We start from the raw sequence: 54,945 nt of genomic DNA, 5'->3' as shown, positions 1-54,945 counted from the left end.
CCTTCCCTAGGGGGCACCTTGACGTTCCCTTAGGGGATGTCACAGCTCGGCCGCAAACCCGGGCCCGAACCGCCGGGCCCCGCACGTCACTCTGCGGGATCAGTTACGTTCGAAGGCGTGGCTGGATTCAGGATCGGACGCGGGGCCCGTAACAACGGAGCCCCGCCGCGGCGACCGCAACAACCCCCGTACGGACAGCAGGCTCCGCAGAGCCCGCCGTACGGCCGACCGTCTGCGCAGCAGCAGCCGTACCGCCACGGCGGCGGCCAGTGGCAGCAGGGCGGTGGCGGCGGGTACGACGAGCCGGAGTACTTCGGCGGCCAGGGCGGCTACGCACCGCAGGGCCACCACGATCCGTACGCGGCCAACAACCCTGGCCACACCCAGGCGTTCTCGGTCGGCGAGGACCCCTACAGCCAGGGCGGCACCTACCGCGCGGGCTCGGCCCCGGCCGGCCCCGTGGGCCCGCGCCTGCACTGGAAGGACCTGCTGAGGGGCATCGTCCTGTCCCCCACCCAGACCTTCCTGCAGATGCGCGACTACACGATGTGGGGCCCGGCCCTCATCGTGACCTTCCTCTACGGCCTGCTCGCGGTCTTCGGCTTCGACGGCGCCCGCAAGGACGCCATCGAGGCGACCCTCTCCAACGCGGTGCCGATCGTCCTGACGACGGCCGTCGCGATGGTGCTGTCGGCCTTCGTCCTGGGCGTGGTCACCCACACCCTGGCCCGCCAGCTCGGCGGCGACGGCGCCTGGCAGCCCACGGTCGGCCTCTCCATGCTGATCACGTCCCTCACGGACGCCCCGCGCCTGGTCTTCGCCATGTTCTTCGGCGGCGACGCGACCTTCGTCCAGGGCCTGGGCTGGGCGACCTGGGTGGCCGCCGGAGCGCTGCTGACCCTGATGGTCAGCCGCTCCCACGACCTGCCCTGGCCGAAGGCGCTGGGTGCCTCGGCGATCCAGCTGATCGCCCTGCTGTCGATCGTGAAGCTCGGCACGTTCTGACACGTTCCGACGCGTTCCGACACCGACGACGAGGGGCTCCCGGCCGTGTGCCGGGAGCCCCTCGTCGTCCGTCAGGGGCGGGGGAAGCGGTCTGCTTCCGGGTCCGCGCGGCGGACCCGCACCCCGTCCGCGTACGGGAGACGACGTTCAGAGAGTTCCGGTGGCTCCCGACCGGCTCGTGCGTGATCGAGTGCGGGTCGTCGAACCTGTCACAACCGAAGCCGCGGCCGTAGCCATAGCTCAGCGACTCAGGGGTTCAGCGGCTCAGACGGCCTCCCTGTTCGCCTTCGGCGCTTCTCCCGACTTGTGTACCGGAGGCAGAACGCTCCACGGGAAGTTGATCCACTCGTCGGTGCGCTTCCACACGTAGTCGCACTTCACCAGCGACTGCGACTTCTCGTAGATGACGGCGGAGCGCACCTCGGCGACCGTGTCCAGGCAGAAGTCCCGCACCAGCTTCAGGGTCTTGCCCGTGTCGGCGACGTCGTCGGTGATCAGCACCTTCTTGTCGGAGAAGTCGATGACGTTCGGGACGGGCGCGAGCATGACGGGCATCTCGAGGGTGGTCCCCACGCCGGTGTAGAACTCGACGTTCACCAGATGGATGTTCTTGCAGTCGAGGGCGTAGGCCAGGCCGCCGGCGACGAAGACGCCGCCGCGGGCGATGCTGAGCACGATGTCCGGCTCGTACCCGTCGTCGGCGATCGTCTGCGCGAGCTCGCGCACGGCGGTGCCGAACGCCTCGTAGGTCAGGTTCTCCCGCACGTCACTCATGCCGGCGCCCTCAGACCTGGGTCCGGTGGAAGTTCAGGTAGGAGCGGGAGGCGGTGGGCCCGCGCTGGCCCTGGTACCGCGAGCCGTACCGCTCACTGCCGTACGGGAACTCGGCCGGCGAGCTGAGCCGGAACATGCACAGCTGCCCGATCTTCATGCCGGGCCACAGCTTGATCGGCAGCGTGGCGAGGTTGGAGAGCTCCAGCGTGACGTGCCCGGAGAAGCCGGGGTCGATGAAGCCGGCGGTGGAGTGGGTGACGAGTCCGAGCCGCCCGAGGGAGCTCTTGCCCTCCAGCCGGGAGGCGAGGTCGTCGGGAAGCGTGATGACCTCGTACGTGCTGGCCAGGACGAACTCCCCGGGGTGCAGGATGAAGGGCTCGTCGCCCTCCGGCTCCACGCACCGCGTGAGGTCCACCTGCTCGACGGACGGGTCGATGTGGGGGTACTTGTGGTTCTCGAAGACCCGGAAGTACCGGTCCAGGCGCACGTCGACACTCGACGGCTGAACCATGGATTCGTCGTAGGGATCGATCACCACACGCCCGGCGTCGATCTCGGCCCGGATGTCCTTGTCTGAGAGAAGCACGCCCCGAGGATACGCAAGGCGCGCGGACCGGCCACAATCGCCCGTCCGCGCGCCCGCTCGTGCCGTGTTCCCGAGGCCTCTAATGCTTCTCGAGGCTGACCGGCACCACACTGCGGAGCCGGGCACAGCGTGGACACCGGACAAGCCGGTGGGGGCCGAGCCGATCGGCCTGCTGCATCGGGAACGAAGCGGTGCTGAACACGTGCCCATCGGCACAGCGGACGACGGTGCGCTCCATCAAGTCCAAGAGTCCCTTCCCCAAGAGCCGCGTCGGGCTACTGCTCGCCTGACGACAAAAGCCACATTACGGGATCAAAGGAACGACCCTCCAGGCGGCACTCCGGCCCCACCCGGACCCTCTCCCACCCCTCCACCGTACGCCCCAACTCCCGGCGTCCGCAGCAGCATCGACCCCCGAAACACAGTGCGGCCCCGCGGCTTCAGCGCCGGGGACCGGGGATGAGGTAGGGTGACGTTGCGATCAGACACCGGTCTCAACCGGCGTCCCGCGCGGGTGTAGTTTAATGGTAGAACATCAGCTTCCCAAGCTGAGAGCGCGAGTTCGATTCTCGTCACCCGCTCTTATTGAAGCCCCAGGCCAGTGGCCTGGGGCTTGTTTCATGAGCGGCGAATGCCCTCTCGGACCTCAGCGACGCGGGCAGGCCCGAGCGGGCCGGCAGCTGTGTGGGGGCTGAGGGGAAGCACCAGAGCCCGCAGCAGCACGGGCGGCGACGGCCGCAGGACCGTCGCTTCCGACGGCCGACGGATCGCCCCGATGTCCTGCCATCCCCATGACAGGAAGGCGTCGCAGGCCGGAGCGTCGGCCTGGTCGACCAGCGTCGCCCCGAGCGAGGCGTGGTGGTCGGCGAGCAGCCGTTCCTGGAGCCTGCGGGCGAGGTCCTGTCCGTCCGTGTGGTGATGCACCACGATCTCGGTGATCGCGAAGACCCGGCCCGACGCGGTGAGCTGTTCGACGCTCTCTGGAAGGGCGCCGTCGAGCCCCCTCCACCACGTCCCCTCGCGCGGTACGGGGAATCCGTAGGCACACCCGGCGAAGGCGCTGACCTCCGCGGTCAACAGGGCGAATCCCGCCCGCCGGATGTTGCTGGTGAGCCGCCGCAGAAACGCCTCCCGGTCCCGGTGCTCGTGGCTTGCCCGGGGGCGGGAGCACTCCACGTACAGATCGGCCAGGTCCTCTCGCACGGCCTCGGCCTGCCAGCGGTTCAGCCGGCGCAGACGTACCGCGTGGGCGGGGATCGGCGCGCTTCCCCCGCCGCCTGGCGGCCCGCCGCGGAGCCGCGCTGTCACGGCGCACCGCCCGCGGCGGCGGAGGCACGTGGTGACGGTGGCCGAACGGTAGGGAGCTCGTGCAGCAGGAAGCCGGTGCCGGTGATCTCGGTCATCCGGGTCAGGGTCGGCGGCGGATAGTGCAGTCGGAGCACGGTTCCGGCATCTGTGGCGAGTCCTGATGCCGTGAGGAAGGCGTTGAGTCCGCTGGCGTCGCAGAAGGTGACCGCTGTGAGATCGACGTCGATGGTGCGGATGCCGTCGCGCAGGCATGCGCCCAGTGCGGCGCGCACGAGCGGGGCGGTGGCCTGGTCGATCTCCCCTGCGAGTGTGACCAGCGCGCGGTTGGCTCGGTCGTGCCGGTGGGCGTTCAGTTGTATATGAGGCATGGCTCCTCGATTCGACTGGCGACGTGCCCGTGCGACGTGACGGGTGAACGGCCGTTCCGGCAGCCCGGGTTGGCGAGCACGGTGGTGGATCACGGATGGGTCGTCCGGGATGCGCCCCGGAGTGGGGCGGAAGCTCCGCGCCCGGCGGGCATCGTGTCCCGGAGCGGTGCCGGGGCCGGCGTGGGTCGCAGACCGGCCGACGGGCCGACGATCGTTTTCGGGCGGCCTGTTCATCTCATCGGCCTCCTTGGCGGCCTTGCGCCGTTGCGGAGCTCGCGGGCACAGGACAGGGGAAGACCCCGGCCTGTCGTGTGCGGTGCTGCGGCCGGGGTCTTGGGCTGTGGGCGGCGTTGTCTGTTCGGTCGGTGCCTTGGTTCGGTCAGTGCCTTGGTTCGGTCAGTGCCTTGGTTCGGTCAGTGCCTTGGTTCGGTCGGTGCCTTGGTTCGGTCGGTGTCTTTGGTTCGGTCGGACCTGTCGGACGGACACGTCGTCGCGACGATCACCGCGGCCCGCGGTGCCGTTCACCGTCTCTCGGCCGTGGGCCTTCTGCGGCGCCGACGGGCTCGGGCCCGGGCCCGGGACGGGCGTCCCGGAGGGGGCCTCGGTGGAACACCCGTGGGCGTGCGGCCGCATCGCGGGCCTCGTGACCTCCTTCGGAGTCCCAGACCGCTTCCACGGCACGGTCGGCCTCGGACACCGTCTGCAGGCGTGCCGCCTCGCCCATCAGGCGGCTCGCGCTCGACGTGCCCAGCGGGTCACTCGCGGCGGCCATCAGCCAGGCGGCCGTGGCCGCGGTCGTCCGGGGCGGGACCACCAGGAGGTTCCAGCGGCCCACACGGTACGAGAGCAACAGCAGTTCGTGCGGGTCTTGTTCGGCCAGGAACCAGCCCACCTTCACCACGTGCCCGGCGACGGGCACCTTGCCCGGGACCACCGGCCAGTGGGTGGGATTCACCGTGACCCGGGTGATCCGCCCCCACAGCGGATCCAGTACGGCGACCAGCAAGGGGAGTTCGGCCCCGAGATCGCGGGAACGGGGCCACCATGCGCCGTCCAGCAGAGCCGGTGCGGGACCGGCGGGAGCCAGCGACAGGCGGACAGGCAACGAGGAGAGCGCACGGCCATCGGCTTCGGCTGTCGGCGGGAGGGAAATGGTCGCAGTCATGACGCGAACCCTGCCCCGGGCCGGTTGCGTCCGGCTCGGCGTATTCAATCGCCGAAAACGGCACGGACCCGGAAACCTGTGCGCGAAATATCCTCGGTGATCCCAGGCTACTCCTCGGGCAGGCCCGACGGGCCGTACGGTCACCGGAGGAAGAGACCCATGCGCCCCTCGCCCGGATATGCGTCCCAGGGACAACACGCCGGCGGAGCCGTACCCGCCAGCCGGTGGACGCGGCCATCCCGCCGCCCCTTCATCCCCGCACCGACGGCGGTCCGGCATGAGGACCCGCCGCGGCAGAGCGGCGCTTCCCTGGCCGAGGACCTGGTCAGCACGCTGTCCGCTCCGCCGGCTCCGTCGCGGAGTAGCGTGAACTCATCGGGAGTACTTCGTACATCGGCTCCGCTGCCGGTGTCGTTCCCGGTGAGCCACGACACCGGGCCGCTGCCCTCACGTGGGAGTCCGGAGACGGGTTTGCGCCATGACCTCCACCAGCTCTCATCCCTCGCTACGGGCCGCTCCCTTCAGGGCCCCGACCGCGCGCCTGGCGCTGAGCTCCAAGCACCCTTCCGCAGGGCTCGCCGAACTGGACGGTGCATGGTGGCCCCGGTCGCGTGACCTGCCGAGCGAGCTCTCCGCCCTGGCGAACGTGCTGGATCCGCTGTGGGGGCGGGTCAGCCGTATCGCGGTCGATCCCCGCAACTGGCCGATCCTTCCGCCCGGAATCCTCGTCAACGGCCATGTGGTGAAGGTCGGTCGGTTCACCTCGGAACTGGATCCGCACGCGATCCTGCTGCTGTCCTACACTGCGGGCCGCTGGGACCTCCTGGTGATCCCCCCGGAGACCGACGCCCCTGCGGCCGCCCGGCTGATGGCCGCCGCGAGCGCGGACACCGGCCCGCCGACGACCGCGACCGCGCTCATGACGGCCGAAGGGGCCCACCCCACAGCCGGAGACGGTGCCGGGACGGACGGGAGCGGCGCTGCCCTCCCGCAACGGGGCCGGTATCCGCAGCGCGCTGCGGGAATGTGACCACGCGTGGCGTGCTGCGGAAGACACGCGGTCTGGAGGACTCCGGTAGATGCGAGGCGACGGTCCCTTTCCGGCCGGACACCGTCATGCGAAAGACCCTGGTTCCCTGAACCGTACGCACACAGGCGGGGCGCCCCGACGAAACCACTGGTCGTGACTTCCTCCCGCTCGGCCGGCGCCGAATGACGTACCGGCGACCGGGATCGGGATCCCGCACCGGCCATGCGAGCGGGTTCTTGTCGGGGGACCATCAGGTTACTGAGGTATCTGTTCACCTGATGCCGACGCGACCGCGGTCTTCGGAGGAGAGCTGCCATGATGGGAGGGCGGCGTGGTGGAGGATACGGTGCCTGGTGCGGGAGGTGACGGGCGACCGCAGCCGGCGGCCGAGACGGGTTTCTGGCGACAGGTCGTCGAGCAGCTGGGCGCCGCCCTGATGGTGGTGGATCCGGCCGGGCGGATCCTCGCCGTCAACCCGGCCGCCGAACGGCTGCTGGGCCGGGCCGCCGCCGCGATGCGCGGGGAGGACGCGCACGAGCTGCTGCACCGGGACACGGACGGGAAAACGCTCCCACGGGAGCAGTGCCCGCTGCTCCAGGCGCTGGCCGAACGCACCGAAACCGCGGGCAGGGAGGGCGACAGCTATCTGCGCGGTGACGGTCGCCTGGTCACGATCTCCTGGTCCGCCTCTCCGCTGGTGGCCGACGGCTCCTTCAAGGGCATGGCCGTGCTCTTCACCGACGTCACGGGCGACCACGGCGCGCGCCGTGAACGTGCGGCCTACACGAGTGCTCTGGAGGACCTCAACGAGCGGCTGACGCTGGTCGCGGAGATCACCGACGTACTGGGCCAGACGCTGGAGACCGACGAGGCCCTCGCGCGACTGGGCCGCCTGCTGGTTCCGCGCCTCGCCGACTGGGCGGCGGTGGACCTCCGGGCCGCTTCCGGGCAGGTCCACCGGGTGACGGTGACGGGTCCGGCGGGCAGGCACGCCGCGCTGGAGGGCGGGCGCGAGCACCTTCCCGAGGCAGCGCAGGGAGATCACTCGCCTCTTGTCCAGGTGCTGAGTGGCGGATCCCCCGTTCTGTGGCACGACCGGCACGCCGCGCCGGCGCAGGACACGCCGGCGGCGGCCCGCTCCCCTCTGTCCACCCTCCACAACGACTTCCTGCGCACGGTGCACGCAACGTCGGTCATCACGGTGCCGCTGGGCTCCAGGCGGCAGGTCACCGGCGCGCTGACACTGGTGCGCACCGACCCGGCGCATCCTTTCGGCACCGCCGACGTGGACGTGGTGAGCGACATCGGCCGCCGCGTCGGCCTGGTGATCGACAACGCCCGCCGGTACGGCCGCCAGCGTGCCGTCGCCGAGGCGATGCAGCTCAACCTGCTCGCCCCGCTGCCCCAGCCGGGGCGGCTGCGGCTGGCCGCCCGCTACCAGCCCGCCCCGGTCGGCTCCCAGGTCGGCGGCGACTGGTACGACGCGTTCGAGCTGAAGGACGGCGCGCTCGCGCTGGTCATCGGGGACGTCGTGGGCCACGATCTGACCGCCGCGGCCGGGATGGCCCAACTGCACGGCATCCTGCGGTCCCTGGCCTGGGACCACACCGAACCGCCCGGTGCCGTCGTCGACCGCCTCGGCGACGCCCTGCCCGCCATCACCACCGTCCCGATGGCCACCCTCATTCTCGCCCGGGTCGAAGGCCATCCGCACACCGGTCCCTGGACACTGCGGTGGACCAGCGCGGGACATCCACCGCCTCTCCTCCTGACCCCCGGCGGACGGTCGCAGTACCTCGAGGCCGGACAGGGACTCGTCCTCGGCGCTCCCCAGGAGACGGGCGCGAGCAGGCCCAACGCCACACTGCCCCTGCCGCCGGCTTCCACCCTCCTTCTCTACACCGACGGCCTGATCGAGATCCCCGGCAGCGACCTGGACACCGGCCTGGTCCGGCTGCGCCGCCACGCCCTCATGTTCGCCCACGCCCCCCTGGACACGCTGTGCGATCAGCTGCTGGCCCGGATGCCGCCCGGCAGCACCGACGACGTGGCCCTCCTCGCCCTGCGCCTGCCGACGCCGTGACGGGCGGGGCGCCGATCGTCGCCACGCGCGAGGTACCGAGGAACCCCCGTCGCGCCCCGGTGGTGCGCCGTTCCGCAGATGTGTGCGCGTCGAAACACGGCCCCCCACCGCGGCCGGTGGCACACGTCCCGGCCGTCGCCCCGCCGCGCGGGTGCGCGGCGGTAGCCTGGGTACACGGTCGCCCGTGCCCCCGGCCCTCTCCGTGCAGTACCGTCCCGCGCAACAGAGGCCCTGCGCAAGGCCGAAGCCACCCTCCACGGAGGAGATGGGCGCGGATGAGCCCGTATCCCGATCTGTTCGACGAGTGCCGTCTGGTCAGTGCCGGCGGAGAGCTGGACGTGGCGACCGCACCGGCATTCGCGCACGACCTGGAGGCCGCCCGGTGCGACGGCGGACCGCCCTTCCTCATAGTCGACCTGCGCGGCGTGACGTTCATGGACGACAGCGTCCTCGATTCACTGTGCGCGGCGTGGCACGCGTGCCGCCGGCGAGGCGGATGGGTGCGCGTCGTCCACGTCCGGCCGGGCACGACCCTTCTGTTCCGTGCCTGCGGTCTGCTGACCCGTTTCCCCCGGTACGCCAGCCCCCGGGAGGCATGGCAGGGCATACCCGCCGGCCACACGGCACCGGACCGGCCCACATGAGCTGCGGCGGCGGCCCGGTTCCACCCTTCACGGAGCCCGGCCCCCGGCAGAATCGAGCACCATGATCAGCTACGGCATGGCCGAGGTGCTGCGCCGGCTGCGCCTCGACGCGCCCGGTGATCCGACGCCCGCCTGGGCGCGCGTCCTCGGCGCCGAGGGTGTCGCGCTGTCGCTGCTCGTCGGCGCCGAGCGGGCGCCCGAGCCGCTGTGGTGCCATCCCGAGCTGAGCGCGCGGTTCGAGGAGCTCCAGTTCACACTGGGCGAGGGCCCGGGTCCGGACGCGATCCGCACCGGCTCGCCCGTCCTGGAGCCGGACCTGGACCGGGTGCGCCCCGAGCGCTGGCCCGCGCTGCTGCCCTCCGCGGCGAAGCTGGGTGTGCACGGTGTCTGCTGCTTCCCGCTCGGCATCGGCGCCATCCGGGTCGGCGTACTGACCGTGCTGTGCGAGGGGGAGCGGCGGATGGGCGCGCAGCAGTACACGGACGCCGGCGCCCTGGCGGCCGCGCTGACGGGCGCGTTCCTGGGCGGGGACCTGCACCGCAACGGGGGCGGTTCGGCGCTCGGTATTCCGGAGCCACCGTCGGTGCTGCACCGCCCGGCCGTGCACCAGGCCACGGGCATGATCAGCGTCAGGCTCGGCGTGTCCATGCAGGAAGCGCTCCTGCGCCTGCGCGCCCACGCCTACGGCAGCGAACGCCCCCTCGGCGAAGTGGCCCAGGACGTGGTCAGCCGCAGGCTCCGCCTCAACGACGACTTCGACGGCGATTTCGACGACGATGGAAGCGGGCCCAGTTCGCCCGACGGAGGAAAGGGATGATCGGCATGGCCCGCGAACGACGTCTGGCCGAGATCTTCGTGGAGGTCGCGGACTCCCTGGTCGACGACTTCGACGTGATCGACCTGCTGCAACGGCTGTCCACGCGCTGCGTCGAGCTGCTCGCCGTGTCGGCGGCCGGCATCCTCCTCGCGGACGCGCACGGCGAACTGCAGATCATCGCCGCCTCGGACGAACACACCCGGCTGCTGGAGCTGTTCGCACTCCAGCAGGACCAGGGCCCGTGCGTGGAGTGCTACCGCACCGGCAACGCCCGCACCAACATCGACCTGACGCGCCCGGAGACGACCATGGCCTGGCCGCGCTTCGCCGCCCGCGCCCGCGAGACGGGGTACGTGGCCACCCATGCCATCCCCCTGCGCCTGCGCAACCGGGTCGTCGGCGCGCTCAACCTCTTCCAGACCACCCCGCAGCGCCTCGGCGACGACGACATCGCGCTCGCCCGCGCCCTCGCCGACGTGGCCACCATCGCGATCCTGCAGCAGCGCACCCTGGAACAGTCGCACGTCGAGAACAGCCAGCTGGAGACCGCGCTGACCAGCCGCATCCTGATCGAACAGGTCAAGGGTGTCCTGGCGGAGCGCTGGAACTCCTCCGTCGACGACGCCTTCGCCGCGTTCCGCTCGTACGCCCGCGCCCGCCACCTGCGCCTGTCGGAGCTGGCGACACAGATCATCTCGGGCGACTTCGACACCACGGACATCCCGCCGCCGGCGGCGGACCGGGCCGGGGACCAACGCGCCTGATCGCGCTCACATGACGGTGCCGGTGTCGATGCTCACATGACGGTGCCGGTGTCGATGAGGATCTGCGCGGCCTGTGCCAGGTTGTCGGCGCGTACCGCTTCGGCCATCGCGGCGCGTGCCGCCTCGAGCGTCGTGTCCGGTGGGACCACGAGAAGGGAGAAGTGGTCCGCCTCGCCCAGGGTGACCAGGACGGTGTCGTCGCCGACCGGGAAGGAGTCGAGGCGGACGACACGGCCGTCGACGACCAGCCGCGTCGGCAGCGCGTCCCAGGCGACGGCGTCCAGCCCGACCCGTGTGACCGGGCCCAGCAAGCCGGTCAGGGCGGTGAGCAGGGCGGGAAGCTCGGTGGCGATGTCACGGGAGCGCGGCCACCACGCCCCGTCGAGAACACCCTGCCGGTCAGCTGTCATCTCCAGCCGTACGACGGCCGTACCGGGCTTCACCACCCGGTGGACGGCGTCCGGGAGCGGGGTCACACCGGGGGAATCGGATCCGGCGCCCATGGCGAACCTCCCTCGACGTCGTGCGCCGCGGCCGCCATGAGCGGTTCCGCGGCCTCCTCGGTCGTGTCCGGGGGCACGACCAGCAGGTCCCAGCGCCCCCGGCCGGGAGCGAGCAGGACGACGGTGTGCGGGGCGGACGCGGCCAGGTTCCTGCGCAGCCGTACGACCTGGTTGGCTACGAGCATCCGGCCGGCCGTCATGGGCCAGGCCGCGCCGTTGACGGTGACGCTGGTGACATGACCCCACTCCCGCGGCAATCCGGCCAGCAGGCGTGGGAGTTCGACGATCAGGTCGTAGGAGCGCGGCCACCACGCCCCGTCGATGGAGCGGGGCATGCCGACGTGGGGTGCCAGGCGCAGGCGCAGGACGGGATGAGAGGGAAGCGGGGGTTGCAGTGCGGCGGTCATGAGGGGCTCCTGTCGACTGCCGTGCGTGAGTGGGCGGTTGACTTTCAAGCGCGGCGGGCCGCGACCCGGTCCGGCGTCGGCCAGCGGACGTCGTGCACCCAGCCGAGGCGTTCGAGGAGGCGGATGACTGCGGCCGACGGGTCGATCTGACCGCGGTCGACGCCGTGCCGGGCGCTGGTGGGGTCGGCGTGGTGGAGGTTGTGCCAGCTCTCGCCGAAGGAGAGCAGGGCCAGCGGCCACAGGTTGGTGGCCCGGTCGTGGCGCCGGGTGCGGAACGGGCGCTCGCCGATCATGTGGCACAGCGAGTTGACGCTCCAGGTGACGTGGTGGAGCAGGGCGATGCGGACAAGTCCCGCCCACAGCAGGGCTGTCACGCCGTACACCCAGCTGCCGCCGATCGCCCAGCCCGCCGCGAAGGGCAGGGCGAGGGTGAGGACGCACAGCAGAGGGAAGGCGCGGGACACGGCGCGGATGTCGCGGTCGGCGAGCAGGTCCGGGGCATAACGCTCGGCGGGCGTGTGGTCGTTGCGGAACAGCCAGCCGACATGGGCGTGCACCAGACCGCGCAACTGGCCGCGCAGGTGCGTGCCGTAGCGGTACGGGGAGTGCGGGTCACCGGGGCGGTCGGTGAAGGCGTGGTGGCGGCGGTGGGTGGCGACCCAGCCGATGACGTCGCCCTGGAAGCTCATCGAACCGGCCACGGCCAACGCGATCCGTACGGGGCGGACGGCCCGGTAGCCGCCATGCGTGAGTCCGCGGTGGAAGCCGACCGTGACACCGAGGCCCGTGATCGTGTAGAGGACAGCGGCGAGCACGATGTCGGTGGGGTGGATCAGACGGCCCCACAACAGCCAGCCGGCGAGGCCGAGGGCTACGAAGGGCAGGACGACGATCACCGCGGTCACGGCCACGTACAGTCGCTCCCCACCCTCGCGCGCGGGCACCGGAGCGTCCGGTGGGAAGGGGGAGGTGCCGTCGTAGGCCCGAAGCGGCGGGGTGTCCGGCGGAATTGCCGTGGCAGGCGTGACGGGACTGGCTGACATGGACGGGGCTCCTGCCCTCGATGAGGCCGCATTGACGGAGGTGCGGCCGGGGTCACGGGCTGCCCCTGGAAGGAGTGGTGTGCTGAAGACGACCTGTCGGGCTGGCACGACACACCCTCGTTGTCCTCACCCTACTCCTCGTGCGGGGGGACGCCCGGACACCGCTGGTCAGCGTCCTGCGGCAGGTGCGCCGGGGCCGGCGGCGCGTTGACACCCACCGTCGCCGGACGTTGACTGGCAGAACGGCGCAGGGCCGGAAAAGGGCAGGCCGGATCTCCGGAAGCCCACAGCAGACCGTCGAGAAGGCGAACGGCGTCTTCGGGCGGTACCCCCATCCCCAGGGAAGCGGTACACACGACGATGTACGACCAGACACGCGCCCAGCAGCCCGCGGACCGGCCCCCGGTCCCGGGCGAACGCCGTGCCACGGGTCCGGAGCCGCTGCTCCCCTCGGACGGCCGGGAGGAGATCGCGCGCCTCCTCGGACATGCCGTCAACACCTTCGCGGACAGTCCGCGCGAGGCGCTGGAGGAGGCCGAGGGCGCGTTCGACGCAGCCGCCGCCCAGTTGGTGAACGCCCTCGCGGAGCGGCGGCGGTCGCTGCGCGAGGGCTGGGCGGACCTCGACCCCGAGACGCAGTCCACCGAATTGAGGTTCGCGCTGCGGGAGTACCGGGAGCTCACCGGGCGGCTGCTGCGCGCATAGGCGGCCACGGGATGGGCGGCGGGCGCGGTACCGGAGCGTCTCCCGGCACCGCGGTGTCCGGCGGCCGCCGCCGGTCACCCGGACCAGGGCGGCGGCCGTCGGGGCTCCCCGCGCGGCCCCTCCCCCCTCCTGGGCGCGCGATTCGGGAGCCGGGTGCCCCGCGTCGGACCATGCGGCGGCACCGCGGGAGATGACCGCGCCGGTCTCGCGACGAAGGGAAGAGACGGGGTGCGCACAGGGACGGCCGGAACGGGCGGGGGCGCCGACTGCTCTGCGGAGGCCGGGAATCGGTCCTTGCCCGGGGCGTTCACGGGGCACGGGCAGCGTCGGGGCTGCCGAACTGTGTGCGTTCGCCGCGGGATCCCGCGGACGGCCGAACACCGTAACCCTACGTGCACCCGGCCCGGGAGAGAACCCTCCCGCGCGCCCCGCTCGCCTGGCCGTGGGGCGGAGTAGCGTGGACGCACCGGGAGTCGCCCATACGCCGGCCCTCCGCCGACGTCGTTCTCGGCGCACCATGACGCCGGTCCGCCGCGGACCGGGGACAGGGACCGCGACATGAACGCGTCCACCGGTCGACGCGCCCGGCACCACCGGGAGGATCTCTCTCCGCCGCTCCCGGCCCGGCTCACCCTGCGCCCACCCACCTTTCCGCCCGGCCCGGTGAACGGCGCCTGGTGGCCCCGCTCCGACGACCTGGCGGCCGAACTGCCCGCACTCGTCGACGCGTTCGACACATCCTGGGGCCGGGTGACGCGGATGGCCGCACACCGCGGCGTCTGGCGCGATGCGCCGTGCGATCTGCCCGTCGCAGGTCACACCGTGCGGGCCGCGTGGTACGCGTCCGGCTTCGACCCGCACGCCGTCCGGCTCTTCGCCCACGGCGTCGGGCGCCGTGACCTGCTGGTCGTCCCGCCCGGGACGGAGGAGGCCACGGCGGAGCGGCTGATGAGCGCCGCGGCCGACCCCGCGCACCACCTCACCGCGAGCGCTCTGCTGGCCCTGTGACGGCCGGCGTCGTCCACCGCCCTCAGACGAGCACCAGCAGGCAGCGGGAAGTGAAACGCGCCGGCCCGGCGGCAGCGGCCGGAAGGCTGCGCCAGCCCCAGGACAGCAGCGCCCGGTAGGTGTCCGCGTCGGCGCGGTCCACCAGGGTGAGTCCGAGGGCGCCCGTGTGGTCGCCGAGCAGCCGCTTCTGCAGACGCCGCGCGAGGTTCCACTCCCGGCTCTGGTCCTGGGTACGCACCCGGTGCTCGACGAGGATGTCGGCAATCGCGAAGAACCTCTCCGCCGCGGCGAGCCGGAACAGCCCCTCCGGAAGGTACGCGTCGCCCCGCCACCAGGGCCCGTCGGCGCGCAGCGGAAAGCCGTAGGCACATGCCGTGATCGCCGTCGCGCCCGACGGGCCGAGGGCCTCGGCCACGAGCAGTTCGAACCCCGGGCGCCGCACACAGCCCGCGAGCCGCTGCCGGAAGGCGAAGCGCCGGTCCTGGTCCGCCGGGTCGTACAGGACTCCCCGCTCGCACGACGAGGTGTGCGCGTACAACTCGCCGAGCTCCCCCATCCGGTCATCGACCTGCCGCCGCGTCAGCGGCCGGATGAGCTCACCCTCCTGAGGCGATGGTCCCGGCCGCCGCGGCCGTGACTCATCGGGAAGGGTTCGGTGGTGGCCGTGTGGCGCGGAACCGGTGATCGCCGGGTGGGCCTGGATGTGCACGGTCATGGGACGAACCTTGCTCCGGGCCGGACGGGGTCCGGTCCGGCGTCGTCGTTCGCCGAGAACGGCACAGGCTCCTGGGCCGGCACGCGGGGAACCCTCGGTGCCTTCGAGCCTACGCCCGCCGTGGCGGCTGACGGGGCGTTGGGCTGCTGGGCAGCTCAGGCGGTACGGATGAACACCCGCCGCCGTTCACGCGTACCTTTTGCCGACCGTCTGTCCGCCGCACGGGCAGCCCCCGCCCGGATACGGAGCCAGCGACGTGCCCCAGCCGCAGCAGCGTTCCCGCACCCTTCCCCCCGCCCGTCTGGTTCGTGGCGCTGCCGTCGCCGGAAGTCTTGCCCTGCTTCCCCTGACCGCGGCCTGCGGCGGCGGTCAGGACGAGGCGTCCGCCGAGCGCAAGTCGTCGCGGACGCGCGGCATTTCCGCCGTGCAGGCCGGAGTCGTGGCGCCCGCGAAGGTCGAGGTCATCGCCACGCTGACGGGCTGCAAGGCCAAGATCCGCATCGAGGCGGCGGAACTGCGCCAGGGCGTCTGCCACACCGAGAAGGCCGACTACCTCGTCACCACGTTCCCCGACGACGAGCTCAAGCAGACCTGGCTCGACTCCGCCGCCGCGTACCGGGCCGACTTCCTGGTGGGCCCCCGCTGGGTGATCAGCGCCCAGCGCGACCGGCTGGAACGGTTCCGTACCAAGACCGGCGGTGAGCTTGTCAGTATGTCGGGCATGGGGCCCCGGCCTGCCCCGAGTTCGTCCTGACGCCGACCCGGAAACGTCCTCCATGCGCAAAGGCTCACCCACCGTACGGAAGCCGCTGACCGCCCTGACGCTGGTCGCCGCCGTGATCGCCCTGCTGCTGGGCGGAGCGGGCGCCGCCTCCGCACACGCCAGCCTGACCGGCTCCGACCCCGCGGACGGCTCCGTCGTCAGGACGGCGCCGAAGCAGGTCACCCTGACCTTCAGCGAGTCCGTCACCTTCCCCGACGGCGCGCTGCGGGTGCTGTCACCGGACAACGAGCGCGTGAACCCGCGCGGGCCCGAGCACGCGGACGGCAAGGGCAACACCGCCCGGGTCGCGCTCCAGGGCAAGCTGGTCCAGGGCACGTACACGGTGGCCTGGCGCGCCATCTCCGCCGACAGCCACCCGATCTCGGGCGCCTTCACCTTCTCCGTCGGCAAGCCCTCCGAGACCACTGCCGTGGTGTCCACCGGCACACCGGACGACACGGCGGCCAGCCACCTCTACGACTTCTTCCGCTACGGCGCCTACAGCGGACTCGCGCTCCTCGTCGGCGTCACCGCGTTCGTCCTCCTGTGCTGGCCGGACGCGGGCGGCGGCCGGGCGGTGCGCAGGCTGCTGACGGCGGGCTGGGCGGCGTTGCTGGCGTCCACCGTGGCCCTGCTGCTGCTGCGCGGCCCGTACGAGTCGGGCGGCTCGCCGATGTCCGCGTTCGACCTGTCGCTGCTCGGCCGGACCGTCACGGGCAGGCCGTCGGTGGCGCTGCTCGCCCGGCTGGTGCTGCTGGCGGGCGCGGCCGTGCTGCTGAAGCGGCCGGGCGGCGGAGGCGGGCGGTCCTGGGCGGCCGGTGTCCGTGGCCGTGTCACCGGTGCGCTGTTCGCCGTCGGCCTGGCGGTGACCTGGGCCGTCGCCGAACACGCCTCCGCGGGCGCCCAGGTGGCGCTCGCCATTCCGGTCGCCGTGCTGCACCTGCTGGCCATGGCCGTGTGGATGGGTGGGCTGGTCACGCTGCTGGTCCTGCTGCGCGGGCGCGCGTCCGGCATCGAGAGCCACGGGTCCGGGAGCTCCCGGTCCGAGAGCGACGGGTCCGAGAGCGACGGGTCCGAGAACCCCGCATCCGAGACCCCCGCGTCCGCGCTCCCCGCCTCCGCGATCGCGCGGTTCTCGACCGTCGCGTTCCGTGCCGTGGTCGTGCTGGTCGGCACCGGCGTGTACCAGTCCTGGCGTCAGGTCGGCTCCTGGTCGGAGCTGTCGACGACGTCGTACGGCAGAACCCTCACCCTCAAGCTCGCCGCCGTGATCCTGGTGCTGACGGCGGCGGCCTTCTCCCGCCAGTGGACCGCGCGCCTGCTCGGCAGCGCATCGGCGACGACGACCCCGGAGGAGGAGCAGGGGCAGCACGAGCCGGAGCGCGTGCGGGTGAAGCAGACCGTCGGAGGGGCGGCCGTGTCGGACACGACCGTTTCGGGGACGGCCGGCGCCTCCGGGAAGGGGGGCGAGGGCGCTGCGGGTGCAGGGACCGTGGAAACCGGACCCGATTCCGAGGCCGGGCACCGTCGCAGCCTGCGTCGCACCGTCGCCGCCGAAGCCGTGCTCGGTGTCGTCGTCCTGGCCATCACCACCGTGCTCACCGGCACCCAGCCGAGCCGCGCCGAGGCCGCCGTGAGCGCGTCCGCAGCCGCGGCGCAGGCGCCCGAGGCGAAGGTCGTCATGGTCCCGTTCGACCTCGGCGGGACCAAGGGGCACGGCTCGGTGCAGATCACCCTGTCCCCGGGACGCGTCGGCGACAACACGGTCCAGGCCATCGTGTTCGCGGGCGACGGCGGCATCTCCACCGTCCCCGAACTCCGCCTCACCCTCACCCAGCGCGCCCAGGACATCGGCCCGCTGGACGCCAAGCTCAAGGACCAGAAGGGGTATTGGGCCTCGTACGACCTGCGTCTGCCGCTGCCCGGCGTGTGGACCATGAAGCTCACGGTGCGCACGACCGACATCGACCAGGTGACGGTGTCGAAGACCGTGACCGTGACGGACCTGCCGGGCCGGCCCGCCACCTCCTGACACGCTCGCGGTCGCACGCGATCCCGCGGCCGCACGCGATCCGGCAACGGGGGTGGTGTGCCGAGGGGCAGCCCCTCGGCACACCGGCGAGCGCTCAGTCCCGCGTCGAGGCGGCGCGGCGCCTGGTCAGCCACCACGCGCCGCCGCCGAGCACGAGCAGCGCCGCGAGGACACCGCCGGCGATCAGGCCGGCCGACGGACCCGGGTCCTCCTCGTCGGCGGCGTCCGCGGGCCGGGGCAGGGACGCCTCCGCGGTCGGCGGGGCGACGCTCGGGCTCGGGCTCGCGGCGGTCGGGCTCGGGGACAGGGACGCCGCACCGGCCGCCGCCGCCTTCAGCTTCAGCACCGGGGCCGGCTGCTCCGGCTCCGGACCGCCGTCGGGCAGCTCGATCCAGCGCGAGACCTTGCCGTCGCTGTAGGTCTCGACGGTCCTGAACGCCAGCTCCTTCGCGTTCGGGAGCTGCCTGACCTTGATCGAGTGCTCGGCGTCCACGCCGGGCTCGAGCGCGGGTCCGGCGACCGTGTAGCCGTCGCCCGCCGCGGTCAGCTTCCAGCCCTTGGGCGCGTGGTCGAGCGTCACGTCAGCGGGCGCGATGCCCTCGGGCAGGACGACCCGGAGCTTGGTGAAGCCCCCGGAGGAGGACTCCGCTTCCGACACGAAGGTGAGCGTCACGTCGGTCGCGAGAGCCCGCGGGGTGTCGGCCTCGACCTCCGCGTGCGCGAAGGCCGGTGGGACGAGGGCGAGGACGGCCGTCACGCAGAGGGCGCCGACGACGGCGATACGGCGGCCCGTTCGGGCCGGTCGACGGATGGGCACAGGGGGACTCCTTGCTGGAACGGGAAGGACCGGACCCGGGCATGCCGGGGCCGGCAGGGGGTCGGAGGTGCTTCCCGTTCGGTGGGCCTCTGCGCACCACCGTGTGCTCCAGTACGAGGTCCCGCAGCCGACCGGGCCCGTACTGCTGGGCGGTTGGGGAGCCGGGCCGGCGGGGTGTCGCGCGGGCCGGTGCGAGGACGGAGCGCGGCAGGACCACGGCCATGGCCGACGCGGTGGCCCGGGCCAGGGCGCGGAGGAGGCCGAGGGCGCCGGTCACGCACGTGTCGGCCCGGTGCAGGAGCCAGGCGACGAGCAGTGCGGTGAGGGTGTGCGTGATCGTCATGGCCGGGCCGGCGTGGTGCCAGGCGTGTCCGTCACCCGCCGTGGCGGCGGCCATGTGCCCGGCGTGCCGGGCGCCCTGCGGCATCCCTCCGGCCGGTTCGCCGCCGGCCGTTTCGCCGCCGGCCGTGGCGGACAGCGTGACGTGCAGGACGCCCTGGACCGCGAGCGTGCACACGACCGTCGCCACGAGGGGGTGGCGGCGCCGCGCCAGCGGCCACACGACCGCGAACTGCGACACCACCAGCAGTCCGACCAGACGCCACGGCACCCTGCCCTCGGCGATCGCGTGATGCCCGAACGTCGCGAGCAGCGTGCCGAGCACGGCGAAGAGACCGGCCCGCACGCACGCCCCCGCGTGGCCGGCCCGGCCCGCACCGGCACGGCTTCCGCGCCCGCGCTCCGTCATGTCCTCACCGTGGCATCGGGCGGGCGGCGGACGTGGGCGTTCACGCCGTCGTATACGTCGGGTGGGGAGAGGGTGTTCACGGTCGGCTGCGGATGTGGCATTTTTGCAGGTCAGAGGCGCGTTAACGGAGATGACAACGGTCACCGGTGCAGCCTTTGGCGATTGCCCTCCCGATGCGTTTCACTGCGCTCGGAGGATCCGTCGCGAGGGGGAGGACGTAGGGCATGAGCGATCACGACCACGGCCACGATTCCGGGCACGATCACGGCTCCGGCGGGCACGGGCACGGCGCCGGCGGGCACGCCGGGCATGCCCACGGGGTGGCGGCGGACGCCGACCGGCGCTGGCTCGGGATCGCGCTCACCCTCATCACCGTCTTCATGGCGGGCGAGGTCACCGTCGGCATCATCGCCAGCTCCCTGGCCCTGATCTCCGACGCGGCGCACATGCTGACCGACGCCGCGTCCATCGTGCTCGCGCTGATCGCGATGCGGCTCGCCGCGCGCCCGGCCCGCGGCGGCTTCACCTACGGCCTCAAGCGCGCGGAGATCCTCTCGGCGCAGGCCAACGGCCTGACCCTGCTGCTGCTCGGTGCGTGGCTGGCGTACGAGGCGGTGCGCCGGCTGATCTCGCCGCCGCAGGTGGAGGGCGGGCTGATGCTGGCCACCGCGCTCGCCGGCATCGCCGTGAACCTCGTCGCCACCTGGTGCCTGTCCAGGGCGAACCGCACCTCCCTCAACGTCGAGGGTGCCTACCAGCACATCCTCAACGACCTGTTCGCCTTCATCGGCACCGCGATCGCCGCCCTGGTCGTCGTGGTGACCGGCTTCGACCGCGCCGACCCCATCGCCACCCTCGTGGTCGTCGTCCTGATGGTGAAGGCCGGGTACGGGCTGCTGCGCGAGTCCGGCCGCATCTTCCTGGAGGCCGCACCCGCCGGCATGGACCCCGACCAGGTGGGCGACCTCCTGGTCGCGCAGCCGGCCGTGGTCGAGGTCCACGACCTGCACGTCTGGCAGATCACCTCCGGCCAGTCCGCCCTCTCCGCACACGTCCTGGTCGAGCCCGGCGGCGACTGCCACGCCGTCCGCCGCGACCTGGAGAAGCTCCTCGAGCACGAGTACGGCATCACCCACACCACCCTCCAGGTCGACCACCTCGGCGAGGAGGCCGGATCGGCACAGCTGCTGCAGATCGCCGCGCCGACCCCCGACACGGGCGACCACTGCGACGACGCCCACGGCCCCGTCCACCGCCCGGGCCCGCACGAGCACTGACCGCCGGCGCACGCACGCCCGCCGTTCGCCCCTCGTCTGCGTGCGCGGCGCCGGCTGCTTCAGCGGGTGCGTCCCGGCATGCTGGCCCGGCTCATGCCGAGGCGTTCCGCGGCCTGGACCACCGTGGTACCCGGTTCGGTGAGGCAACGGACGATCTCGTCGTCGACTTCGTCGGCGAGGGCGGCGCGACCCGGGACGGGGTGCGGATGCTGCGCCGGGCGGGCGACTACCAGGTGGTCGGCTACGGCGAGAACGTCGACGGACCGACCATCGACATCATCTCGCCAGGACGCGCTGGACGGCCTTGACGCCGGCCGGGTCCGCGGACGCGCGATCCTGGTGTCCTGACCCGACCGGACCCACCGAGGAGCCCACATGATCTTCATCACCGCGAAGTTCCGCGTCCGCCCCGAGCACGCGGACCAGTGGCCGCAGATCTCGGCCGCCTTCACCGAGGCGACCCGCGCCGAGCCCGGCTGCCTCTGGTTCGACTGGTCCCGCAGCCTCGACGACCCGGCCGAGTACGTCCTCGTGGAGGCCTTCCGCGACGACGAGGCGGGCGCGGCCCACGTCCGGTCCGACCACTTCCTGACCGCCCGCAAGACCCTGCCCCCCTACCTCGCTCAGACCCCGCGCATCGTCAACACGACCGTCGAGCAGGAGGGCTGGTCGGAGCTGGGGGAGATGGCCGTGCCGGATCAGGGCCAGGGCTGACCCGGCAGGCGCCGCTCAGGACTGCAGGAACGCCAGGATGTCCGGGTTGAGGACGTCCGGGTCGGTGGAGAGCATCCCGTGCGGGAGGCCTTCGTACGTCTTGAGGGTGGCGTTCTTGAGGAGTGCGGCCGACAGGGGTGCCGAGTCCTCGTACGGGACGACCTGGTCGTCGGTCCCGTGGCAGACGAGGACCGGCACGTCGATCTGCTTGAGGTCCTCGGTGAAGTCGGTCTCGGAGAACGCCTTGATGCACTCGTAGTGGGCGTTGGCCGCGCCCGTCATGCCCTGGCGCCACCAGTTGTCGATCAGGCCCTGCGAGACCTTCGCGCCGGGGCGGTTGAAGCCGTAGAACGGACCGGAGGGGACGTCGATGTAGAACTGGGCGCGGTTGGCGGCGAGGGCCTCGCGGAAGGCGTCGAAGGTCTCGATGGGCAGGCCGCCCGGGTTGGACTCCGACTTGACCATGACGGGCGGCACGGCGCCGACCAGCACCGCCTTCGCGACGCGGCCCGGCTTGGCGCGGGCGACGTAGCGGGCGACCTCGCCGCCGCCCGTGGAGTGGCCGATGTGGCAGGCGTCCTTGAGGTCGAGCGCGTCCGTGAGCGCGATGACGTCGGCGGCGTACGTGTCCATGTCGTGGCCGGTGGCCGGCTGGCTCGAGCGGCCGTGCCCACGGCGGTCGTGGGCGATGACGCGGTAGCCGTGCGCGAGGAAGAACAACATCTGGTTGTCCCAGTCGTCGGCGCTCAGTGGCCAGCCGTGGTGGAAGACGATCGGGCGGCCGTCGCGCGGCCCCCAGTCCTTGTAGAAGATGGTGGTGCCGTCGTCGGTGGTGACTGTACCCATCGCAGATCCTCCGCTTCGCCCGGACATGCCCCGGCGCCGGGAGTGCGGGGGCACACGGGAGTGACGAATTCACGCCCTGAGGCGCGGCCTGAAGTACCCGGCCCAGATTACGCGGGAGGCGTGCGGGTCACATCCGCAGACGGTAGGAGCCCCCGTCCGCGACCACGTGGCCGGCCGTGGGCGGCGGGAAGTGCGTGCCCAGGACCAGGGTGTCCGTGCCGGCCAGCGCGCCGAGCAGGGTGCGGCGGGACCGCTCGGACTGCTCCGGGTCGATGTCCACGCAGGAGCCGATGCCGGGGTGCGCGAACTGGACGGGGTGGTGGATGCAGTCGCCCGTGATCAGCGCCCGTCCGCCGTCGCCGCCGGTCAGTTCCACGGCGATGTGGCCCGGGGTGTGGCCGGGGGTCGGCAACAGGCGTACGCCGGGGGTCAGTTCGGTGCCGCCGGGGGCGACGTCCACGAGGTCCAGCAGCCCCGCCGCCTCGACCGGGACCACCGAGTCGTCGAACATCTGCCGCCGTGCCTCGTCCATGGCCCGGCCCGCCCAGAAGGCGCGCTCGGTACGGGAGGTGACGTAGCGGGCGTTGGGGAAGGTGGGGACCCACGCGCCGTCCACCTCGCGGGTGTTCCAGCCGACGTGGTCGGTGTGCAGATGGGTCAGGATCACCAGGTCCACGGCGTCCGGGGGGAACCCGGCGGCGGTGAGGTGGTCGAGGTAGCCGGTCCGCAGGTCGTGCCAGGCCGGGTTGGCCCGGGTCTTGCCGTTGCCGATGCCGGTGTCGACGAGGACGCGCAGACCGCCCGCCTCGAAGGCGAAGCTGTGGCTGTCGAGGAGCAGGGTGCCGGAGCCGTCGGCGAAGTGGGGGCGCAGCCAGTCCTGCCGGAGCACGACGTCGGCGGTGGCTGCGGGCAGTAGCCAGGGTCCGGTCTCGGGCGGCAGAGGCGTCTCGTCGACCCGACACACGACACTGCTGCCGACGGTCCAGGAGGGGGTGGGGGTGGGGGTGGGGGCGCTGGGCATGGAACCGATTCTCCCCAGGAACCCGCTCTCCACCGAACCGGCGGACGCTTCGGGCGAGTTGCAGGGGGGACGGCGCGAGCGGCGGACGGTGTCCTGGCGAGGGTGCGGGCGCGGGCAGGGTGCGGGTGCGGGTGCGGGCGCCGGCAGGGTGCCTATGCTCGCCGGGGTCCGGCTCCACCGCGAACCGACGGACGCTCCAGGCGAGTTGCGGGGCGTGCTGCGCCAGCGGCGGACGGTCTCCCGGCGAGGGTGGGGGCGCGGGGGCCGGCATGGGCCCGATGGTCGCGGGGCCGGCTCCACCCCGAACCGGCCGCCACCTCGGCGAGCTGCGCGGGCGTGCTGCGCCAGCGGCGTAGGGCCTGCCGGCCAGGGCGCGGGCGCCGGCAGGGGGCAGATGCTCGCCGGACTCCGGCTCCACGCGAACCGGCCGACCCCGCGGCGAGTTGTTGCCGCGTGCTGCGCCGGCGGCGTGCGGCCTCTCGGCGAGGGTGAGGGTGCCGGCATGGCGGCGATGCTCGCCGGACTCCGGCTCCACCGCGAACCGGCCGACCCCGCAGCGAGTTGTTGCCGCGTACTGCGCCGGCGGCGTGCGGCCTCTCGGCGAGGGTGAGGGTGCCGGCATGGCGGCGATGCTCGCCGGACTCTCGCGCCACAACGAACGGGCGGTGGACCGCCGAGTTGCACGGGCGTGCTGCGCCGGCGGTGTGCGGTCTCCCGGTGAGGGTGCGGGGCCGGCAGGGGCCGATGGTCGTCGGGGTTTCGCTCTACGTCGAACCGGGCGGTCGTTCCGGTGAGTTGCGGCGGCGGCGGATCAGGGACAGCAGTGGGCCCGCGGCGATGAGGGCGGCCAGGGTGGCGTAGCCGTGGGTGAGCGTCGTGGCCGTCGCCACGGCGGCGACGAGGAGCGGGCCGCCCGCGTCGCCGAGTTCGCGGCCCAGTTCGGCGGCGCCCATCGTCTGGCCGAGGCGTTCCTGCGGGGTGGCGGAGGCGAGCGCGGCGAAGCCGAGGGGGGTGATCAGGCCCGTGCCGGCGCCGATGAGGGCGGCGCCCACGAGGATGCCGGTCAGACCGGGCAGCATGGCGCAGGCCAGACCCGCCGCCGTGATCAGCAGCCCCGCGGTCAGTCCGGAACGGGTGGTGACGCGCCCGGCGTCCAGCGCCCGGCCCGCCCGCGGCTGGACCACGGCCGCGCAGGCCGCGAGCAGCGACACCGCCGCGCCGGTCGCGACCGTGCCGAGCCCGGCGGTGCGGCCGGAGACCGGCAGGAAGCCGACGCCGACCGACAGCGCGGCGGTCGCCGCCGCGAGCGCGGACGTCGGGACGAGGAAGACCGGGTCGGCGAGGCGCCGGGCGAGGTCGAGGACCGTCTGCCGCGCCTTGGGGAGCGGCGGTACGGCCGGCACGGCGAGCGCGGCCCAGACGGCGACGGCGGCGCCGAGCACCGCGAGGACGGCGAACAGCAGCCGCAGGCCGCCGGCCCACACCAGGACACCGCCGAGCAGGGGGCCCAGCGTGTATCCGATCGACTTGTAGAAGCCGTAACTGCCGAACGCCCGCCCGTGCTTGGCGGCCGGGTTGAGCCGGGCGACCAGCGCCGAGGCCGAGGGTGAGAACGCGGAGGCCGCGGCGCCCTGGCCGAGCCGGGCGGCCCACAGCCAGCCCGGGCTGTCGGCGACGGCGTACAGCGCGGACGCCACGGCGAACGCGACGAGCCCGCCGAGCAGGACGGGCCGGGCGCCGACGCGGTCGGCGAGGGTGCCGAAGACCGGCTTGAGGAGCACCTCGGCGCCGTCGTACAGGGCGAGCAGCCCACCGAGCACGAGCAGCGAGGTGACGGCGCCCTCGGCGTCGGAGCCGAGGCTCGCGGCGATGCCGTGCGCGCCGAAGGCGGTGGTGAACCCGGCGGCGTAGAGGGGCCACATCTGCCCAGGCGGGGCCGCCCCCTCGGCGGCCCCCCGGCCTTCCCGGCCCTCCCCGCTCATGCGTTGAGCGCCCCCGCCGCCAGCAGCCCCAGCAGCGCCACCCCTACGACGATCCGGTAGACCACGAAGGCGTTGAAGGAGTGCTTGGCGACGTACTTCAGCAGCCAGGCGATGGAGGCGTAAGCGACCACGAACGAGACCGCCGTGCCGACCGCGAGCGGCGCGGCACCGACGCCGGCGCCCACGGCGTCCTTGAGCTCGTACAGGCCGGCGCCGGTAAGCGCCGGGATGCCGAGGAAGAACGACAGCCGGGTGGCCGCCACCCGGTCCAGGTCCAGGATCAGCGCGGTCGACATCGTGGCGCCCGAGCGGGAGAAGCCCGGGAACAGCAGCGCCAGGATCTGCGAACTGCCCACCAGCATCGCGTCCTTGAAGGTGGTGTCGTCCTCACCGCGCTTGTGCCGGCCCATCTGGTCGGCCGCCCACATCACGCCCGACCCGACGATCAGCGAGGCCGCCACCACCCACAGCGAGGCCAGCGGCCCCTCGATCAGCGGCTTGGCGGCGAGGCCCACGAGCACGATCGGGATCGTGGCGTAGATGACCCACCAGGCGAACTTGTAGTCGTGGTGGTGGCGCTCCTCCTTGTTGGCGATGCCACGCCCCCAGGCGGAGACGATCCGCACGATGTCCTTGAAGAAGTACACGAGCACGGCGGCGATCGCGCCGACCTGGATGACGGCCGTGAAGCCGACCACCGAGGTGTCGTCCACGGGGATGCCCATCAGCCCCTCGGTGATCTTCAGATGCCCGGTCGAGGAGACGGGCAGGAACTCGGTCACCCCCTCGACGACGCCGAGGACGACGGCTTGACCGATGCTGATGGCACTCATGGGCGATCCAATGGCACACTCGGGGAGGCGGGAGCTTTTACACGACCGTAGAAGTTCCACACGACTGTAGAAGATGGACCGGAGAACCTCAAAATCCCATGTCGGCCGACACACACGGACGGGGCCCGAAACGGGCGAACGGCGTCCGCGAGACCCAGATCCTCGGCCTGCTGCAGCAGGCGGACGCCGCGCTGACCCCGGGCGAGGTGACCGAACTCCTCGGCGGCGAGCTGACGTACAGCAGCGTGGTGACGATCCTCACCCGTATGCACACCAAGGGCGTGCTCCGGCGCAGCGCGCGCGGGCGGGCGTTCGCCTACGCCCCCGTCACCGACGATGCCGGGTTCGCCGCCCGGCGTATGCGTACAGTTCTCGAGGAGCGGTCCGACCGGGAGGCCGTCCTCGCCCGTTTCGCGGACGAGCTGTCCGACCGCGACGCCGACCTGCTGCGCCAGCTGCTCGACCCCGGCCAGCACCCCGGACAGTAGGAGCGGTCCGGACGGGCGCGGTGGTCCGGACAGGAGAAACAGGAAGGCCCGCCGGATGCGTATCGCCGTCTACGTGCCGCTGCTGCTCTCGCTGCTCGCCCCGTTCGGCGCGCGGCCGCTGTCCGAGCGCTGCGAGCCCCGCCTGGCGACCTGGCTGCTCACCGTCTCGTCGCTGGTCCTGGGCGCGGCGAGCACGATCTCCCTGGGGCTGCTGGCCGTCACCGGCCTGATCCGCTTCCCGCTGCTGGCCGGGCTCGGCCACTGGTCCGCGCAGAGCGCCCAGCGCGACAGTCCGACCGAGCTGTCGATCGCCCTCGCGGCGGGGCTGCTGCTCGGCGGCGCGGTGCTCGCGGCCGCCCGTATGCTCTGGCGCCGCGCCCGCACACTGGCCGCCGCGGCGGTGGACGCCGCCTGCATGCCCGAGCGCGACGGCCTGGTCGTGGTGGAGGACGAGGCCCCGGACGCCTACGCGCTGCCCGGCCTGCCCGGCCGGATCGTGGTCTCCACCGGCATGCTGCACACCCTGGACGAGGCCGAGCACGGCATCCTGCTCGCGCACGAGCGGGCCCATCTGGCCTGTCACCACTACGTCTTCGTCGCCCTGGCGCAGCTCGGCGCCGCCGCGAACCCGCTGATGCGGCCGCTGGCCACCGCCGTGACGTACACGATCGAGCGCTGGGCCGACGAGCGGGCGGCGGCCGGCTCCGGCGACCGCAAGCAGGTCGCCCGCACCGTCGGCAAGGCCGCCCTGGCGGCCGGGCGCACCCCGGTCCGCGCGCGGGCCACGGGCGCCGCCCTGGGCATCCTCGGCCGCCGCAACCCGCTGGCGACGGCGGGCCCCGTACCGCGCCGCGTCGCCGCCCTCCTCGCGCCTCCGCTGCGGCACCACCCCGTCCTCGCCGCCGCCACCGCCGCCGTCCTGGCGGCGGCGACCCTGGCCACCGCCGAGGCGGCGCACGACCTGCACGCGCTGCTGGAGGGTGTCGGGGCCGGCTGACGCGGCCGCCCGCCGCCGCACGGCGACGCGGTCCGGCGGACGAGCCGGGGGCACGGGCGGCGGCACGCGCTACGCGGCGATGACGGCGACACCCGTCCTGCCTCCGTCGACGTCCACCACGGTGCCGTGCACGAAGGCGGCCTCGTCACTGGCCAGCCAGAGCACGGCGTGGGCGATGGCGTCCGGGGTGCCGACCTCGCCGGCCGGGGTGCCCTTCATCATGACCTCGCCGGGGTGGGGCTCGGTGCCCTCCGGGGACGGGGGCAGGATCACGCCCGGCGAGACGGCGTTCACGCGCACGCCCAGCGGGCCGAACTCCGCGGCCCAGGCGCGGGTGAGCGTCTCCATGGCGCCCTTGGTGGAGCTGTAGAGCGCGCCGAGCGGTACGCCGAGACGCGCGATCCAGGAGCCGAGGTTGACGACCACGCCGCCGCCGGCCTCCGCCATGGCCGGGACGACGGCCGCGGTGAGGAAGAAGGGCGCCTTGACGTTGACGCCGTAGACCTGGTCGAAGGTCTTCTCGTCGGTGCCGGCGGTGCCGGGGGCCGGGTAGATGCCGGCGTTGTTCACCAGGATGTCGATCCGGCCGCCCAGCGTCGCGCGGGCCCGCTCGGCGAGGTCGCGGGACGCCTCCTCGCTGCCGTCGAGGTCGGCGACGAGGAAGTCGGCGCGACCGCCGGCCGACCGGATTCCCTCGACGACCCGGGTGCCGCGTTCGCGGTTGCGCCCGGACACCACGACGTGGGCCCCCTCGGCCGCGAACGCCTCGGCGATCGCCTGGCCGATGTTGCTGGTCGAGCCTGTGACCAGCGCCGTCTTGTTCCGCAGTCGTTCACTCATGGCGTGCTCTCCCTTATCCGCTGTGCCGTCCGTTACGCCGTCCGCTCCGCCGTGCCGGGGAGGATGCGGCCCACTGTGCGCCGCGAAAAATGGACCGGCAAGTCCAGAATGGGCGGCGGGGCGGCTAGGCTGGACCCGCCGGTCCATTCACGTCCATTCACCTGCTGGGAGGCGCCATGGCGGAGGCACTGACCGCGAAGGGGCGGGCCACGCGGGCCCGTATCGTCGCCGGGGCGGCCGAGGTGCTGCGCGAGCAGGGGGTCGCCTTCGCGACGCTCGACGACATCCGCGACCGGACCGGCACGAGCAAGAGCCAGCTCTTCCACTACTTCCCCGAGGGCAAGGACGAACTGCTGCTGGCGGTGGCGCGGTTCGAGGCGGACCGCGTCCTGGAGGACCAGCAGCCGCATCTGGGGCGGCTGGACTCGTGGGAGTCCTGGCAGCGGTGGCGGGACGTGGTCGTCGAGCGCTACGAACGCCACGGCGACCACTGCCCGTTGGGCTCCCTGTTCCTCCAGGTCGGACGCTCCCGCCCCGGCGCGCGGGCGATCGTGACGGAGCTGATGCGGCAGTGGCAGCGGCAGCTCGCCGACGGCATCCGCGCCCTGGCCGCGAACGGCCTGGTGCCCGCCACCCTCGACGCGGACCGCACGGCCGCGGCCCTGCTGGCCGGCATCCAGGGCGGCGTCACCATCATGATGTCGACCGGCGACTCGACCCATCTGAAGGCCGCACTCGACACGGGGATCGAGCATCTTCGGGTGATGGGGGCCGGGGTGGGGGCGCGGGCGTCGGGGGTTCGGGCCTGACGCGAGGGCACGCTCCGGCCGGTCACCGGTCACCCGTCACCGTCATCGGTCACTAGTCACCAGTCACCAGTCACCAGTCACCAGTCACCAGTCACCGAGCCCGGTGCGACCTCCCCCGCGAGCGGTTCCACAGGGCCGCCGCCTCCTCCGCCGCGCCCGGAGCCGCCAGGAGCAACGGGTCGTTGTAGGCGGGGAGTTCGGGGAAAGCGACGGCTCCTGCCTCCTGGGCGATGAGCAGGGCCGGGAGGCCGTCGACGTGGTGGAAGCCGCCGATCGCCGCGGCGGTGGCGCGGCCCGCCGCGACCTGGACCAGGGACAGGGCCGTGGAGCCCATCACGCGGACCGTGCAGTGGCGGTCCGCGAGCTCGGCCAGGAGCGTGTCCATCCCCGTCCAGTGGGCGTGGGCCGCCCACTCGGTCATGAATACGTGGCCCGTGAGGGTGGTGTGGTCCGCCGCGCGGACGGGGGCGCCGTCGAGGAACGCTCCCCCGCCGCGGACGGCCGTGAACGTCTCGCCCCGCCACGGGTCGGCGACCAGGCCGAGCAGCGGGGTGCCGTCGGCCGCCGCGAGACCCAGGGAGAAGGAGCACCAGCCGATGCCGTGGGCGTAGTTGGTCGTGCCGTCGACCGGGTCGATCACCCAGTGCGGGGCGCCCGGGGCGCCCTCCGTCCCGCCGTACTCCTCGCCCACGATCCCGTGCCCGGGAAAGGCGCGGCCGAGCGTCTCGCGGACGTGCGCCTCCACGGCCTCGTCCGTGTCGGTCACGATGTCCGCGGGGCCGTCCTTCTCCCGCACGTCGGTCGCGGTGGCGGGGGAGCGCGGACGCCGGATCGCCTCCGCCGCCCAGGCCGCGAGCCCGGTGGCGACCTCCAGCGCCCGTTCCAGGTCCACGTCCAGGTTCGGGTTCGCGTCATGCTCCGGCACTGCGTCTCACCGCACCCTTCCGCGTCGTGGCCGTACGCCGTGATCGTGTCAGGCCCAGGTGAACAGTCGCCGCCGAACGCGCGGGCTACGGCGCCGGGTCGAGCGGATCGTCGACCACACCGGCCTGCCGTTGCCCTGCTGCGTCATGACAAAGGCCAAGAAAATCTCCGTATAGAGATGATCAACCACGCGTAGTCATGCGGCTCCCCTGTGTCACCCACGCCCGAGGCTGGCAGCACCGGAATCGGCAGGCGTAGGGAGTGGATGCGGTGGGACGGCGCGGAGCCCTGGGGCCGGTGGATCAGCACCGGGCCGTTCATCAGGCGGCGTCCCTGCTGCTGAGCTATCCCGATCAGCGCTGGCCCGCCCACCGTGCCCTGGTGCTGGAGTCGATCGGCGGGCTGTCCGGCACGGCGACCGAGTCGCTGCGGCGGTTCTGCCGCCGTACCGCCGACGTCCCGCTGCTCGACCTCGCGGCGCAGTACGTCACCACCTTCGACCGCAGCCGCCGGCGCACCCTGCACCTGACCCGCTACACCGCCGCCGACCCCGCCGCGCTCAAGGCCCGCTACCGGCAGTACGGCTGGGAGCCGGCCGGCGGTGAACCGCCCGACCACCTCCCGGCCGTCCTGGAGTTCGCGGCACGCTGCCCGGCCGCGGGCCGCGCCGTGCTGCACGAGCACCGCGGTGCCCTCGCCCTGCTCGCCGCGGACCTCGCCGCCGAGGGCAGCCCCTATCTCGACGTGATCCGCGCGGTGCGGGCCACCCTCGACGAAGGAGCCCTCCGCTGACGCCGCACCGGCGGTGGAGTCAGCCGCCGTCCCGCTCGTCCTCGCCGAGCCCCGTCGCCACGCCCTCCGCGTCCCAGTCGACCACCAGTACGCGCTCCACGGCCGCGCGGTCGAGCGGGCCGAACACGTGCGGGAACAGGGTGCCTTCGGGCACTCCCGGCGGGGGTGCGGGGGCCGCCGCCTCCCAGACGCAGGGCGCGGTGAGCCGGGCCTCGTCGATCAGCAGGGCGAGCAGCGGCCGGGGCGCGTCGCGGTAGAAGGCGTTGACGACGGCGAGGGTGGTCGCCTCGTCGGGGGAGCAGTGGACGAACCCCTCCTCGGCGAGGGACGCGGGGGCGTACGGCTGCCCGGCGGCCGCGGACCACTCGGCGGCCGGCACGACGTGATAGATCATGCCCCGGAAAATAGCCGAGGCGCGGCGGACGGGCCGGACCGGCCGCCCGCCGTGGCCCTAGTCGAGACCGATCGCCGCGCAGTCGGCGGCGTACTTCGCGGTGCAGATGTCCTTCACGGTGTAGACGCCGTCCTTGATCACCGTGGCCTTGATGTTGTCCTTGGTGAGCGCCACCACGGGGACCAGTTGCGCGGGGATCGACTTCTCGGTGGGGCTGTCGACCGAGTCCTGGGCCAGCGCGTCGAACTCGATCGACTTGCCCTGCACCTTGGCCACCGCCATGTCCGCGGCGCCGGTCGCCTCCAGCAGGAACGACTTGTACACGGTCATCCGCTGCTCGCCCGCGACGATCCGCTGCACCGCCGCGAGATCCGCGTCCTGCCCGGTCACGGGCGGCATCTTGTGCACGCCCGCCTCCTTCATCGCGTCGATGACGGCGCCCGCCATGCCGTCGTTGGCGGAGTAGACGGCGGCGATGTTGTCCAGCCCGACGGACCGGATCGCCTTCTGCATGTTCGCCTTGGCGACCTGGGGCAGCCACTCCTTGGTGTAGTACGACTTGGCGACGATCACGCGGCCCTTCAGCTCGCTGATCGCGCCCTCGTGGAAGCGGGCCGTGTTGGGGTCGGCGAGCGAGCCGTTGACCATCACGATCTTGCTGGTGCCGGCCTTGTCGCCGAGCGCGTCGACGATCGCGCGTCCCTGCACCTCACCGACGAGCTCGTTGTCGTGCGAGACGTAGCCGTCGATGGGGCCCTCGGCGAGCCGGTCGTAGGCGATGACCGGGATGCCGGCGTCCTTGGCCTTCTGCACCTGGGGCGCGATGGCCTTGGAGTCCACCGCGTCCACCAGGATCACGTCCGCCCCGGCGGAGATCATCTGCCCGAACTGCCGGCTCTGCGTGGCCGCGCTGGACCCGGCGTTGGCGTAGCGGACCTTGCCCTTGCCGTGGGTCAGGGAGGCGACCCGCTTCGTGATGAGGGGACGGTCGAACTTCTCGAAACGTGCCGTGTCCGTGTCCGGCAGCAGGAGCCCCACCGTGATGTCGTCGCCCTTCTCGGGGCTCGCGGAGCTCCCGCTCCCACCGACGCTGTCGATGGCGCCGCAGCCGGCGAGCAGCAGCGCCGACGCGGAGGCGATCAGGGGTATGGCGCGACGTCGCACGCCGGTTCTGCGGGGGGTGTGAATCTTCACGTGCTGGTGCCTTCCGGGCATGGGGGGAGCGGGCCACGGGTGAAACGAAGAGCCAACGGGCCCGTGGAGAGCACGTCAAGACATCCGGTTGTCCTCCCCCGAACCCCCTACGGAATCTCCCCATCCGGCGGGTGCGGCTCGCCCCGCGACGACCTTATGTCCCCTTTCCCGCTCCTGATGCACGGTCAGGGAACTGTAAAGAACCTTGACAGTGAATTGGTCTAGGCCAAAGATGGGCGGCGCTCGTCCCACCCCCCTTCCTCCGGCCTCTGTGGGAGCGTCAATGAGACGACCTCGTACGGCACTTCGCGCGTTGCTCTCCTGTGTCACCGTCACCGGCCTGTCCGCCGCGCTGGTCGCCCTCGGCGGAGGTGGGGCGCTCGCCGCGGACGCGGCCCCGGCCTCCCACCGGGCGCACCCCATGCCCGACCACGTGGCGGCGCCCTACTTCGAGGCCTGGACGGGCGAGAGCCCGGCCGCCCTCGCCGCCGCCTCCGGCAACAAGTACCTGACCATGGCGTTCCTGCAGACCGACGCACCCGGGTCGTGCACCGCCTACTGGAACGGCGACAAGACCCTGCCGATCGCCGAGTCGGCCTTCGGCAAGGACATCGCGAAGATCCAGGCCCGCGGCGGCAACGTCATCCCGTCCTTCGGCGGTTACTCCGCGGACACCACCAGCACCGAGCTCGCCGACAGCTGTACCAGCGTCGACGCCATCGCCAAGGTCTACGAGAGCCTGGTGACGACGTACGGGATCTCGCGGATCGACCTGGACATCGAGGCCGACTCCATCAACAACGCCGCCGGGATCGACCGGCGCAACAAGGCCATCGTCAAGGTGCAGCGCTGGGCCCAGCGCACCGGCCGGCACGTGCAGTTCTCGTACACCCTGCCCACCACGACCACCGGGCTCGCCCCGAACGGCGTGGCGCTGCTGCAGAACGCCGTCGACAACGGCGCGCGCGTGGACGTCGTGAACATCATGACCTTCGACTACTGGGACGGCGCCACACACGACATGGCCGCCGACACACAGACGGCGGCCGCCGGGCTCGAGGCACAGCTCGCCGCGCTGTACCCGAAGCAGCGGCCGGAGAGGCTCTGGCGCATGATCGGCGTCACCGAGATGCCCGGCATCGACGACTTCGGCCCCCAGGAGACCTTCACCACCCAGGACGCCGTGAAGGTCCAGAAGTGGGCCCGGGAGCGGGGCATCGACACCCTGTCGTTCTGGGCGCTCCAGCGCGACAACGGCGGCTGCGTCGGGACCGCCGGGGCCAACTCCTGCTCCGGGATCGCCCAGGACACCTGGTACTTCAGCCACACCTTCGCGCCGTTCACCCGCCGCTGACCCGCCGATGACCGTGAGCAACGCCACGGTCCCGTTCGTCACCCGGCAGCCCGGCCCTGACCAGGAGGTTCGTGGGCCGGGCACGCCGTGTGCAGAGAACCCGCGCAGGAGCACCACACAGGGCTCACACAGTCTTTCGAAACCGCCGTTACCGTTCTGGCCGTTCGACCTTGCCCGTGCGACCGTCAGGAAAACAGCGGAATGGACTACTGCTCCTCGTGCCGCCGGCACCTCAACGGCGCCCTGGTGTGCCCCGGTTGCGGTGCCTACGCCCCGGACATCGCACCGGTGCCCCACCACCGCGACGGCTTCGACGGCTTCGACGCCTTCGCCGCGAAGCGGCCGTCCCGGCCGGAGCCGCAGCCGTTCGAGCCCTTCGAGGAGACCCCGGCCGCCGAGGCCGTCCTCCCCTCGGGCGACGGCCGGGCGGCACGGCGCCGGCAGCGGGCGCGCTGGAAGAAGAGCCGGCGCAAGGCCGTGCTCGCGACCACCGTCGCGCTCGTCGGCGGCGGGCTGGCCCTGTCCACGATGGAGCAGGGCTCCGGCCACAAGGCCGAGGCCGCCACGGTCCCGGACCTCACCAGCACGGGCAACCAGGACCTGCCGGCGCAGCAGTACGCCGAGCCGACCGTCACCCGGCCGGGCACCGGCAAGCACCGCAAGCCGTCGGCCACGGACGGCGGGTCCGCCGCGGGCGCGCAGCAGCAGCGGTCCACCGCCACGCCGGACGCGCCCCACACCGCGTCGGAGCGCACGCAGCCCTACTCGGCGCCGCACACGACGACACAGCAGCGGACCACGGCCCCCACGACGACCGGCTCGGCGTCCGGCACCTCGGGCTCGTCGGCCGGCTCGGACAGCACGACGCCGGCGCCGTCCGCCACCACGGGCAGCGGCTCGTCCACGTCCGGCTCGTCCACGTCCGGCTCGTCCTCGGCGGGCTCGTCGTCGTCCGGCTCGTCCTCGACGGGCACGTCCGGCTCGAACTCCTCCGGCTCGAACGCGTCGCAGCCGAGCACCCCACCCGCGGCGACGTCGCCGTCCTCGGTGTGCGTGCTCGGGCTGCTCTGCCTGAGCTGACCGGGCGGGGCCGACCGGCCCCGCACCGCGGTCAGTTCGAGAAGTACAGGTACTTCCAGGACCCGTACGTCGTCGTGTTGACGTTGTCGCCCGACGAGTTGTTGATGTACGACACGCGCACCCGGGCCTTGAGGCCGGACTGGCCGGGTGCGCCCAGGTTCACCGCGCACTTGCCGTTCGAGGCGAGCTTGAAGTACTGCGGGCTGCCGTCGGTGGTGTACCACTTGCCCTGGTAGTAGACCTGCATGTCGACGCGCTCCTTGCGGCCCGGGTAGTACGACATGGTCGTGGTGATCACCGGGGCGCTGTTCTTGTGGAACCAGTAGTACGTCGTCGAGCCGATCTTGGCCTTCTTGTAGTACTTCGACACCACGGTGGAGTTCTTCACCTTGGCGTAGCCCGTGGACTTCACCGTCCGCGGCTTGTAGCGGGCGTCGCCCTTGAAGACCGCGGTGACGTCGGTGTCGCGGGTCATGTCGACGGTCGCGGAGATGTTGCCGCTGGAGTTGACCGTGCCCGACTTGATCAGCTTGTTGGGCTTGTCGCTGCCGTAGGGGTTGGCCCAGATCTCGACCGTGCGGTTCTTGTACGTCGTGCCCAGGTGCGCGGTGAACTTCACGTCGGTGCCGTACGCGTACACCTTGCCGTTGTTGTTCAGGCTCAGCGAGGTCGAGGCGCGGGAGACGTCGACCTTGTCGGCGGCGGTGACCGCCGAGTGCTGGGCGTCGCCCGCGTAGGCCACCTTGTAGGTGACCGTGCCGCCGGCGGGCGGGGTGTCGGAGAAGGAGTACGCGCCGTCCACCCCGACGGTCACGGCGGGCAGCGCCTTGCCGCCCGGGGACTCCAGGTCGGTGCGGGTGACCTGGAGCTTCACGCCGGCCGGCAGCGCGACCGACGCGGTCAGCTTGCCGCTGACGGTGAGCTTCTTGGCGCGGGTCGCGGTCGAGGGGGCGTTGACCGTGAGGACCGGGTTGTTGAGCTCGCCGCCGGTGAGGGCCCTGAGGCTGTAGCCGCCGCTCTCGACGTCCGTGCCGACCAGCGCGAAGATCCGCGAGTCGTCCGGCGCCCAGGCGAGGTCGGCCGTGCGGCCGGTGCCCTGGTCGTAGGTGTGCTGCGGCAGGGTGGCGTTGGGCCGGTACGTGAGGATCTTGGTGCCGTTGACCTGGGCGACCAGGCCGTTGGACGCGACGTCCGCGAGCTGGCCGTTCGGGTACGAGCCCGCCGCCTTGAACGAGCCGCCCGCATAGGCGTCCCGGTCCTTGCCGTTGACGAGCACCTGCGTGCCGCCGGGCACCAGGTCGATGTCGCCGATGCCGTCGTTCAGCGAGTAGTCGCCGTTGTGCCAGGCGACCTGCACGGGCTTGTCGCCGGAGACGTCGAGCACGGCCATCGAGTCCGTGGACAGGCCGGTCTCGCCGACGGCGAGGATGCCCGGCTGCGAGGGGTCGGTGTCCAGCAGGGCCTGACCCCAGACCCGGGAGGGGAACTGCCCCAGCGCCACCGGGTCGGTGCCGCTCGCCGGGTCCACCGCCGGGTCGACCGAGCCGATGTCGCCGTCCCACTGGTCGCCGTAGGAGAACCACACCTTGCCGCCGGTGAAGGCGACATGGCGCGGGCCGTAGTTGGTGGAGACGGTGTAGCGGGCCTTGACGTCGAGCGTGCTCGCGTCGATCGCCCAGATCTCGTGGATCTCCGGCGCGGCCGCGTACACCGTGGCCCCGTCGTCCGACACCGCGAGGTCGCTGACGCCGGTGACGCCCCCCAGCGAACCGAGGACGGCGCCCGAGTAGTCGGTGACCGCGACGGTGCCGGCGGAGCTGTCGCCGACGAAGACCCGCTGCAGGGCGCCGTCCACCACGAGGCCGCCGGGCGAGGTGACATGGGCCGTGGCCGCCGAGGCGGTGCCGGCCGCGCCGAGGCTCAGAGCGGCCGAGCCGAGAAGGACCGCGAGCGCCGTCGCGGTCGAGATGCTGCGCCTACGCACAGTGCTGTAACCCCCACAAGGAAACCCGGCGTCGGCCGGGTAGACGAGTGCGCCGCGCGGCACCCGGACGCGACCGCCGACGGCGGTGGCGCGCGGGGCGCGGCTGCTGGGAGCAGCGTATGACATGCCTGTGACAGTTGAGGAGAGGATTTCGGGTGTGGGGAGATGCTGAGCAGGCGCCTGCCCGGCGTCAGCTCCCGTGGCCCCCGTGGTCCTCGCCGCGTTCGAGCACCGTCACCCGGTGGAAGTTGCAGACGGCCGCGGCCGGTCCGGCGGGCAGCGGGCCGCTCTGATGCGCCTTGAGGGCGACGCTGACCAGGCTGAGCAGCAGGTCGACGTCGGCCTCGCAGTCGAGGTGGACGGTGACCCAACGCGAGCCCGGCACCAGGCGGATGGCGGTCGACTCCGCGAAGTCGTAGTGCAGGCGCTGGATCGCGTGCGCGGTCAGATGCAGGTCCACGTCCCGGTCGGAGTGGAAGTGCACGATCTCGTCCCGCGCGGAGCGCAGCGCCGGACCCGTGCCGCAGCCGGCCTCGCACGGGCTGAGGTCGGGCCACTCCGCCAGCTGGTTCATGGCTCTCTGGGCCGGTGTCATGGCCCCATGGTGCGGCGCTCACCGAGCGGACACCAGGGATTGCGGCATCCGTAACCCGTAGGAGACGTTGCCCTTCCCGGCCTCTCGACACAGACCGGACCAGAATGTTCCGTACCCGACGATATACCCCTCACCGGCCTGACGCACCCGGTCTGACCTGCGACAACCCCCAGGACTCCCCAAACGGGCCCGTTGCGCGATAATTGGGACATGAGTACCGCGACGTTTGTTGTGGCGGCCACGTCGAGCGACGTACTCAACGTGGTTGCCGCCTTTGTGGGTGGCCTGATCATCGTCGGCGCGCTCGTGTGGGCCGTGCGGATGGGTATGGGTCAGATGGATCGCGAGTCCCCGCGGCCCAAGGCGGAGGAGCAGCCCCACCTTCCCGACGGCGGAGCCGTCAGGGAGTCGCGCGAGATGCGGGAACCGGACGAGGTACCGGTCACGCACGACGGGGAGCGGCTGACGCCCTACGAAATCCACTCCACCCGTACGAAGACGGGAAAGGATCAGCACCGCAAGCGCTGGGTGCCCGGCTCCAGCGGCTCCTTCGGCAGCGGCGGCGCGGGGCGCATCTGACCCCTCGGCGTCTCACGCCATCCAGAAGAAGACCGCCGTCATGCGCTTGTCCTCCAGCGTGCTGCCGGAGTAACCCGTCGCGCTGTGCACGATGTTGGCGTTGTACAGGAGCAGCCGGTTGTACCGGTGCGGGACGCGCACGTCCTCCTCGAAGGCGTCCGGCGCGACGAAGCGCGTGCCGAGCGCCTCGACGAGGTTGGTGTGCGGCGCCTGGACGACGTTGCCGCCGAGCCGGCCGCCGGGCAGCGACTGGCGGTAGAAGGCGGTCCCGCAGTCCTTGGGGACCCCGGGGTTGAGGTACAGCACCGCCGCGTACCGGCACAGTGCGCGCGAGTCGGTGTGCGGGCGCGGCTCGCTCTCACCCTCGCCGACCACCTGCACGCAGTTGTGGTTGAGCGTGCCGCCGCCGGGGGCCTGCTGCACCCACAGGTCCTTCGCGCCGGTCGCCTTCTTCACCACCCGTTCCACGCGGGCGAGTTCGCCGGGCTCCAGACCCGGCATGGTGCGCAGTCCCGGCCAGGTCTCCGAGGTGTACGGGTAGCCCTTGACCCAGTCGTCCTTGGCCAGACAGCGCTCCCGTACGGCGTCCACGTCCGGCAGGACGTCGTCGACGACCCAGTAGTCGCGGCCCTTGGTGGGCTTGCGGTAGGGCAGGACGGGAAGCGCGGCGGGAGCGGCCCGCCCCCGGCCGGGCCGGGGGGAGTGGGGGAGCTGTGGGGGCATGGGCCGAATCTAGGTCCGGGCCACGTTTTGACTCTCCCTCGTCCCTGTCTCGTCTCTCCCGGGAAACGGTCAACATTTCGTCAACCGCCGCGAGGGAAGGAGCGGTTGCGGGCGCGGGCGCGGGGACGCGGCGGGAGACCTGCCTCACACCCCGGGGTTTTTACCAAATCAAAAGGTTCCGCGCGGCCACCGATCCGTACTCCTCTCCGTCCGAGCCCGCCCCATCCCGGCGGGTCCCCGACCGGGCAGGAGGCACGGTGCGCTTTTCGCGGAATGCGATGGGAACTCTCTTCGTGGGCGGTGCCCTCAGCGTGACACTGGCCGCGCTCGCGTATCCCGCGATGCTCGGAGTCAACACCACGTCGAGCTCGGGTTCGCGGGTCATCGCGCAGACCCAGTGGGGACCGCTGACGGAGCAGGACCGGGACTTCGTGGTCAAGGTGCGCGCGGCCGGCCTGTGGGAGTACCCGGTCGGCCAGATGGGCCTGAAGAAGGGGCAGAGCAAGGCGGTCCTCATCGCGAGCAAGCACCTGATCGACGGACACGCGGCGCTGGACGCCAGCTGCCGCAAGATCAGCACGATGCTCAACATCACGATCCCGAACCTGGCGAGCCCGCAGCAGCAGGGCTTCGTGAACACGCTCGCCGCGGACCAGGGCAAGCAGTTCGACACGGACTTCGCCAACATCCTCCGGGTGACGCACGGTTCGATCTTCAACGCGATCGCCAAGATCCGCTCGCAGACCAAGAACACCGTGGTGCGGGCGCTCGCCGACCAGGCCAACGCGACCGTGCTGGACCACATCACGGTCATGGAGCAGACCGGGCTGGTCAACTTCGACCAGGTGCTTTTCCAGGAGACGACGCCGCCGAAGCTGCCCGCCAAGGACCTGACCCCGCCGCCGCCGGCCGGCGGTCAGCCGCAGGTCGTGCTCACCCCGCCGGTCGACAGCACCACCCGGCCGCCGGTGCTGCCGGGCGAGCCGTCCGGCCAGGCGGCCAGCCCGACCCCGACGGTGGGCTGAGACCGGAGCGCAGGACGAGGGCGGCCCGCGCGAGCGGAGCCGCCCTTTCCGTATGTCGCGAAATTGTGATGCATCATTGAACTACCCACGCGTCACCGCAGGTTGACAGCGTTCGGCCGCGAGATCCACGATGTGATCGCACTGGGGCTCATGTGACCAATGAGCCCGGTGTTTCTCAGACCATTCACCCCGGTACGGCCGGCTGCCGCATGCTGCCCTGCGCCGCCGTCCGGGTCAGCACATGCCGAAGTGGGGATCACGCATGTCCATAGCGAGACGTGTCACCGTGCGCCGCGTCCTCGGGACGGGCGCCGCGTCGCTCGCCCTGTGCGCCGCCACCGTCGCCGCCGCCTCCGGCGCCTGGGCCCACGACGGCCACGGCGGTGACGGCTGGAAGCACGGCGGCCACTACGCGCCCGGCACCGGCGCGGGCACCAAGACGGAGTCGGACCGCTGCGAGTTCTCGCTGGACGGCACCGCCTTCTACGACTCGGTCAAGGTCGACGACCAGAACCTGAAGCCGACCGACGACGGCAAGATCCACATCAAGGTCCGTGCGGCGGGCGACGCGACGACCTGCACGGCCTCGCTCGCCTCCTACCTCGCCCACGGCTCGTCCTTCGCCACCTCCGGCGAGCAGGTCTTCGTCGACTTCGACTCGGTGACGGTCAAGCAGGGCGAGACGGGCTCCCTCGACATCGCCGTGCCGGACGCGGGCTGCTTCGCGCAGATCGACCTCTACCGCGGGGCCGTGAAGTTCGACGGCAAGCTCGGCACACAGGACGGCTTCGACCACGGCGACCTGCCCAAGGGCCCCGACCACCCGGTCATCAAGGACAAGCTGATCGCGTCCTGGAACGGCGGCACGAAGGACTGCACGACGACGGAGGAGTCGCAGCCGCCGGCCACGCCGACGCCGTCCGCGCCGGAGTCGGGCCGGCCCTCGACGCCGGCCGAGGAGACCACCCCGCCCGCGAGCGGTACGCCCTCCACCGCGGCGCCCACCCCGTCCGCCTCCGAGTCGACGTCGCAGGCCGCGCCCACGCCCAACGGCGGTGGCGGCGACCTCGCGGAGACCGGCGGCGGCAGCGGCTCCGGCATCGTCGCGGGTGGTGCCGCGGCGCTCCTCGCGGCCGGTGCGGCCCTCGTCGTCGTGACCAGGCGCCGCCGTACGGCCCGCTGAACCACCTACTGACCACTCCCGATACGAACGCCCCGGAGACCCCCGCTCCGGGGCGTTCGTGCTGTCCGGCTACCGCTCGACCGTGTCCAGGTACAGCTTCACGAACCGGTCCACGTCCACGTCCAACGCCACGTCCACGAGCGCCTGTTCACGGGCACCCTCGTGGATCTCGGACTCCCCCGGGCGCGGTCGGCGGTCGACGACGGTCTGGCCGCGGGAGGGGCCGGGGACGAGGGAGACCTCGACCGGCAGCAGCCGGGTGGTGACGCCCGCCGGGTCGACGACCGTGCACACCGCGCCCGCGTCGCCGAGGCCGCCGGCCTCCTCCGCCTCGGGCGCCTCGCCCGGGTGGGCCGGGCGGTGGGCGAGGAGTTCGCCGGCCAGCCGGGTGCCGGGCTCCGTGGCCGCACGCAGCCGGTGCACATCGGCGCTGGGGACGACGACCTGGGTGAAGACGTCCAGGCCGTACATCGTGATCGGCACGCCCGCGGTGAGCAGGACGGCGGCCGCCTCCGGGTCGTGCCAGACGTTGAACTCGGCGACGGCGGTGGCGTTTCCGGTGGCCACGGCACCGCCCATGAAGACGATCCGCTCGATGCCCCGCACCACGTCCGGATGCGTGCGCAGGAGCAGCGCGATGTTCGTCAGCGGCGCGGTGGGCACCAGCGTGACCGGGCGCGGGGAGGCGAGGATCTCGCGGCGCAGCAGCGTGACCGCGTCCACGTCGGCGGCGGTGCGGGCGGGCGCGGGCAGGCCGAGGTCGCCCATGCCGTCGGAGCCGTGCACGTGCCGCGCCGAGCGCGCGGGTTCCAGCAGCGGGCGCTCGGCGCCCCGGCCGACCGGGATGTCGGGGGCACCGGCCTGCTCCAGCACGGTCAGCGTGTTGCGGACGACGCCGTCGACGTCCGTGTTCCCGGCGACGCAGGTGACGGCCCGCAGGTCGATCCCGGGGTGGCGTACGGCGAACAACAGGGCGAGGGCGTCGTCGACGCCGGTGTCGCAGTCGATGATCACCGGAATGGGCTGACCGGTCACGGCCGCGCTCCTGTCTGTGAGATCCGAGAGCTGTGCGTCCGACCCTATGCAGCCGCCCACAGCTCGCCGTGCCGGGCCCGCGCGCACGCGCCGGCCCGCTCCAGCAGATCCTCCACCGCGACGGCCCCCGGGCGCCTCCCGTCGCGCAGCCGTACCGCCGCCAGGTCGCCGCCGGCCTCCTTCTCCCCGATCACGGCCTGGTACGGCACGAGGCGCGCCGCCCGGATGCGCGCGCCGAGACTGCCCTCACCAGGGCCTGCGTACTCCGCCCGCAGACCGGCGGCGACGGCCCGCCGGACGACGTCGAGGGCCTGCTCCTCCTGGGCCTCGGACACCGGCAGCACCACCAGCTGCACGGGGGCGAGCCACACCGGGAAGGCGCCGCCGTGCACCTCGATCAGCTGGGCCACGGCGCGCTCCACGCTGCCGATGATGCTGCGGTGCACCATGACCGGGCGGTGCTTGGAGCCGTCGGGTCCGATGTAGTGCAGGTCGAAGCGCTCGGGCTGGTGGAAGTCGATCTGGACGGTGGAGAGGGTGGACTCCCGGCCCGCGGCGTCGGCGATCTGGACGTCGATCTTGGGTCCGTAGAAGGCGGCCTCGCCCGCCACCGCCTCGTAGGGGACGCCCGCGCCCGCCAGCACTTCCTCCAGCAGGCCGGTGGCCCGCTGCCACAGCTCCGGGTCGGCGACGTACTTGCCGCCCTCGCCCGGCAGGGACAGCCGGTGGCGTACGGCGCGGATGCCGAGGTCGGCGTAGGCGCGGGCGATCAGCTCCAGGGCCGCGCGGGCCTCGTCGACCGCCTGCTCCAGGGTGCAGAAGATATGGGCGTCGTTGAGCTGGATGGACCGTACGCGGGTCAGCCCGCCGAGCACGCCGGACGGCTCGGAGCGGTACATGCCGCCCAACTCGGCGATCCGCAGCGGGAGTTCCCGGTAGCTGTGGGAGCGCGACCGGTAGATGAGGGCGTGGTGCGGGCACAGGCTGGGCCGCAGCACCACCTCCTCGCCGCCCAGCTCCATCGGCGGGAACATGTCGTCGCTGTAGTGGTCCCAGTGCCCCGAGATCTCGTACAGCTCGCGTTTGCCGATGACCGGCGAGTACACGTGCCGGTAACCGGCCGCGCGTTCCTGCTCGCGGATGTAATCCTCCAGCACATGGCGCACGAGCGCGCCGTCGGGCAGCCAGTACGGCAGCCCCGCGCCCATCAGCGGATCGGTGCCGAACAGGTCGAGTTCACGGCCGAGCCTGCGGTGGTCGTACATGGTCTCTCTCCTCCGGGTGACGGACGAGCGACCGACGACGAAGCCCCGGGCCACTCGCCCGGGGCTTGGGACATCCAGTCCACAACTCAGCGCGCCGGGTGACTCTCCGGCGTCGTCGTGGACAACGAGTGGGCGCGCTTCATGAGCGGACGGTAGCGCGGGGGCGGGGGCGGGTGCGAGGGGTTTTCCCGACGCCGCGCGGGGGCCCCGACCTGGCCCGACGGAGGTGACCGCGGCCGTGCCCGCCGTAACCCGGACGGCCCGGAGCGCTGGTCGGGAGGGGTGCGGGGTGGTCCCTTGGAGACGTCACCGATCTTGGAGTGGGCTGGAGGTCCCCGATGATCCGCATTCCGTCCCGTGTCGTCGTCGCCTCCGTGCTGTCCCTGGGGGTCCTGGGGACAGCGAGCGCCTGCGGTGTCGGCGCGCAGCTGAAGGCCCAGGCGCCCGCCGCGCCGTCGCACAGCGCCCGGCCGTCGCCGGCCGCGTCGCCGTCGCCCGTGCCGCTGACCGAGGCGCAGGCGCGGGCCGCGCTGGTGACCGAGGGCGACCTGGGGGAACCCTGGGCCGCCACGCAGGGGGCCGCGACCTGGCGGGACGGGGTGCTCAAGGCGACCGCCGAGGCACCGGACTGCCGGCGGCTGCTCGACGCGCTCTACACCGACGACCTGTTCGGGACGGAGGGCGGGACCCGGGCGGTGACCGGGCTCGACGACGCCATGGACCAGGCACAGCTGCGCTACCAGGTGCTGACGCCGGACCCCGCGGACGTCGACCGGACCCTCGCCTGGCTGGGGTCGCTCCCCCGGACCTGCGCCAGGTTCACGGCGACGACCGACCACGGCGCCCGTGAGGGGGTCCTGGTCGGCGCGGCCGAGCTGCCGGACGTCGGGGACGCGCGGCAGGGCCTGCGGGTGACGTTCACCGGCGAGACGGGCGACGGCGAGCAGACGATGCTCACGCTGGACGTGGCGGTGGTCCGGGTCGGGGACGCCACGATCGCCCTCACGCACGGCGGTCCGGGCTTCGTGTCGTCCGAGGCCACGAAGGCGTTCGTGCAGGTGGGTGTGGCGCGACTGGCCGACGTCAGGAAGCAGGCGCGGCTGCGTGTGTGACGGTGCCGCGCTTCCCGGGGGTTCGGCGGCTCAGTCGGCCCCGTCGAGCTTGTCCACGGCCTCCTTGGCCTCCCTCAGGCCCGCGCCCGTCGCCTCCCGGTACACCTTGATCGCCTCGATCTTCCGGCCGTCGCGCAGCAGGGAGCCCACCTCGTCCGCCCAAGGCTCCGGCTCGCTGAGCCCCAAGTGGTCGAGGATCAGGTCGAGTTTGTGCTCCACGCGCGCGACGCGCTTGTCCTGACGGGAGATCCGGTTCTCGATGCTGCCGATGCCGAACAGCACGAGCAGGATGATCAGAGTGAGCCCCACTGTGTCCATGACAGGATCGTAGGCGGGCCGGTCACAGCGGCGGCTGCGCGGGCGCCGGTCCCAGGGTGGTGGTGCCCGGGGCCGTACGGTGGCCGAGGCCCGTCCGGTACGCGTCCAGCGCCGCCTCCACGCGGCCCGTGCGGCGCAGCAGATCGCCGAGCAGCCGGCACAGGTCGGCCAGGTCGCCCGCGGCGCCCGCCCGCTCCAGCAGGCTCAGCGCACGGACGTAGTGCTCCTCCGCCGCGTCCGTGTCGCGGGCGTCGTCGGCGATGATGCCGAGCAGGCGGTGGGCGGCGGCGGAGTGCAGTGCGCCGCGTTCGGAGCTGAGGTCGCTCAGCACGTCGTGCAGCAGGGCCGCGGCCTCGGCGGACTTGCCGCGCCGGTGCAGCACGTCGGCGAGCTCCACCGCGACCTGGCTGCTGTAGAGGGCGGCGCGCTTGGCGGAGAGCATGTCGAGGGCCTGGCGCAACTCGGCCTCCGCGCGCCCCAGTTCGCCGTTCTGGGCGCAGACGTAGCCCCGCATCCAGTGGCAGTTGGCGAGTTCGGTGCGGATCTGCAGCGTGCGGTAGAGCTCCGCCGCCTTGGCGAGCGAGGCGTCGGCCTCGGCGATCCGGCCCTCGGCGAGCAGCGTGCGGGCGACCGAGCGGTGCATCCGGGCGACGAGCGCGGGGTCCCCGGACTGCGGCGCGAGGGCGAGCGCGAACTCGGCGGCCTGGGCGGCGCGGGCATGGGCGCCCATGTCCATGTAGGGGCCGATGGCGCTGGCGTAGAGCAGCAGCAGGGCGTCCGGGTCGTGCAGTCCGCCGCGGTTGAGCTCGTCGAGGGTGGACTCCAGCAGGTAGACGGCGTACCGGAGTTCCCCCGCCAGATAGTGCGAGACGGCACGGCCGCGCAGCGCGGGCACCCGGGCCGGCAGCGGTACGTCGGCGAGCACCTGCTCGGACCGCTCGAAGTACCCACGGGCGACGGACAGTTCACCGGTGTCCAGGGCGCACTCGCCCAGGCCCAGCAGCGCGACGGCCGCCACGTCGGACAGCTCGTGCCCCTCGGCCTCGGCGAGCAGGGCCGCGTACTGCTCCGCGGCCTGCTCCGCCTCCCCGGAGGCGAGGGTGCGCTGCGCCTCGGTCAGCCGCAGCCGCAGGTCGGTGGCGAGGTGCGCCGGACGTCCGGTGACCAGTTCCTCGTAGGCGATCCCGAGGCGTTCGGCGATGTGCCGGAGCGCGCCGTCGGAGGGCCGCACCCGGCCGGCCTCCAGGGTGGAGATGTAGGCGGGGGTGTAGGCGGGCTCGGCCAGCTGTTTCTGCGTCAGACCGCGCTCGGTCCGCAGCTGCTGGACTCTGCGGCCGATGGTCACCGGATCGTCACGTTCCGACACGCCAACTCCCCCTGTGCCTCTTGCTGTTGCCCCACGAATGCCCCTAGGTTAAACGGCGTCTTAAGCGCGTTTAATACAACGCTGTTGAGAGGTTGCCGTGCTCCGACACATCTCCGAGCGTTATGCCCGAGGTTTCGGTGCCGCCCTGATCGCAGTGGCCGCCCTGGTCCTGGCCGCCAACGCGGGCCCGGCGCGGGCGGCGGACACCGGACAGGTCGGTCAGGTGCAGCAAGTCCATCACGCCGGCTAGCGCGGCGGGCGGGCTTCCAGGGCTTTCGTACAGCCGCCGCGGTTACCCTGCCCCGGTGACCTCTCCCGCCGCCCGCACCGCGCTGGACCTCACCGCCCAGCTCCCCGTCGCCGACCTCACGGACTTCTACCGGGATCTGCACCGCCATCCCGAACTCTCCCTCCAGGAGCACCGCACGGCCGCCAAACTCGCCGGGCGCCTGGCCAAGGCGGGCTTCGAGACCACCGAGGGCGTCGGCGGCACGGGCGTCGTCGGACTGCTGCGCAACGGCGACGGCCCGACCGTGCTGCTGCGCGCCGACATGGACGCGCTGCCGGTCGTGGAGGAGACCGGGCTGCCGTACGCCTCCGAGGTGCCCGGGGTGATGCACGCCTGCGGGCACGACCTGCACGTGACCTGGCTGGCCGGCGCGGCCGGGGCGCTGGCCGCCGGCCGGGACGCCTGGTCGGGCACCCTGCTCGTGATCGGCCAGCCCGCCGAGGAGACCGGCCGGGGCGCGCTGGCGATGGTCGAGGACGGCCTCTACGAGCGCTTCGCCCGCCCCGACGTCCTGCTCGGCCAGCACGCTGGGCCCGGCCCGGTCGGCTTCTACGCCCACTCGCCGGGCCTGATCCTGTCGGCCTCCACGGACCTCGACATCGTCGTCCACGGGCGCGGCGGGCACGGCTCCCGGCCGGAGACGACCGTCGACCCCGTCGTCACGGCCGCCTACCTGGTGACCCGGCTGCAGACCGTGGTCTCGCGGGAGATCGCCGCCCGCGAGTCCGCCGTGCTGACCGTCGGCCGGATCGAGGCGGGCACCCGGCACAACATCATTCCGCCCGAGGCCCGTATCTCCCTCAACCTGCGCACCCAGTCCGACGAGGTGCGCGAGAGGATGATCGCGGCGATCCGGCGCATCGCGGCGGGCGAGGCACTCGCCGCCGGCTGCCCGCGCGAGCCGGACGTGACGGTGGGCGCGGCCTTCCCGGTGACCACGAACGACGCGGACACCGACCGCCGGACCGCCGCCGTCCACGAGGAGGTGCTCGGCGCCGGGACCGTGCTGGACTTCGGCCCCGTGATGGGCAGCGAGGACTTCCCCCACCTGGCGCTGGGCGAGATCCCGTACTCCTACTGGTTCGTGACGACCACCCCGGCCGACGTCTGGGACGCGGCTCCCGGCGCGGACCTGATGGAGAAGTTCCTCGCCGTCCCCAGCAACCACAGCCCGCACTTCGCCCCCGACCTCGCGACGATCACACCCGGCGTACGGACCCTGGTCTCGGCCGCGCTGGCGCACCTCGGCTAGGGCTGGGCCTGCAACTGCCGCAGCTGGCGCCGGACATGGTCCAGCGCGCCCTCGCGGCTGCCCGGCACCCGGGAGCGCAGGTCGGCGAGCGAGGCGCCGAGCTCTCGTGCCACCACCGCGTCGCGCACCTGCCCCCACTGGTGGTGCGCCCGGTCCACGGCCGCCTCCACGGCCGGCGCGTCCGCCGGCTGCCCCGCCGCCAGCCGTGCGGCGGCCACCCCCAGCCACGTCCGGCAGCTGCGCACCGGGTCCCCGGCGAACATCGCCAGATCCGCCCGGACCTCGGCCCAGTGCAGGGCCTGTTCGGACCCGCCCCCGTGAGCGTCGACCGCCGCCCGCTCGTGGCGCGCGGCGAGGGCGTCGGCGTCCAGGTGCCGCCCGGCCGCGACGGCGGCGGAGATGGCGGCGTGCGGGTCACCGGCATCACCCGGCCCGTCCGTCGTTTGAGGACGAGGCCCCTCGGGCCGATACGGGGGGCTGGGGGCGGAGCCCCCAGGGACACCGGCCACCCCGCCACCCGAGGCCAGCACGACATCCGCGTACCCCTCGACCCCCACCCGCGCCAACGCCTGCTCATGCAACTGCGAAACCGGCGGCCGCCACCCGCTGCGCAGAATGGTCGCCACCGCCTTCATGTACGCCGGCACCGCCACCGCCCGCCGCGACGGCGGAGGGGGCGCGATCCGGCCGTAGACGGCGGTGTTGCGCCCGCAGTCGAGCGGGCGGGTCCGCAGCCGTTCCCATGTCTCCGCGTCGGCGTGCAGATCGAGGACGAGCGTCGTGGATCCGGGCGCCCGCAGCCGGAGTTCCTCCCGGACCCAGTGCCAGGGCAGGGCGGTGTAGCGCACCGTCGAGGGCGTCGTACGGGCGAGCGCGAGGTGCGGCAGCCGCTGGCGCCGGTCGAGTTGCAGCTGCCCGGTGACGAAGAGGGTCAGCGGCCCGGGGGCCGCCGCGGCGGCGCGCAGCCGGGTCAGCACGGCCTGCGGCTCCAGCGGGTCGGCGAGTTCGACGACGTTCGCGGTGTCCGTGCCGGACAGGACGCCGGGCGCGACGGCCGCGAGGACGGGGAGCACGGACGCCGCGTCCACCAGACACCCCTTGCCCGCCGGGGAAGCGGCGAGCAACAGCACGGTCCCGGGCATCGTTCCCTCCCCATCCCCCGTCGATCACGTACGGCAAACCGTAACCGCTGCGGCTGCAAAGGTGGGCCTCAGGACGGCGAACGCCGCACGGCGAAGACCGTGGTGTCGTCGGCGAGGCGGTTGCCGCAGTGCCGCAGCGTGCCGTCCCGCACGAGGGTCACCAGCCGCTGGGGCTCCGCGAGTTGCGGATCGGCGGCGACGGCTCGGGCGACGTCGTCGGCGAGCGGGTAGAACGCCCCCTCGCGGTCCCGCGCCTCGGTCACGCCGTCGGTGGTGAGCAGCAGGGTCTCGCCGGGTGCGAGGGCGATCCGGCGCGCGTGCGGGCGGCCGTCCGCGAGGTCGCCGAGGCCCAGCGGAAGACCGTCGCCGGGCGGCAGGGACCGTACGCCTGCGGGACCGACGAGCAGCGGGGGGTCGTGCCCGAACAGCACCACGTCCACCACGCCCGGGTCGTCGTCGGGGAAGTCGAGCAGCACCGCGGTGGCGAAGCGGTCGCCGTCGCGGCGGCCGAGTGCGGCGGTGTGCCTGCGGTGGCGGACCATCCGCACCTCCAGGCGCTCGGCGACGGTCGCGAGATCCGCCTCGTGGTAGCCGGCCTCGCGGAACGTGCCGAGCAGCGCGGCCGCCGCCTCGACCGCGCCGAGGCCCTTGCCCTGCACGTCGCCGAGGAGGACGCGGGGGCCGTGCGGGCCGGGCTGGATGTCGTAGAAGTCGCCGCCGACGCGGGCCTCGCTGTCGGCGGCGAGGTAGACGGCCGCGTGCTCGAGGCCGCTCCAGCCGGGCGGCAGGGGGCGCAGCACGGTGCGGCGGGTGGTCTCGGCGACGTCCCGCATGTGCAGCAAGCGCAGCTCGCCGCGCACCCGCACCGCGCAGGCGAGGACGGCCAGCACGCCGCCGAGGACGACCAGGATGAAGTCGGGCAGTCCGGTCTGGTACTGGTGCGGCCAGGCATGATCGCCGAGCACATAGGTGACCAGGGCCAGCAACGCGAAGCCGGTCGTGCCCCACACCCCGCAGAGCGCGGCGGCGATGGCGGGCACGAGCACGAGCCAGGAGATGATCCGGAACTCGCCGGTGGTGTTGAAGTCGGCGACCGTGATGCCCACCAGCAGCAGCGCGGGCGGCACCCAGGCGACGCTGTGCCCCCTCACCCGCAGCGGCTGATGGCTCTGCAGCGCGTCGAGGCGCCCGGCCCGCGGCAGCCGGTCGAGCACCTTCGTCATGCGCCCCAGCGAAACATGTCCCATTCCCTGGCGCATCCGGGCTGCCGGCCGACTTGCCAGGGCCTTCCCGCAGGTGTGCTCTGGTAGTCGGGGGCGAGGAGAGAGAGGAGTGCTCTCATGGCTCAAGCGGCACCGACGTCCGGCGGCATGATGGGGCGGGTCAGGGCGAACCGGGCGGCACGTCCCACCCGGACACCCGATCTGTTCGACGAGCGGGTCCACACCGTGGGCCGGTACGGGATCCCCGTCGTCCTGGGACTCGTCTACGGCTTCTGGGCGGCGGCCAACCGGCGCGGCGGCGGCGAGATCACCGGCTGGAACATCCTGTTCGGCTTCGTCACCGCGGCCGCGTTCATCGTGCTGTGCATCGCCGTCGCGACGTTCGCACCGCTGCTGAAGCGGGAGTTGCACTCGCTGGTGAAGTCCGCCTTCGCCGGCGCCGCGATCGGCTTCCTCTACAGCCAGACCGGCGAGTCGATCTACCGGTCGGTGGCGGTGGGCGTGATCGTCACGGCGGCCGTCTTCCTGGTGTTCTTCTACCGCTTCTACACACGCGAGGACGCCGTGGGCAACCGCGTGCGCTGACCGTCACGGGCGGTGCGCGGGTCACCCGTTCGGAGCCGCAGCGCTCGCGCTCGGCGCCCCCGGGCCGTTGCCTTGAGGGGTGGCCCCACGTCCTGCTCGCCTGCGGAGCGCCCTGTCGGCGGCACTGATCGCCCTCGCCTGTCTGCTCGCCCCGTGCGGCGCGCTGGCGGCCTGGGCGGCGTACGACCTCGCCGACACGGGGCGCTACGTCACGACCATGGCACCGCTGGCCGCCGATCCGGCCGTGCGGAACGCCATCGCGGACACCGTGGGCGCCGGGATCATGGACGAGGTGGACGCACACGTGGACGTGCGTCCGCTGCGGGGCGCCGTGCGCCCCTACGTGCACGACGCGGTCCACTCCTTCACCCGCACCGAGGCCTTCCGTCTGGCCTGGGACGCGGCGAACCGTGCCGTGCACGACGCCGTGCTGCGCGCCCTGCACGACGAGAGCGAGCACGACGTCACGGTGGACCTCGCACCCGTCACCGCCCAGGTCAAGCGCCAACTGGCCGTGGACCACGTCCCGTTCGCGAACCGCATCCCGGTCGAGCACACCGAGGTGTCGGTTCTGCCGGTCCAGGAACTGGACCGGCTCCGGAAAGGATTCCACGTGCTGGAAGTCGCCGGTTTCTGGCTGCCCGTCACCGCCGTCGTCCTCGCCGTCGCCGGGATCGCCGTCGCCACCTGCCGCCGCCGCGCCGTCACCGCGACCGCGCTCGGCACGGCGCTGGGCGGCGCGCTGCTCGCCCTCGCCGTGATGATCGGCCGCCGCCTCACCCTGGCCGACCTGCCCGAGGAGGCCCATCAGCCGGCCGCGGGCGCGGTCTACGACGCCCTGACCGCCACCCTGCGCGAGGCCTCCTGGCTCCTGGTCGCCCTGGGCCTGACGGTCGCCCTGGCGACCTGGCTGACCACGCGCCTGCGCCGCCCGCGAGAACCCTCGCAGCCCGCACCGGAACCGGCCGAGCGGCCGACCAGGGTCCGCATCTGAAGCCGGCCTCCGCTCCGGCTCACCCGCCGCCGCGGACGTCCCGCGCCACGGCGGCGAGCGTCTCCAGCGCCCGCTCCAGGTCCGCGAACGCGGCCGACGCCAGCCCGAGGCGGACCGCGTTCGGGGTGCGGCCCGGGTCGACGCAGAAGGCGGGACCCGGTGTGACGGCGATGCCGTGGGCGGCCGCCGCGGCGGTGAAGGTGTCCGCGCGCCAGGGGGCGGGCAGCTCCCACCAGGCGAAGCAGGCGCGCGGATCGGAGCGCACGGCGAAGCCGCCGAGGTGCCCGGCGACCAGCCGTTGCCGGCGCGCCGCCTCCTCACGCTTCGCCGCGACCAGCCGCGCCACGGTCCCGTCCTCGATCCACCGCACCCCCGCCTCCAGCGCGAACCGCCCCGCGCTCCACCCGCCCGACCGCACCGCGTCCGCGACGGCCCGCACCCGGTGCTCGGGTACGGCGAGGAAACCGGCCGTGAGCCCGGGCGCGACCCGCTTGGAGAGGCCGTCGACGACATGGGTGAGGCCGGGCGCGTAGGCGGCCAGGGGGTCGGCCGGCTCCGCCAGGAAGGACCAGATGCGGTCCTCCACCACGGGCATGTCCAAGTCGGCGACGACGGCGGCGAGTTGGCGCCGCCGTTCCGGACCCGTCGTCACGGACGTGGGGTTGTGCAGCGTCGGCTGGAGGTAGAGCGCGGACAGCGGGGCGGTGCGGTGCGCGGCCGCGACCGCCTCCGGCCGCAGGCCCTCCGGGTCCGTGGCCAGCGGCACCAGCCGGATGCCCAGCCGGGCCGCGATCTCCTTGACCAGCGGATACGTCAGCTCCTCGACCCCGACGCGGCCGCCGGGCCGGACCAGGGAGGCGAGGGCGGCGGCGATCGCCTGGCGGGCGTTGCCGGTGAAGAGCAGCCGGCCGGGGTCCGGGCGCCAGCCGGGCGTGGCGAGCAGACCGGCCACCGCCTCGCGGGCCGCCGCGGTGCCGTCGGCGGGCCCCGGGCGCAGGGCCTCGGCGAGCACGTCCGGGCGCAGCAGCGGGGCCAGGGCGGGCGCCAGCAGCTCCGACTGACCGGGCACGGAAGGGTAGTTGAGCTCCAGGTTCACCAGCGCCGCGGTGGCCGGCTCCACGAGCGCCCGCCCCGCCGGACCCTCCGCCGCGGCCCGCACGAAGGTGCCGCGGCCGACCTCGCCGACGACCAGCCCCCGCCGCACCAGTTCGCCGTACGCCCGCTCCGCCGTGGAGGCTGCGATCCCGTGCCGCCGGGCGAACCGCCGCTGCGCGGGCAGCCGTTCGCCCGGCCGCAGCCGTCCGGCCGCGATGTCGTCCGCTATCCGGTCGGCGATCCGCCGGTACGCGTCCATGAGCCCCCCTGCCCGTATTGCACCGAGGGCAAAGATATTATTGCACCGAGGAGTTGGGGCATCCTAGGGTCGACCCCATGGCACCCTTCCTGGCATACGAGGACAAAGGACAGGATTTTGCACGGCTCCCCCTCGTCCTCGTCCACGGCCATCCCTTCGACCGCACCATGTGGGCACCGCAGCTGGACGCCTTCCGCGCCGAGCGCCGCGTCATCGCCCCCGACCTGCGCGGCTACGGCGCCTCCCCGGCGGCCCCCGAGGTCACCCGCTTCGAGGAGTTCGCCCAGGACGTCGCCGCCCTGCTGGACGACCTGGAGGTGGACGGCTGCGTGCTCGCGGGCCTGTCCATGGGCGGCCAGATCGCGATGGACCTCGTCCGCCAGTTCCCGCACCGCGTCCGCGGACTCGTCCTCGCCGACACCTTCCCCGCACCCGAGACCCCGGAGGGCGTCCGCGCCCGCCACGCCATGGCGGACCGGCTGCTGCGCGAGGGCATGCGCGGATACGCCGACGAGGTTCTGGACAGGATGGTCGCTCCGTACGCCGCCGAGCAGGTCAAGTCCCACGTCCACGCGATGATGACGGCCACCCGCCCCGAGTCCGCCGCGGCGGCCCTGCGGGCCCGGGCCGCACGGCCCGACTACCGCCCCCTGCTGCCCCGGGTCACCGTCCCGGCCCTGGTGGTCGTGGGCGCGGACGACACCTACACCCCGGTCTCCGACGCCGAGGCCATGCACGCGGCCCTGCCCGACTCGGTCCTCCACGTCGTCGAACGCACGGCCCACATGCCGAACCTGGAGAGCCCCGGGGAGTTCAACGGCGTCCTCGGGAAGTTCCTGGCGCGAGTCGACCCGGCTGGGGGATGATTCGGGCATCTCTCTCGCGAGCGGAAGGCCGGGACGTGGACACTGCCACTGCCGAGTGGACCGCCCCGAGCGAGGACGAACCCGTACGGCATCCCGGCCGGCGCCTCGCCGCCTGGTGCGCCGGTCTGCTGCTCGCCGCCGTCGGCGTGGTCGTCGGCTGCCGCGCCGCCGACACGGACGGCATCACCCCGGTCCCCCAGTTCCTCGCCTTCCTGCCGTGGCTCCTCGTGCCCGCCGCACTGGCGCTGCTGCTCACGCTGCTGGCCCGCTGGCGGCTCGGCATGGTGTGGGCGCTCGCCGTCCTGGGGCTCCTGGCCTGGTTCATCGAGCCGTACGGCAGGACGGACGACGCCGGTGGCACGCCGGTCGCCGAGTTCAAGGTGCTGACCTCGAACGTCGAGTTCGGGCGCGGCACCGACTCACTCGTGCCGGAGATCCGGCGGCACCGGCCGGACATCGTGTTCGTCGAGGAGTGCGAGTACGGCTGCCAGGCCACGTTGCTGCGGGAGTTCGGGACCACGTATCCCTACCGCCGGGCCGTCGCGGCCGAGGGGTCCAAGGGGTCGATCGTCCTCAGCCGCTTTCCGCTCAGGGCCACCGCCGGGGTACGCGGCACCATGGGGATGCCGGGGGCCGTCGCCGATGTGCGGGGGCACGAGGTGCGGCTCCAACTCGCTCACCCGATGCCGCCGCTGCCGGGACAGGTCGGCCTCTGGCGCCGGGAGCTCGGGCGGCTGCGGGACACGGCCGCCGCCACGCGCACCCCGCTCGTGCTGGCCGGCGACTTCAACTCCTCCCAGGACCACGCCGCCTTCCGCCGCATCCTCGACACGGGGCTGAACGACGCCGCCGCGCTCACCGGGCACGACCGCACGCCGAGCTGGCCCGCCCGGCTGACCCCGACGTTCGGCGCGCAGATCGACCACGTTCTGGTCTCCCGGGACTTCTCCGCGAGCAGCACGCGCTTCCTGCGGCTCGCGGACACCGACCATCGCGCCCTGCTCGTCGACCTCACCCTTCACCAGGGCGGATGACCCGGCTCGGACCGGAGCCGGGCGCTCATGACGAGCGCATGTCCCGCGAGTTCCCCGTCGGCCGGCCATGGCGTTCCCACACCGAGCCGGACTCCGCGAGGCCGGACAGGCCGGTGGGGGGGGTAGCCGGTGGGGGGGGGGGGACGAGCAGGGGGGTGGGGGGGGGGGGGCAGGGGGCGGAGGTAGAAAGC

The 54,945-nt window shown here is 72.9% G+C and carries 55 protein-coding genes, 1 tRNA gene and 1 pseudogene; 29 read left to right on the top strand and 28 right to left on the bottom strand.

All coding sequences use genetic code 11. The features are described from left to right. Positions 1-36: 36 nt before the first annotated feature. Positions 37-1,005, top strand: a complete 969-nt coding sequence (locus ACFU97_RS16255; protein WP_384256346.1) for a Yip1 family protein — start codon at positions 37-39, stop codon at positions 1,003-1,005. Between the two features lie 264 nt (positions 1,006-1,269). Here the strand turns inward: ACFU97_RS16255 and ACFU97_RS16250 are convergent, their stop codons facing one another. Further along, entirely contained in the window at positions 1,270-1,779 is a 510-nt protein-coding gene (locus ACFU97_RS16250) for a phosphoribosyltransferase (protein ID WP_384256344.1), read from the bottom strand. A gap of 10 nt (positions 1,780-1,789) precedes the next feature. Then, positions 1,790-2,365, bottom strand: a complete 576-nt coding sequence (gene dcd, locus ACFU97_RS16245) for a dCTP deaminase (RefSeq protein ID WP_384256341.1) — start codon at positions 2,363-2,365, stop codon at positions 1,790-1,792. Positions 2,366-2,875: 510 nt separating this feature from the next. Here dcd and ACFU97_RS16240 point away from each other — a divergent pair. Next, positions 2,876-2,946, top strand: a tRNA-Gly gene (locus tag ACFU97_RS16240). 37 nt (positions 2,947-2,983) lie between these two features. On the opposite strand, the gene ACFU97_RS16235 is transcribed toward ACFU97_RS16240, so the two are convergent. The 3 genes from ACFU97_RS16235 to ACFU97_RS16225 form a co-directional block, all read right to left on the bottom strand. After that, positions 2,984-3,673, bottom strand: a complete 690-nt coding sequence (locus tag ACFU97_RS16235; RefSeq protein WP_384256339.1) for a hypothetical protein — start codon at positions 3,671-3,673, stop codon at positions 2,984-2,986. Then, positions 3,670-4,041 carry an STAS domain-containing protein gene (locus ACFU97_RS16230; RefSeq protein WP_384256335.1) on the bottom strand — a complete coding sequence of 124 codons (372 nt, stop codon included), beginning with the start codon at positions 4,039-4,041 and terminating at the stop codon, positions 3,670-3,672. Before ACFU97_RS16230 ends, ACFU97_RS16235 begins: the two co-directional genes overlap by 4 nt. A 499-nt stretch (positions 4,042-4,540) precedes the next feature. Further along, on the bottom strand, positions 4,541-5,206 hold the full coding sequence (locus tag ACFU97_RS16225) for a DUF5994 family protein (protein WP_384256333.1): 666 nt from the start codon (positions 5,204-5,206) through the stop codon (positions 4,541-4,543). A gap of 478 nt (positions 5,207-5,684) precedes the next feature. On the opposite strand from ACFU97_RS16225, the gene ACFU97_RS16220 reads away from it, so the two are divergent. The 5 genes from ACFU97_RS16220 to ACFU97_RS16200 all read left to right on the top strand — a co-directional run bounded on the left by ACFU97_RS16220 (position 5,685) and on the right by ACFU97_RS16200 (position 10,544). Beyond that, positions 5,685-6,236: a DUF5994 family protein gene (locus ACFU97_RS16220; protein WP_384256330.1), complete on the top strand. Its 552-nt coding sequence runs from the start codon at positions 5,685-5,687 to the stop codon at positions 6,234-6,236. Between the two features lie 346 nt (positions 6,237-6,582). Next, the gene (locus ACFU97_RS16215) at positions 6,583-8,319 is read left to right on the top strand and encodes a SpoIIE family protein phosphatase (protein ID WP_384256328.1); all 1,737 of its coding nucleotides are present in this window, start codon (positions 6,583-6,585) and stop codon (positions 8,317-8,319) included. A gap of 275 nt (positions 8,320-8,594) precedes the next feature. After that, complete coding sequence (locus tag ACFU97_RS16210) at positions 8,595-8,963, top strand: STAS domain-containing protein (RefSeq protein WP_384256326.1); 369 nt, start codon at positions 8,595-8,597, stop codon at positions 8,961-8,963. 61 nt (positions 8,964-9,024) lie between these two features. After that, complete coding sequence (locus tag ACFU97_RS16205; protein ID WP_384256323.1) at positions 9,025-9,780, top strand: ANTAR domain-containing protein; 756 nt, start codon at positions 9,025-9,027, stop codon at positions 9,778-9,780. Then, on the top strand, positions 9,777-10,544 hold the full coding sequence (locus ACFU97_RS16200; protein WP_384256321.1) for a GAF domain-containing protein: 768 nt from the start codon (positions 9,777-9,779) through the stop codon (positions 10,542-10,544). Before ACFU97_RS16205 ends, ACFU97_RS16200 begins: the two co-directional genes overlap by 4 nt. 32 nt (positions 10,545-10,576) lie before the next feature. Here ACFU97_RS16200 and ACFU97_RS16195 read toward each other — a convergent pair whose 3' ends face one another. Genes ACFU97_RS16195 through ACFU97_RS16185 form a run of 3 tightly spaced genes read right to left on the bottom strand, consistent with a single transcriptional unit; the run spans position 10,577 to position 12,497 of the window. Next, on the bottom strand, positions 10,577-11,047 hold the full coding sequence (locus tag ACFU97_RS16195; RefSeq protein ID WP_384256319.1) for a DUF5994 family protein: 471 nt from the start codon (positions 11,045-11,047) through the stop codon (positions 10,577-10,579). Further along, a complete protein-coding gene (locus tag ACFU97_RS16190; RefSeq protein WP_384256316.1) occupies positions 11,017-11,454 on the bottom strand; it encodes a DUF5994 family protein in 438 nt (145 codons plus the stop codon). Before ACFU97_RS16190 ends, ACFU97_RS16195 begins: the two co-directional genes overlap by 31 nt. A gap of 44 nt (positions 11,455-11,498) precedes the next feature. Further along, positions 11,499-12,497 (bottom strand): acyl-CoA desaturase, encoded by a 999-nt coding sequence (locus ACFU97_RS16185; protein WP_384256314.1) that lies wholly within the window; start codon positions 12,495-12,497, stop codon positions 11,499-11,501. Between the two features lie 360 nt (positions 12,498-12,857). Here ACFU97_RS16185 and ACFU97_RS16180 point away from each other — a divergent pair, with 360 nt between their 5' ends. Both ACFU97_RS16180 and ACFU97_RS16175 read left to right on the top strand, forming a co-directional pair. Beyond that, entirely contained in the window at positions 12,858-13,202 is a 345-nt protein-coding gene (locus ACFU97_RS16180) for a hypothetical protein (RefSeq protein ID WP_384256311.1), read from the top strand. Positions 13,203-13,760: 558 nt separating this feature from the next. Next, the gene (locus tag ACFU97_RS16175; protein ID WP_384256309.1) at positions 13,761-14,210 is read left to right on the top strand and encodes a DUF5994 family protein; all 450 of its coding nucleotides are present in this window, start codon (positions 13,761-13,763) and stop codon (positions 14,208-14,210) included. Positions 14,211-14,232: 22 nt separating this feature from the next. Here the strand turns inward: ACFU97_RS16175 and ACFU97_RS16170 are convergent, their stop codons facing one another. Then, positions 14,233-14,766 carry a hypothetical protein gene (locus tag ACFU97_RS16170; protein ID WP_384256307.1) on the bottom strand — a complete coding sequence of 178 codons (534 nt, stop codon included), beginning with the start codon at positions 14,764-14,766 and terminating at the stop codon, positions 14,233-14,235. Positions 14,767-15,181: 415 nt separating this feature from the next. Here ACFU97_RS16170 and ACFU97_RS16165 point away from each other — a divergent pair, with 415 nt between their 5' ends. Then, on the top strand, positions 15,182-15,679 hold the full coding sequence (locus ACFU97_RS16165) for a hypothetical protein (protein ID WP_384256304.1): 498 nt from the start codon (positions 15,182-15,184) through the stop codon (positions 15,677-15,679). Between the two features lie 22 nt (positions 15,680-15,701). After that, a complete protein-coding gene (locus ACFU97_RS16160; protein ID WP_384256302.1) occupies positions 15,702-17,720 on the top strand; it encodes a copper resistance CopC/CopD family protein in 2,019 nt (672 codons plus the stop codon). A 94-nt stretch (positions 17,721-17,814) separates the two neighbouring features. Here the strand turns inward: ACFU97_RS16160 and ACFU97_RS16155 are convergent, their stop codons facing one another. After that, on the bottom strand, positions 17,815-18,537 hold the full coding sequence (locus ACFU97_RS16155; protein WP_384256299.1) for a DUF1775 domain-containing protein: 723 nt from the start codon (positions 18,535-18,537) through the stop codon (positions 17,815-17,817). A 972-nt stretch (positions 18,538-19,509) separates the two neighbouring features. Here ACFU97_RS16155 and ACFU97_RS16150 point away from each other — a divergent pair. Beyond that, positions 19,510-20,562 (top strand): cation diffusion facilitator family transporter, encoded by a 1,053-nt coding sequence (locus ACFU97_RS16150; protein ID WP_384256296.1) that lies wholly within the window; start codon positions 19,510-19,512, stop codon positions 20,560-20,562. A 375-nt stretch (positions 20,563-20,937) separates the two neighbouring features. Next, a complete protein-coding gene (locus ACFU97_RS16145) occupies positions 20,938-21,276 on the top strand; it encodes a putative quinol monooxygenase (RefSeq protein ID WP_384256294.1) in 339 nt (112 codons plus the stop codon). 15 nt (positions 21,277-21,291) lie between these two features. Here the strand turns inward: ACFU97_RS16145 and ACFU97_RS16140 are convergent, their stop codons facing one another. The 4 genes from ACFU97_RS16140 to ACFU97_RS16125 form a co-directional block, all read right to left on the bottom strand. Then, complete coding sequence (locus tag ACFU97_RS16140) at positions 21,292-22,122, bottom strand: alpha/beta fold hydrolase (protein ID WP_384256291.1); 831 nt, start codon at positions 22,120-22,122, stop codon at positions 21,292-21,294. A 127-nt stretch (positions 22,123-22,249) separates the two neighbouring features. Then, positions 22,250-23,143 (bottom strand): MBL fold metallo-hydrolase, encoded by an 894-nt coding sequence (locus tag ACFU97_RS16135; protein WP_384256289.1) that lies wholly within the window; start codon positions 23,141-23,143, stop codon positions 22,250-22,252. A 764-nt stretch (positions 23,144-23,907) separates the two neighbouring features. Then, on the bottom strand, positions 23,908-25,065 hold the full coding sequence (locus tag ACFU97_RS16130; RefSeq protein ID WP_384256542.1) for an MFS transporter: 1,158 nt from the start codon (positions 25,063-25,065) through the stop codon (positions 23,908-23,910). Between the two features lie 56 nt (positions 25,066-25,121). Continuing rightward, entirely contained in the window at positions 25,122-25,958 is an 837-nt protein-coding gene (locus ACFU97_RS16125) for an undecaprenyl-diphosphate phosphatase (protein ID WP_384256286.1), read from the bottom strand. A gap of 98 nt (positions 25,959-26,056) precedes the next feature. Between ACFU97_RS16125 and ACFU97_RS16120 the strand changes: the two genes are divergently transcribed. Together ACFU97_RS16120 and ACFU97_RS16115 are read left to right on the top strand one after the other, a co-directional pair. Beyond that, the gene (locus ACFU97_RS16120) at positions 26,057-26,446 is read left to right on the top strand and encodes a BlaI/MecI/CopY family transcriptional regulator (protein WP_384256284.1); all 390 of its coding nucleotides are present in this window, start codon (positions 26,057-26,059) and stop codon (positions 26,444-26,446) included. Positions 26,447-26,501: 55 nt separating this feature from the next. Continuing rightward, positions 26,502-27,443: a M56 family metallopeptidase gene (locus ACFU97_RS16115; protein WP_384256281.1), complete on the top strand. Its 942-nt coding sequence runs from the start codon at positions 26,502-26,504 to the stop codon at positions 27,441-27,443. Positions 27,444-27,512: 69 nt separating this feature from the next. On the opposite strand, the gene ACFU97_RS16110 is transcribed toward ACFU97_RS16115, so the two are convergent. Next, positions 27,513-28,283, bottom strand: coding sequence for an SDR family NAD(P)-dependent oxidoreductase (locus tag ACFU97_RS16110; protein ID WP_384256279.1), 771 nt, complete (start codon positions 28,281-28,283; stop codon positions 27,513-27,515). 176 nt (positions 28,284-28,459) lie between these two features. Here ACFU97_RS16110 and ACFU97_RS16105 point away from each other — a divergent pair, with 176 nt between their 5' ends. Beyond that, complete coding sequence (locus tag ACFU97_RS16105) at positions 28,460-29,092, top strand: TetR/AcrR family transcriptional regulator (protein ID WP_384256276.1); 633 nt, start codon at positions 28,460-28,462, stop codon at positions 29,090-29,092. A gap of 91 nt (positions 29,093-29,183) precedes the next feature. Here ACFU97_RS16105 and ACFU97_RS16100 read toward each other — a convergent pair whose 3' ends face one another. After that, positions 29,184-30,017 (bottom strand): inositol monophosphatase family protein, encoded by an 834-nt coding sequence (locus ACFU97_RS16100; protein WP_384256274.1) that lies wholly within the window; start codon positions 30,015-30,017, stop codon positions 29,184-29,186. A gap of 269 nt (positions 30,018-30,286) precedes the next feature. Here ACFU97_RS16100 and narJ point away from each other — a divergent pair, with 269 nt between their 5' ends. Beyond that, positions 30,287-30,808 (top strand): nitrate reductase molybdenum cofactor assembly chaperone, encoded by a 522-nt coding sequence (gene narJ, locus ACFU97_RS16095; RefSeq protein ID WP_384256271.1) that lies wholly within the window; start codon positions 30,287-30,289, stop codon positions 30,806-30,808. A gap of 19 nt (positions 30,809-30,827) precedes the next feature. On the opposite strand, the gene ACFU97_RS16090 is transcribed toward narJ, so the two are convergent. After that, positions 30,828-31,202 (bottom strand): DUF952 domain-containing protein, encoded by a 375-nt coding sequence (locus tag ACFU97_RS16090; protein ID WP_384256269.1) that lies wholly within the window; start codon positions 31,200-31,202, stop codon positions 30,828-30,830. Between the two features lie 57 nt (positions 31,203-31,259). Then, entirely contained in the window at positions 31,260-32,417 is a 1,158-nt protein-coding gene (locus ACFU97_RS16085; RefSeq protein ID WP_384256266.1) for a sugar ABC transporter substrate-binding protein, read from the bottom strand. A 262-nt stretch (positions 32,418-32,679) separates the two neighbouring features. On the opposite strand from ACFU97_RS16085, the pseudogene ACFU97_RS16080 reads away from it, so the two are divergent. Together ACFU97_RS16080 and ACFU97_RS16075 are read left to right on the top strand one after the other, a co-directional pair. Further along, positions 32,680-33,741: pseudogene (locus tag ACFU97_RS16080) on the top strand (chitinase); the annotation flags it as partial. A gap of 210 nt (positions 33,742-33,951) precedes the next feature. Further along, complete coding sequence (locus ACFU97_RS16075) at positions 33,952-34,830, top strand: hypothetical protein (RefSeq protein WP_384256264.1); 879 nt, start codon at positions 33,952-33,954, stop codon at positions 34,828-34,830. A gap of 31 nt (positions 34,831-34,861) precedes the next feature. Here the strand turns inward: ACFU97_RS16075 and ACFU97_RS16070 are convergent, their stop codons facing one another. Beyond that, the gene (locus tag ACFU97_RS16070) at positions 34,862-36,940 is read right to left on the bottom strand and encodes a YncE family protein (protein ID WP_384256261.1); all 2,079 of its coding nucleotides are present in this window, start codon (positions 36,938-36,940) and stop codon (positions 34,862-34,864) included. 64 nt (positions 36,941-37,004) lie between these two features. After that, complete coding sequence (locus ACFU97_RS16065; protein WP_384256259.1) at positions 37,005-37,409, bottom strand: luciferase family protein; 405 nt, start codon at positions 37,407-37,409, stop codon at positions 37,005-37,007. A 210-nt stretch (positions 37,410-37,619) separates the two neighbouring features. On the opposite strand from ACFU97_RS16065, the gene ACFU97_RS16060 reads away from it, so the two are divergent. Continuing rightward, entirely contained in the window at positions 37,620-37,988 is a 369-nt protein-coding gene (locus ACFU97_RS16060; protein WP_384256257.1) for a DUF6479 family protein, read from the top strand. Positions 37,989-38,000: 12 nt separating this feature from the next. Here ACFU97_RS16060 and ACFU97_RS16055 read toward each other — a convergent pair whose 3' ends face one another. Next, positions 38,001-38,711, bottom strand: a complete 711-nt coding sequence (locus ACFU97_RS16055; RefSeq protein ID WP_384256254.1) for a DUF6445 family protein — start codon at positions 38,709-38,711, stop codon at positions 38,001-38,003. A gap of 278 nt (positions 38,712-38,989) precedes the next feature. Here ACFU97_RS16055 and ACFU97_RS16050 point away from each other — a divergent pair, with 278 nt between their 5' ends. Further along, a complete protein-coding gene (locus tag ACFU97_RS16050) occupies positions 38,990-39,736 on the top strand; it encodes a DUF4142 domain-containing protein (RefSeq protein ID WP_384256252.1) in 747 nt (248 codons plus the stop codon). A 262-nt stretch (positions 39,737-39,998) separates the two neighbouring features. Continuing rightward, on the top strand, positions 39,999-40,919 hold the full coding sequence (locus tag ACFU97_RS16045) for an LAETG motif-containing sortase-dependent surface protein (protein WP_384256250.1): 921 nt from the start codon (positions 39,999-40,001) through the stop codon (positions 40,917-40,919). A gap of 69 nt (positions 40,920-40,988) precedes the next feature. On the opposite strand, the gene ACFU97_RS16040 is transcribed toward ACFU97_RS16045, so the two are convergent. Together ACFU97_RS16040 and thrS are read right to left on the bottom strand one after the other, a co-directional pair. Continuing rightward, entirely contained in the window at positions 40,989-41,954 is a 966-nt protein-coding gene (locus tag ACFU97_RS16040) for a nucleoside hydrolase (protein ID WP_384256247.1), read from the bottom strand. Between the two features lie 44 nt (positions 41,955-41,998). Beyond that, complete coding sequence (gene thrS, locus ACFU97_RS16035; protein WP_384256244.1) at positions 41,999-43,273, bottom strand: threonine--tRNA ligase; 1,275 nt, start codon at positions 43,271-43,273, stop codon at positions 41,999-42,001. A gap of 284 nt (positions 43,274-43,557) precedes the next feature. On the opposite strand from thrS, the gene ACFU97_RS16030 reads away from it, so the two are divergent. Continuing rightward, positions 43,558-44,331: a hypothetical protein gene (locus ACFU97_RS16030; protein ID WP_384256242.1), complete on the top strand. Its 774-nt coding sequence runs from the start codon at positions 43,558-43,560 to the stop codon at positions 44,329-44,331. Between the two features lie 30 nt (positions 44,332-44,361). Here the strand turns inward: ACFU97_RS16030 and ACFU97_RS16025 are convergent, their stop codons facing one another. Both ACFU97_RS16025 and ACFU97_RS16020 read right to left on the bottom strand, forming a co-directional pair. Further along, a complete protein-coding gene (locus tag ACFU97_RS16025) occupies positions 44,362-44,649 on the bottom strand; it encodes a ribosomal protein L7/L12 (RefSeq protein WP_384256239.1) in 288 nt (95 codons plus the stop codon). A 22-nt stretch (positions 44,650-44,671) separates the two neighbouring features. Then, positions 44,672-46,015: a helix-turn-helix domain-containing protein gene (locus ACFU97_RS16020; protein ID WP_384256237.1), complete on the bottom strand. Its 1,344-nt coding sequence runs from the start codon at positions 46,013-46,015 to the stop codon at positions 44,672-44,674. 97 nt (positions 46,016-46,112) lie between these two features. Here ACFU97_RS16020 and ACFU97_RS16015 point away from each other — a divergent pair, with 97 nt between their 5' ends. Both ACFU97_RS16015 and ACFU97_RS16010 read left to right on the top strand, forming a co-directional pair. Beyond that, positions 46,113-46,265, top strand: a complete 153-nt coding sequence (locus ACFU97_RS16015; protein ID WP_384256234.1) for a hypothetical protein — start codon at positions 46,113-46,115, stop codon at positions 46,263-46,265. Between the two features lie 55 nt (positions 46,266-46,320). Further along, positions 46,321-47,556 (top strand): amidohydrolase, encoded by a 1,236-nt coding sequence (locus tag ACFU97_RS16010; RefSeq protein WP_384256232.1) that lies wholly within the window; start codon positions 46,321-46,323, stop codon positions 47,554-47,556. Here ACFU97_RS16010 and ACFU97_RS16005 read toward each other — a convergent pair. Together ACFU97_RS16005 and ACFU97_RS16000 are read right to left on the bottom strand one after the other, a co-directional pair. Continuing rightward, complete coding sequence (locus ACFU97_RS16005) at positions 47,553-48,698, bottom strand: hypothetical protein (protein WP_384256230.1); 1,146 nt, start codon at positions 48,696-48,698, stop codon at positions 47,553-47,555. The genes ACFU97_RS16010 and ACFU97_RS16005 overlap by 4 nt on opposite strands. A 68-nt stretch (positions 48,699-48,766) precedes the next feature. Beyond that, positions 48,767-49,921, bottom strand: coding sequence for a PP2C family protein-serine/threonine phosphatase (locus tag ACFU97_RS16000; RefSeq protein WP_384256227.1), 1,155 nt, complete (start codon positions 49,919-49,921; stop codon positions 48,767-48,769). 117 nt (positions 49,922-50,038) lie between these two features. Here ACFU97_RS16000 and ACFU97_RS15995 point away from each other — a divergent pair, with 117 nt between their 5' ends. Together ACFU97_RS15995 and ACFU97_RS15990 are read left to right on the top strand one after the other, a co-directional pair. After that, positions 50,039-50,506 (top strand): hypothetical protein, encoded by a 468-nt coding sequence (locus tag ACFU97_RS15995; protein WP_384256225.1) that lies wholly within the window; start codon positions 50,039-50,041, stop codon positions 50,504-50,506. Between the two features lie 79 nt (positions 50,507-50,585). After that, positions 50,586-51,500, top strand: a complete 915-nt coding sequence (locus ACFU97_RS15990) for a hypothetical protein (protein ID WP_384256223.1) — start codon at positions 50,586-50,588, stop codon at positions 51,498-51,500. A gap of 19 nt (positions 51,501-51,519) precedes the next feature. Here the strand turns inward: ACFU97_RS15990 and ACFU97_RS15985 are convergent, their stop codons facing one another. Next, complete coding sequence (locus ACFU97_RS15985; RefSeq protein ID WP_384256220.1) at positions 51,520-52,854, bottom strand: PLP-dependent aminotransferase family protein; 1,335 nt, start codon at positions 52,852-52,854, stop codon at positions 51,520-51,522. Positions 52,855-52,931: 77 nt separating this feature from the next. Between ACFU97_RS15985 and ACFU97_RS15980 the strand changes: the two genes are divergently transcribed. After that, positions 52,932-53,720: an alpha/beta fold hydrolase gene (locus ACFU97_RS15980; RefSeq protein ID WP_384256218.1), complete on the top strand. Its 789-nt coding sequence runs from the start codon at positions 52,932-52,934 to the stop codon at positions 53,718-53,720. Positions 53,721-53,755: 35 nt separating this feature from the next. Continuing rightward, a complete protein-coding gene (locus tag ACFU97_RS15975; RefSeq protein WP_384256215.1) occupies positions 53,756-54,754 on the top strand; it encodes an endonuclease/exonuclease/phosphatase family protein in 999 nt (332 codons plus the stop codon). Positions 54,755-54,945: the final 191 nt, after the last annotated feature.

Source organism: Streptomyces sp. NPDC057616 (genome assembly GCF_042800575.1).
Lineage (GTDB): Bacteria > Actinomycetota > Actinomycetes > Streptomycetales > Streptomycetaceae > Streptomyces.
Note: the sequence above shows the minus strand (reverse complement) of the source record. Positions and strands in the feature narration are given on the sequence as shown.

What these genes read in the sequence shown, in the direction of transcription:
- ACFU97_RS16130 (WP_384256542.1), bottom strand. Translation starts at nt 25,065, where the DNA reads ATGTGGCCCCTCTACGCCGCCGGGTTCACCACCGCCTTCGGCGCGCAC.
- ACFU97_RS16180 (WP_384256311.1), top strand. Translation starts at nt 12,858, where the DNA reads ATGTACGACCAGACACGCGCCCAGCAGCCCGCGGACCGGCCCCCGGTC.
- ACFU97_RS16205 (WP_384256323.1), top strand. Translation starts at nt 9,025, where the DNA reads ATGATCAGCTACGGCATGGCCGAGGTGCTGCGCCGGCTGCGCCTCGAC.
- ACFU97_RS16220 (WP_384256330.1), top strand. Translation starts at nt 5,685, where the DNA reads ATGACCTCCACCAGCTCTCATCCCTCGCTACGGGCCGCTCCCTTCAGG.
- ACFU97_RS16160 (WP_384256302.1), top strand. Translation starts at nt 15,702, where the DNA reads ATGCGCAAAGGCTCACCCACCGTACGGAAGCCGCTGACCGCCCTGACG.
- ACFU97_RS16135 (WP_384256289.1), bottom strand. Translation starts at nt 23,143, where the DNA reads ATGCCCAGCGCCCCCACCCCCACCCCCACCCCCTCCTGGACCGTCGGC.
- ACFU97_RS16255 (WP_384256346.1), top strand. Translation starts at nt 37, where the DNA reads ATGTCACAGCTCGGCCGCAAACCCGGGCCCGAACCGCCGGGCCCCGCA.
- ACFU97_RS15985 (WP_384256220.1), bottom strand. Translation starts at nt 52,854, where the DNA reads ATGGACGCGTACCGGCGGATCGCCGACCGGATAGCGGACGACATCGCG.
- ACFU97_RS16005 (WP_384256230.1), bottom strand. Translation starts at nt 48,698, where the DNA reads ATGCCCGGGACCGTGCTGTTGCTCGCCGCTTCCCCGGCGGGCAAGGGG.
- ACFU97_RS16250 (WP_384256344.1), bottom strand. Translation starts at nt 1,779, where the DNA reads ATGAGTGACGTGCGGGAGAACCTGACCTACGAGGCGTTCGGCACCGCC.
- ACFU97_RS16175 (WP_384256309.1), top strand. Translation starts at nt 13,761, where the DNA reads ATGAACGCGTCCACCGGTCGACGCGCCCGGCACCACCGGGAGGATCTC.
- ACFU97_RS16185 (WP_384256314.1), bottom strand. Translation starts at nt 12,497, where the DNA reads ATGTCAGCCAGTCCCGTCACGCCTGCCACGGCAATTCCGCCGGACACC.
- ACFU97_RS16120 (WP_384256284.1), top strand. Translation starts at nt 26,057, where the DNA reads ATGTCGGCCGACACACACGGACGGGGCCCGAAACGGGCGAACGGCGTC.
- ACFU97_RS16150 (WP_384256296.1), top strand. Translation starts at nt 19,510, where the DNA reads ATGAGCGATCACGACCACGGCCACGATTCCGGGCACGATCACGGCTCC.
- ACFU97_RS16190 (WP_384256316.1), bottom strand. Translation starts at nt 11,454, where the DNA reads ATGACCGCCGCACTGCAACCCCCGCTTCCCTCTCATCCCGTCCTGCGC.
- ACFU97_RS16065 (WP_384256259.1), bottom strand. Translation starts at nt 37,409, where the DNA reads ATGACACCGGCCCAGAGAGCCATGAACCAGCTGGCGGAGTGGCCCGAC.
- ACFU97_RS16125 (WP_384256286.1), bottom strand. Translation starts at nt 25,958, where the DNA reads ATGAGTGCCATCAGCATCGGTCAAGCCGTCGTCCTCGGCGTCGTCGAG.
- ACFU97_RS16115 (WP_384256281.1), top strand. Translation starts at nt 26,502, where the DNA reads ATGCGTATCGCCGTCTACGTGCCGCTGCTGCTCTCGCTGCTCGCCCCG.
- ACFU97_RS16140 (WP_384256291.1), bottom strand. Translation starts at nt 22,122, where the DNA reads ATGGGTACAGTCACCACCGACGACGGCACCACCATCTTCTACAAGGAC.
- ACFU97_RS15995 (WP_384256225.1), top strand. Translation starts at nt 50,039, where the DNA reads ATGGCTCAAGCGGCACCGACGTCCGGCGGCATGATGGGGCGGGTCAGG.
- ACFU97_RS16055 (WP_384256254.1), bottom strand. Translation starts at nt 38,711, where the DNA reads ATGCCCCCACAGCTCCCCCACTCCCCCCGGCCCGGCCGGGGGCGGGCC.
- ACFU97_RS15980 (WP_384256218.1), top strand. Translation starts at nt 52,932, where the DNA reads ATGGCACCCTTCCTGGCATACGAGGACAAAGGACAGGATTTTGCACGG.
- ACFU97_RS16145 (WP_384256294.1), top strand. Translation starts at nt 20,938, where the DNA reads ATGATCTTCATCACCGCGAAGTTCCGCGTCCGCCCCGAGCACGCGGAC.
- ACFU97_RS16060 (WP_384256257.1), top strand. Translation starts at nt 37,620, where the DNA reads ATGAGTACCGCGACGTTTGTTGTGGCGGCCACGTCGAGCGACGTACTC.
- ACFU97_RS16230 (WP_384256335.1), bottom strand. Translation starts at nt 4,041, where the DNA reads ATGCCTCATATACAACTGAACGCCCACCGGCACGACCGAGCCAACCGC.
- ACFU97_RS16090 (WP_384256269.1), bottom strand. Translation starts at nt 31,202, where the DNA reads ATGATCTATCACGTCGTGCCGGCCGCCGAGTGGTCCGCGGCCGCCGGG.
- ACFU97_RS16085 (WP_384256266.1), bottom strand. Translation starts at nt 32,417, where the DNA reads ATGCCCGGAAGGCACCAGCACGTGAAGATTCACACCCCCCGCAGAACC.
- ACFU97_RS16025 (WP_384256239.1), bottom strand. Translation starts at nt 44,649, where the DNA reads ATGGACACAGTGGGGCTCACTCTGATCATCCTGCTCGTGCTGTTCGGC.
- ACFU97_RS16225 (WP_384256333.1), bottom strand. Translation starts at nt 5,206, where the DNA reads ATGACTGCGACCATTTCCCTCCCGCCGACAGCCGAAGCCGATGGCCGT.
- ACFU97_RS16000 (WP_384256227.1), bottom strand. Translation starts at nt 49,921, where the DNA reads ATGACGAAGGTGCTCGACCGGCTGCCGCGGGCCGGGCGCCTCGACGCG.
- ACFU97_RS16210 (WP_384256326.1), top strand. Translation starts at nt 8,595, where the DNA reads ATGAGCCCGTATCCCGATCTGTTCGACGAGTGCCGTCTGGTCAGTGCC.
- ACFU97_RS16200 (WP_384256321.1), top strand. Translation starts at nt 9,777, where the DNA reads ATGATCGGCATGGCCCGCGAACGACGTCTGGCCGAGATCTTCGTGGAG.
- ACFU97_RS16070 (WP_384256261.1), bottom strand. Translation starts at nt 36,940, where the DNA reads ATGTCATACGCTGCTCCCAGCAGCCGCGCCCCGCGCGCCACCGCCGTC.
- ACFU97_RS16075 (WP_384256264.1), top strand. Translation starts at nt 33,952, where the DNA reads ATGGACTACTGCTCCTCGTGCCGCCGGCACCTCAACGGCGCCCTGGTG.
- ACFU97_RS16050 (WP_384256252.1), top strand. Translation starts at nt 38,990, where the DNA reads ATGGGAACTCTCTTCGTGGGCGGTGCCCTCAGCGTGACACTGGCCGCG.
- ACFU97_RS16030 (WP_384256242.1), top strand. Translation starts at nt 43,558, where the DNA reads ATGATCCGCATTCCGTCCCGTGTCGTCGTCGCCTCCGTGCTGTCCCTG.
- ACFU97_RS16110 (WP_384256279.1), bottom strand. Translation starts at nt 28,283, where the DNA reads ATGAGTGAACGACTGCGGAACAAGACGGCGCTGGTCACAGGCTCGACC.
- ACFU97_RS16045 (WP_384256250.1), top strand. Translation starts at nt 39,999, where the DNA reads ATGTCCATAGCGAGACGTGTCACCGTGCGCCGCGTCCTCGGGACGGGC.
- ACFU97_RS16105 (WP_384256276.1), top strand. Translation starts at nt 28,460, where the DNA reads ATGGCGGAGGCACTGACCGCGAAGGGGCGGGCCACGCGGGCCCGTATC.
- ACFU97_RS16170 (WP_384256307.1), bottom strand. Translation starts at nt 14,766, where the DNA reads ATGGGGGAGCTCGGCGAGTTGTACGCGCACACCTCGTCGTGCGAGCGG.
- ACFU97_RS16195 (WP_384256319.1), bottom strand. Translation starts at nt 11,047, where the DNA reads ATGGGCGCCGGATCCGATTCCCCCGGTGTGACCCCGCTCCCGGACGCC.